The organism is Lysinibacillus sp. GW821-FHT14F06 (genome assembly GCF_058803665.1).
Window position 1 is genome coordinate 1 of record NZ_JBXAPF010000031.1, and the last position, 56,703, is coordinate 56,703.

The 56,703-nt window shown below is 37.3% G+C and carries 57 protein-coding genes, 3 tRNA genes and 1 rRNA gene; 5 read left to right on the forward strand and 56 right to left on the reverse strand.

The window, feature by feature from the left end:
• Nucleotides 1-661: 661 nt before the first annotated feature.
• The 17 genes from lysS to AC1RNS_RS20870 all read right to left on the reverse strand — a co-directional run bounded on the left by lysS (nt 662) and on the right by AC1RNS_RS20870 (nt 20,139).
• Nucleotides 662-2,164, reverse strand: coding sequence for a lysine--tRNA ligase (gene lysS, locus AC1RNS_RS20790; RefSeq protein WP_492995455.1), 1,503 nt, complete (start codon nt 2,162-2,164; stop codon nt 662-664).
• 176 nt (nt 2,165-2,340) lie between these two features.
• A complete protein-coding gene (gene dusB / locus AC1RNS_RS20795) occupies nt 2,341-3,381 on the reverse strand; it encodes a tRNA dihydrouridine synthase DusB (protein WP_492995457.1) in 1,041 nt (346 codons plus the stop codon).
• Between the two features lie 86 nt (nt 3,382-3,467).
• Entirely contained in the window at nt 3,468-3,989 is a 522-nt protein-coding gene (gene folK / locus AC1RNS_RS20800; protein ID WP_492995459.1) for a 2-amino-4-hydroxy-6-hydroxymethyldihydropteridine diphosphokinase, read from the reverse strand.
• A complete protein-coding gene (gene folB, locus AC1RNS_RS20805) occupies nt 3,989-4,354 on the reverse strand; it encodes a dihydroneopterin aldolase (RefSeq protein WP_492995461.1) in 366 nt (121 codons plus the stop codon). Before folB ends, folK begins: the two co-directional genes overlap by 1 nt.
• Entirely contained in the window at nt 4,354-5,208 is an 855-nt protein-coding gene (folP, locus tag AC1RNS_RS20810; RefSeq protein WP_492995463.1) for a dihydropteroate synthase, read from the reverse strand. Before folP ends, folB begins: the two co-directional genes overlap by 1 nt.
• Nucleotides 5,209-5,221: 13 nt before the next feature.
• A complete protein-coding gene (pabC, locus tag AC1RNS_RS20815) occupies nt 5,222-6,061 on the reverse strand; it encodes an aminodeoxychorismate lyase (protein ID WP_492995464.1) in 840 nt (279 codons plus the stop codon).
• On the reverse strand, nt 6,062-6,643 hold the full coding sequence (pabA, locus tag AC1RNS_RS20820; protein ID WP_492995466.1) for an aminodeoxychorismate/anthranilate synthase component II: 582 nt from the start codon (nt 6,641-6,643) through the stop codon (nt 6,062-6,064).
• Entirely contained in the window at nt 6,640-8,049 is a 1,410-nt protein-coding gene (locus AC1RNS_RS20825; RefSeq protein WP_492995468.1) for an anthranilate synthase component I family protein, read from the reverse strand. The genes pabA and AC1RNS_RS20825 overlap by 4 nt, the downstream gene beginning before the upstream one ends.
• A 260-nt stretch (nt 8,050-8,309) precedes the next feature.
• Nucleotides 8,310-9,239 carry a cysteine synthase A gene (cysK, locus tag AC1RNS_RS20830; RefSeq protein ID WP_054772178.1) on the reverse strand — a complete coding sequence of 310 codons (930 nt, stop codon included), beginning with the start codon at nt 9,237-9,239 and terminating at the stop codon, nt 8,310-8,312.
• Between the two features lie 259 nt (nt 9,240-9,498).
• Entirely contained in the window at nt 9,499-10,470 is a 972-nt protein-coding gene (locus AC1RNS_RS20835; protein ID WP_492995470.1) for a peptidyl-prolyl cis-trans isomerase, read from the reverse strand.
• Nucleotides 10,454-11,335, reverse strand: coding sequence for an Hsp33 family molecular chaperone HslO (gene hslO, locus AC1RNS_RS20840; RefSeq protein WP_492995472.1), 882 nt, complete (start codon nt 11,333-11,335; stop codon nt 10,454-10,456). Before hslO ends, AC1RNS_RS20835 begins: the two co-directional genes overlap by 17 nt.
• Before the next feature lie 21 nt (nt 11,336-11,356).
• Nucleotides 11,357-12,124, reverse strand: a complete 768-nt coding sequence (locus tag AC1RNS_RS20845) for a type III pantothenate kinase (RefSeq protein WP_492995473.1) — start codon at nt 12,122-12,124, stop codon at nt 11,357-11,359.
• Between the two features lie 192 nt (nt 12,125-12,316).
• A complete protein-coding gene (locus AC1RNS_RS20850) occupies nt 12,317-13,150 on the reverse strand; it encodes an aldo/keto reductase (RefSeq protein ID WP_492995474.1) in 834 nt (277 codons plus the stop codon).
• A 237-nt stretch (nt 13,151-13,387) separates the two neighbouring features.
• Nucleotides 13,388-15,418, reverse strand: a complete 2,031-nt coding sequence (ftsH, locus tag AC1RNS_RS20855; protein WP_492995475.1) for an ATP-dependent zinc metalloprotease FtsH — start codon at nt 15,416-15,418, stop codon at nt 13,388-13,390.
• A gap of 283 nt (nt 15,419-15,701) precedes the next feature.
• Nucleotides 15,702-16,244: a hypoxanthine phosphoribosyltransferase gene (gene hpt, locus AC1RNS_RS20860; protein WP_283870272.1), complete on the reverse strand. Its 543-nt coding sequence runs from the start codon at nt 16,242-16,244 to the stop codon at nt 15,702-15,704.
• Between the two features lie 65 nt (nt 16,245-16,309).
• The gene (gene tilS, locus AC1RNS_RS20865) at nt 16,310-17,716 is read right to left on the reverse strand and encodes a tRNA lysidine(34) synthetase TilS (RefSeq protein ID WP_492995477.1); all 1,407 of its coding nucleotides are present in this window, start codon (nt 17,714-17,716) and stop codon (nt 16,310-16,312) included.
• A gap of 38 nt (nt 17,717-17,754) precedes the next feature.
• On the reverse strand, nt 17,755-20,139 hold the full coding sequence (locus AC1RNS_RS20870) for a SpoIIE family protein phosphatase (RefSeq protein ID WP_492995478.1): 2,385 nt from the start codon (nt 20,137-20,139) through the stop codon (nt 17,755-17,757).
• A gap of 514 nt (nt 20,140-20,653) precedes the next feature.
• On the opposite strand from AC1RNS_RS20870, the gene AC1RNS_RS20875 reads away from it, so the two are divergent.
• The 4 genes from AC1RNS_RS20875 (at nt 20,654) to AC1RNS_RS20890 (ending at nt 21,322) form a co-directional block, all read left to right on the forward strand.
• Nucleotides 20,654-20,728: transfer RNA gene (locus AC1RNS_RS20875), tRNA-Gly, on the forward strand.
• Nucleotides 20,729-20,736: 8 nt separating this feature from the next.
• A tRNA-Met gene (locus AC1RNS_RS20880) sits at nt 20,737-20,813 on the forward strand.
• Between the two features lie 6 nt (nt 20,814-20,819).
• Nucleotides 20,820-20,891 (forward strand) — tRNA-Glu (locus AC1RNS_RS20885).
• 179 nt (nt 20,892-21,070) lie between these two features.
• Entirely contained in the window at nt 21,071-21,322 is a 252-nt protein-coding gene (locus AC1RNS_RS20890; protein ID WP_492995479.1) for a hypothetical protein, read from the forward strand.
• A gap of 201 nt (nt 21,323-21,523) precedes the next feature.
• Here AC1RNS_RS20890 and AC1RNS_RS20895 read toward each other — a convergent pair whose 3' ends face one another.
• From AC1RNS_RS20895 to metG, 25 genes are all read right to left on the reverse strand, one after another.
• The gene (locus AC1RNS_RS20895) at nt 21,524-21,952 is read right to left on the reverse strand and encodes a S1 domain-containing RNA-binding protein (protein WP_219363866.1); all 429 of its coding nucleotides are present in this window, start codon (nt 21,950-21,952) and stop codon (nt 21,524-21,526) included.
• 134 nt (nt 21,953-22,086) lie between these two features.
• The gene (locus AC1RNS_RS20900) at nt 22,087-22,491 is read right to left on the reverse strand and encodes an FtsB family cell division protein (protein WP_492995480.1); all 405 of its coding nucleotides are present in this window, start codon (nt 22,489-22,491) and stop codon (nt 22,087-22,089) included.
• 17 nt (nt 22,492-22,508) lie between these two features.
• Nucleotides 22,509-23,000 carry a spore cortex biosynthesis protein YabQ gene (gene yabQ / locus AC1RNS_RS20905; RefSeq protein WP_492995482.1) on the reverse strand — a complete coding sequence of 164 codons (492 nt, stop codon included), beginning with the start codon at nt 22,998-23,000 and terminating at the stop codon, nt 22,509-22,511.
• Complete coding sequence (gene yabP, locus AC1RNS_RS20910) at nt 22,997-23,296, reverse strand: sporulation protein YabP (protein ID WP_004229167.1); 300 nt, start codon at nt 23,294-23,296, stop codon at nt 22,997-22,999. The genes yabQ and yabP overlap by 4 nt, the downstream gene beginning before the upstream one ends.
• 141 nt (nt 23,297-23,437) lie before the next feature.
• Entirely contained in the window at nt 23,438-23,728 is a 291-nt protein-coding gene (locus tag AC1RNS_RS20915) for an RNA-binding S4 domain-containing protein (protein WP_492995485.1), read from the reverse strand.
• Between the two features lie 3 nt (nt 23,729-23,731).
• On the reverse strand, nt 23,732-25,192 hold the full coding sequence (gene yabN, locus AC1RNS_RS20920) for a bifunctional methyltransferase/pyrophosphohydrolase YabN (protein ID WP_492995486.1): 1,461 nt from the start codon (nt 25,190-25,192) through the stop codon (nt 23,732-23,734).
• Nucleotides 25,193-25,201: 9 nt separating this feature from the next.
• A complete protein-coding gene (locus AC1RNS_RS20925) occupies nt 25,202-26,824 on the reverse strand; it encodes a putative polysaccharide biosynthesis protein (RefSeq protein WP_492995487.1) in 1,623 nt (540 codons plus the stop codon).
• A gap of 161 nt (nt 26,825-26,985) precedes the next feature.
• A complete protein-coding gene (gene spoVT / locus AC1RNS_RS20930) occupies nt 26,986-27,522 on the reverse strand; it encodes a stage V sporulation protein T (RefSeq protein ID WP_427545268.1) in 537 nt (178 codons plus the stop codon).
• 318 nt (nt 27,523-27,840) lie between these two features.
• The gene (mfd, locus tag AC1RNS_RS20935) at nt 27,841-31,353 is read right to left on the reverse strand and encodes a transcription-repair coupling factor (RefSeq protein ID WP_492995489.1); all 3,513 of its coding nucleotides are present in this window, start codon (nt 31,351-31,353) and stop codon (nt 27,841-27,843) included.
• 147 nt (nt 31,354-31,500) lie between these two features.
• The gene (locus AC1RNS_RS20940) at nt 31,501-31,728 is read right to left on the reverse strand and encodes an anti-sigma-F factor Fin (RefSeq protein ID WP_427545272.1); all 228 of its coding nucleotides are present in this window, start codon (nt 31,726-31,728) and stop codon (nt 31,501-31,503) included.
• 211 nt (nt 31,729-31,939) lie between these two features.
• On the reverse strand, nt 31,940-32,500 hold the full coding sequence (gene pth / locus AC1RNS_RS20945; protein WP_492995490.1) for an aminoacyl-tRNA hydrolase: 561 nt from the start codon (nt 32,498-32,500) through the stop codon (nt 31,940-31,942).
• A gap of 150 nt (nt 32,501-32,650) precedes the next feature.
• Entirely contained in the window at nt 32,651-33,229 is a 579-nt protein-coding gene (locus AC1RNS_RS20950) for a 50S ribosomal protein L25/general stress protein Ctc (protein ID WP_492995491.1), read from the reverse strand.
• 246 nt (nt 33,230-33,475) lie between these two features.
• Nucleotides 33,476-34,435: a ribose-phosphate diphosphokinase gene (locus tag AC1RNS_RS20955; RefSeq protein WP_054772172.1), complete on the reverse strand. Its 960-nt coding sequence runs from the start codon at nt 34,433-34,435 to the stop codon at nt 33,476-33,478.
• Nucleotides 34,436-34,459: 24 nt separating this feature from the next.
• Nucleotides 34,460-35,830, reverse strand: a complete 1,371-nt coding sequence (gene glmU, locus AC1RNS_RS20960; protein ID WP_492995492.1) for a bifunctional UDP-N-acetylglucosamine diphosphorylase/glucosamine-1-phosphate N-acetyltransferase GlmU — start codon at nt 35,828-35,830, stop codon at nt 34,460-34,462.
• A gap of 327 nt (nt 35,831-36,157) precedes the next feature.
• Nucleotides 36,158-36,460: a septation regulator SpoVG gene (gene spoVG / locus AC1RNS_RS20965; RefSeq protein WP_054772170.1), complete on the reverse strand. Its 303-nt coding sequence runs from the start codon at nt 36,458-36,460 to the stop codon at nt 36,158-36,160.
• Nucleotides 36,461-36,672: 212 nt separating this feature from the next.
• Nucleotides 36,673-37,047 (reverse strand): RidA family protein, encoded by a 375-nt coding sequence (locus tag AC1RNS_RS20970; protein ID WP_492995493.1) that lies wholly within the window; start codon nt 37,045-37,047, stop codon nt 36,673-36,675.
• Nucleotides 37,044-37,877, reverse strand: a complete 834-nt coding sequence (gene purR / locus AC1RNS_RS20975) for a pur operon repressor (protein ID WP_004229190.1) — start codon at nt 37,875-37,877, stop codon at nt 37,044-37,046. Before purR ends, AC1RNS_RS20970 begins: the two co-directional genes overlap by 4 nt.
• A 56-nt stretch (nt 37,878-37,933) precedes the next feature.
• Nucleotides 37,934-38,800, reverse strand: coding sequence for a 4-(cytidine 5'-diphospho)-2-C-methyl-D-erythritol kinase (gene ispE / locus AC1RNS_RS20980; protein ID WP_492995494.1), 867 nt, complete (start codon nt 38,798-38,800; stop codon nt 37,934-37,936).
• Nucleotides 38,801-39,082: 282 nt separating this feature from the next.
• A complete protein-coding gene (locus tag AC1RNS_RS20985; RefSeq protein ID WP_492995495.1) occupies nt 39,083-39,265 on the reverse strand; it encodes a small, acid-soluble spore protein, alpha/beta type in 183 nt (60 codons plus the stop codon).
• A gap of 113 nt (nt 39,266-39,378) precedes the next feature.
• The gene (gene veg / locus AC1RNS_RS20990; RefSeq protein WP_283870258.1) at nt 39,379-39,639 is read right to left on the reverse strand and encodes a biofilm formation stimulator Veg; all 261 of its coding nucleotides are present in this window, start codon (nt 39,637-39,639) and stop codon (nt 39,379-39,381) included.
• A gap of 156 nt (nt 39,640-39,795) precedes the next feature.
• Nucleotides 39,796-40,677, reverse strand: a complete 882-nt coding sequence (rsmA, locus tag AC1RNS_RS20995; RefSeq protein ID WP_492995497.1) for a 16S rRNA (adenine(1518)-N(6)/adenine(1519)-N(6))-dimethyltransferase RsmA — start codon at nt 40,675-40,677, stop codon at nt 39,796-39,798.
• The gene (gene rnmV, locus AC1RNS_RS21000; protein WP_492995498.1) at nt 40,670-41,236 is read right to left on the reverse strand and encodes a ribonuclease M5; all 567 of its coding nucleotides are present in this window, start codon (nt 41,234-41,236) and stop codon (nt 40,670-40,672) included. The genes rsmA and rnmV overlap by 8 nt, the downstream gene beginning before the upstream one ends.
• 245 nt (nt 41,237-41,481) lie before the next feature.
• On the reverse strand, nt 41,482-42,693 hold the full coding sequence (locus AC1RNS_RS21005) for a resuscitation-promoting factor (protein WP_492995499.1): 1,212 nt from the start codon (nt 42,691-42,693) through the stop codon (nt 41,482-41,484).
• A gap of 135 nt (nt 42,694-42,828) precedes the next feature.
• Entirely contained in the window at nt 42,829-43,599 is a 771-nt protein-coding gene (locus AC1RNS_RS21010) for a TatD family hydrolase (RefSeq protein ID WP_492995501.1), read from the reverse strand.
• Between the two features lie 251 nt (nt 43,600-43,850).
• Nucleotides 43,851-45,827, reverse strand: coding sequence for a methionine--tRNA ligase (gene metG, locus AC1RNS_RS21015; RefSeq protein WP_492995502.1), 1,977 nt, complete (start codon nt 45,825-45,827; stop codon nt 43,851-43,853).
• Nucleotides 45,828-46,177: 350 nt separating this feature from the next.
• Between metG and abrB the strand changes: the two genes are divergently transcribed.
• Complete coding sequence (abrB, locus tag AC1RNS_RS21020) at nt 46,178-46,456, forward strand: transition state genes transcriptional regulator AbrB (RefSeq protein WP_427545299.1); 279 nt, start codon at nt 46,178-46,180, stop codon at nt 46,454-46,456.
• Between the two features lie 244 nt (nt 46,457-46,700).
• On the opposite strand, the gene rsmI is transcribed toward abrB, so the two are convergent.
• The 14 genes from rsmI to rrf form a co-directional block, all read right to left on the reverse strand.
• Nucleotides 46,701-47,573 (reverse strand): 16S rRNA (cytidine(1402)-2'-O)-methyltransferase, encoded by an 873-nt coding sequence (gene rsmI, locus AC1RNS_RS21025; protein ID WP_492995504.1) that lies wholly within the window; start codon nt 47,571-47,573, stop codon nt 46,701-46,703.
• A complete protein-coding gene (locus AC1RNS_RS21030; RefSeq protein WP_492995506.1) occupies nt 47,570-47,833 on the reverse strand; it encodes a GIY-YIG nuclease family protein in 264 nt (87 codons plus the stop codon). The genes rsmI and AC1RNS_RS21030 overlap by 4 nt, the downstream gene beginning before the upstream one ends.
• On the reverse strand, nt 47,817-48,566 hold the full coding sequence (locus AC1RNS_RS21035) for a tRNA1(Val) (adenine(37)-N6)-methyltransferase (RefSeq protein ID WP_492995507.1): 750 nt from the start codon (nt 48,564-48,566) through the stop codon (nt 47,817-47,819). Before AC1RNS_RS21035 ends, AC1RNS_RS21030 begins: the two co-directional genes overlap by 17 nt.
• Before the next feature lie 65 nt (nt 48,567-48,631).
• A complete protein-coding gene (gene yabA / locus AC1RNS_RS21040) occupies nt 48,632-48,988 on the reverse strand; it encodes a DNA replication initiation control protein YabA (RefSeq protein ID WP_492995509.1) in 357 nt (118 codons plus the stop codon).
• Between the two features lie 27 nt (nt 48,989-49,015).
• Nucleotides 49,016-49,831, reverse strand: a complete 816-nt coding sequence (locus tag AC1RNS_RS21045) for a PSP1 domain-containing protein (protein ID WP_492995510.1) — start codon at nt 49,829-49,831, stop codon at nt 49,016-49,018.
• On the reverse strand, nt 49,824-50,828 hold the full coding sequence (holB, locus tag AC1RNS_RS21050; protein WP_492995512.1) for a DNA polymerase III subunit delta': 1,005 nt from the start codon (nt 50,826-50,828) through the stop codon (nt 49,824-49,826). The genes AC1RNS_RS21045 and holB overlap by 8 nt, the downstream gene beginning before the upstream one ends.
• 165 nt (nt 50,829-50,993) lie before the next feature.
• Nucleotides 50,994-51,434, reverse strand: a complete 441-nt coding sequence (locus tag AC1RNS_RS21055; RefSeq protein ID WP_283870247.1) for a YaaR family protein — start codon at nt 51,432-51,434, stop codon at nt 50,994-50,996.
• Between the two features lie 65 nt (nt 51,435-51,499).
• Nucleotides 51,500-51,829 (reverse strand): cyclic di-AMP receptor DarA, encoded by a 330-nt coding sequence (gene darA, locus AC1RNS_RS21060; RefSeq protein WP_010857007.1) that lies wholly within the window; start codon nt 51,827-51,829, stop codon nt 51,500-51,502.
• Between the two features lie 150 nt (nt 51,830-51,979).
• Entirely contained in the window at nt 51,980-52,609 is a 630-nt protein-coding gene (gene tmk / locus AC1RNS_RS21065) for a dTMP kinase (RefSeq protein ID WP_492995513.1), read from the reverse strand.
• A gap of 18 nt (nt 52,610-52,627) precedes the next feature.
• Nucleotides 52,628-54,052, reverse strand: a complete 1,425-nt coding sequence (locus tag AC1RNS_RS21070) for an aminotransferase class I/II-fold pyridoxal phosphate-dependent enzyme (RefSeq protein ID WP_492995515.1) — start codon at nt 54,050-54,052, stop codon at nt 52,628-52,630.
• A gap of 106 nt (nt 54,053-54,158) precedes the next feature.
• On the reverse strand, nt 54,159-54,695 hold the full coding sequence (locus AC1RNS_RS21075) for an HXXEE domain-containing protein (RefSeq protein WP_492995517.1): 537 nt from the start codon (nt 54,693-54,695) through the stop codon (nt 54,159-54,161).
• A gap of 62 nt (nt 54,696-54,757) precedes the next feature.
• Complete coding sequence (locus AC1RNS_RS21080; RefSeq protein ID WP_492995519.1) at nt 54,758-54,982, reverse strand: hypothetical protein; 225 nt, start codon at nt 54,980-54,982, stop codon at nt 54,758-54,760.
• Between the two features lie 570 nt (nt 54,983-55,552).
• Nucleotides 55,553-55,987, reverse strand: a complete 435-nt coding sequence (locus AC1RNS_RS21085; RefSeq protein WP_492995520.1) for an SRPBCC family protein — start codon at nt 55,985-55,987, stop codon at nt 55,553-55,555.
• 629 nt (nt 55,988-56,616) lie between these two features.
• Nucleotides 56,617-56,703: ribosomal RNA gene (gene rrf / locus AC1RNS_RS21090) — 5S ribosomal RNA — on the reverse strand; the annotation flags it as partial.

Sequence of the window (56,703 nt, forward strand, 5' to 3'; positions counted from 1 at the left end):
TCTCGTTCACTAGCATAAGTTAGCTACTAAAAACTTTATTGATTACGTTTTGCTTGTTCAGTTTTCAAGGTTCATTTCAATTGCATCAACAGCAACCATTGTATTATAACATCTTTTGTTTTGTTGTCAAGCACTAAATCATCTTAATTTAGTTATTCAAGAGACAACTCTCGAAATATATCATAATCAAATCTCAGTGTCAACATCTTCTTTTGAAACTTCGTATTCTCAATGTCAACTCTTACGTCGTCTTAGCGACAAGTAATAATTTATCATGATTCAAATAACTATGCAAGCATTTTTGAATTATTTATTTATCTTTTTAAAATCTCTGATTTTGTTAGCTATTTTACGTATTTTCGAGATAGATGAACTGTCTTACGCTCATGTAATACATGATTATTTGTTTAAATATACATTTCTTTTATATAAATCACAACAAATAAAAATTAAGAACAGGGCATATTTTAATTAACTGTTCATATAGGTTGAGCCTTCTTCTTTAAAGTATTGCATAATTATTTTAATCGTGTTTAGAACAAAAACAGGAGCCATGGTGCTTATTAACACCCTTGACTCCTGTTATTTATGCTTGTCCTTTCTAATGAAGCCTATTATTTTAAAAGCTGTTCATTAAAAGATAGCGCCTTCTTCTATATAATTATTTTGTAATATGACGCATAGTAGGGAATAACAGTACGTCACGAATTGAAGGTGAGTTTGTAAGAAGCATGATTAAGCGATCGATACCAATACCTAAACCACCTGTTGGAGGCATACCAAATTCTAATGCTTCAATGAAGTCATTATCCATCTCATGCGCTTCATCATTACCCGCAGCCTTTTCAGCCATTTGTGCCTCGAAGCGTTCTCGTTGATCGATTGGATCGTTTAGCTCTGTGAAAGCATTCGCATGCTCACGACGTACGATAAATAGCTCAAAACGGTCTGTAAAACGCTCGTCCTCTGGGTTTTTCTTAGCTAGAGGGGAAATTTCTACTGGATGACCATAAACAAATGTTGGTTGTACAAGAGTTTCTTCAACCTTTTGCTCAAAGAACTCATTAATAATATGACCTACTTCATGAGATTCTTTAACCTCTACTCCATGCTCTTTAGCAAGTGCTTGAGCTTGTTCTACAGTCATTGGCTGCCAGAAGTCTACACCTGTCATTTCTTTTACAGCATCTACCATATGAACACGTTTCCAGCCCACAGCAAGGTTGATTTCATCTTCCCCATATTGAACTGTCGTTGTACCAAGAACTTCTTGTGCAACATGTGCAATGAGATTTTCTGTTAAGGACATTATATCCTTATAATCAGCATATGCTTCATATAGCTCTATCATCGTAAATTCAGGATTGTGACGTGTTGAAATTCCTTCATTACGGAAAACACGACCAATTTCATATACTTTTTCTAGCCCACCAACGATTAATCGTTTTAAATGCAATTCAATTGCAATACGCATATATAATTCCATATCAAGTGCATTGTGGTGTGTAATAAATGGACGAGCCGCAGCACCACCAGCAATTGTATGAAGCATTGGTGTTTCTACTTCTAAGTATCCAGCGTTATCTAAATAGTTACGAATTGAACGAATGATTTTAGAACGAGCGATAAACGTTTTTTTACTATCTTCATTTGTCATTAAATCTAAGTAACGTTGACGATAACGTTGCTCTACATCCTGTAAGCCATGAAATTTCTCTGGCATAGGGCGTAGGGCTTTTGTTAGAAATGTAAACTCCTCTGCCTTTACTGAAAGCTCTCCAACTTGCGTGCGGAATACATTCCCTCGAACTCCAACAATATCTCCAAGGTCAGCTTGTTTGAATAATTCATATGCTTCTTCGCCAACATGATCTTGACGAACGTAAATTTGAATTTGACCATTTAAATCTTGAATATGTGCAAAGCCAGCTTTACCTTTACCTCGTTTAGTCATAATGCGACCTGCAATAATTACTTCTTGTAGATGTTCTTCTAGCTGCTCTTTTGTTTGATCTGCAAATTGCTCACGTACTTCCGTTGATAAATGTGTACGCTCAAAACGACTTCCAAATGGATCTTGACCGTTCTCTTGGATAGCCGTCATTTTTTGGCGTCTCACCAAAAGCTGATCATTTAATTCTTCTATATTTGACACGTATTTCACTCCTTATTAAATTGTCCGCGTTTACGTCCATAATATTTCTATTGTACACAATTTTAATGCTGTAATCATCTGTTTCAGTTTTTTTTCAAGTTCAACAAAAATGATTAATGATTCTGAAAATTAACGGTTACAACAAAAAAAGCGTCTCTTTTAAGCATCGAGACGCCTTCAGATAATTACATAATTAATTCTTTTGCTACTGGTACAATTAACTTAGATTCACTTTCTTCATAGTCTTGCACAACACCATTTAACAAGGCACGGAACTCAGAAGCTGTTTCTGTTTGATTAATAGTATTACGAGCTTTCCCGTTCCCTCTTATACCTTTTAAATACCACGAGGCATGTTTACGCATCTCACGTACTGCCACAAGCTCGCCTTTTAATTGAATAAGGCGTTCGAAATGAAGTAAACATACATCCATTTTTTCACGAACGCTTGGCTCTTCCTTTAACTCACCTGTTTTAAGGTATTGAACTGTACGATAAATCATCCAAGGATTGCCTAGGGCAGCTCGGCCAATCATTACAGCGTCTACACCAGTTGTATCTAGCATCCGTTTAGCATCTTGAGGTGTCTCGACATCACCGTTACCTAATACAGGAATCTTTACATTTTCCTTAACTTGACGAATGATATCCCAATTTGCTCTGCCTTCATACATTTGCACACGAGTACGTCCATGAACCGCTACTGCTGATGCACCTGCACGTTCTGCCGCCTGTGCATTCTCAACAGCAAAGATATGCTCTTCATCCCAGCCAATACGCATCTTTATGCTGACAGGTTTTTTTACCGCATCTACAACAGCCGCTACCATCTCATATAATTTATTTGGATCTAAAAGTAAACGAGCGCCAGCTTCACATTTAATAATTTTATTAACCGGACAACCCATATTGATATCAATAATATCTGCAGTAGTATTTATATCTACATACTTTGCAGCCTCTACTAATGTTGCCTTATCACCACCAAAAATTTGTAGTGAAAGTGGGTTTTCACGCTCATCAATATAAAGCATACCTAAAGTTTTTTCGTTCTTATGGACGATCCCTTTATCACTAATCATTTCTGCATATACAAGCCCTGCTCCAAACTCTTTTACAGTTAGTCGGAAGGCAGAGTTACAAATTCCAGCCATTGGCGCTAATACGACACGGTTGTCCATAACAATATTGCCAATCTGAAACGACTTCTCAGTTGGTTGACTCAACGGTGATTTCCTCCTTCGATGGGTTTTACATATCCTAAAATGCTATGAAATGATAGATCATCCATACACACATAATGATAAAATTATTAATTTACTGATTGCAATATAACAAGCTCCTTAGACTCCAGCCATAAGGTTACACCTTCGTCTGCATAATTTAACTGTTGGCATAGGTCATGAGCTCGTTGTAATTGTTCTCCAACAGGAACAGGTGTAATTTCTACCAGAGGAACTAACACGAAAGCTCGCTCATACATTCTTGGATGTGGAACAATTAAGCTCTCCGTTTCAATATTTTCGTGATTGTAGAGCAGAATGTCAAGGTCTATGATGCGAGGACCCCACCTAAATTCACGTACACGCCCAAGTTCTTGTTCAACTGATTGGCATATGTTTAACATTTCAGAAGAGGATAGGGCAGTTTTAATATGAACTGCAATGTTTAAAAAATCAGCTTGATCAGTGTAGCCAACAGCTGCCGTTTCATAGACGGAAGATATACGAGCAACCTGAATTCCTTCACTAACTTTTAAAAGCTCCACAGCGTGTTGGAGATTTTCTAAACGATCCCCTATATTCGTGCCGATAGATAAATAAACATCATTCATTAAAACTCACCCCTCGTTACTTCAACCGAAACTTCTTTATAGTAACCATGTATGGGTGGGTCCGGTTTAATAAGCTCTACACGAACACCCTTCACTTTATCTGCGTAAGTCTCTAATATACTATTTGCTATTTTCGTAACAAGTGATTCAATAAGCTTTAAAGGCTCACCTTCAACAATGTCACGGCACAGCGCATAAACTTCAGCATAGTTTACCGTATAGTTCAGATCATCTGTTTCCCCAGCCTCTGTCATATCTACCGCAAGTGAAACATTCGCTCGGAAGCGCTGACCAAGTGTTGTTTCTGCTGATAACACACCATGATAACCATAAAACTGCATATCCTTTAAATGAATATAGTCCATTACGCTTCCTCCTTATAAATACGTTTACCAATTAATACATCGGTCATATGGGTAGCTCGTGCCATTTCCTGTACATCATGCACTCGAACGATATGACATCCCTTTTCTACACCATAAACAACTGTTGCACCAGTACCTTCTATCCGTTCCTCAACAGGCAACTGCAAAACATTACCAATCATTGATTTGCGTGATGTTGCTAGCAAAACGGGATAGCCCATTGCCACTAAATCGTTTAAATGTTGCATCATTTTTATATTTTGCTCTGTAGTTTTGGCAAATCCAATGCCTGGATCTAAAATTATATGGCTATCAGGGACACCAGCACTATGAGCAATGGCAATACTATTCTCTAAATCCGTTCTGGCAGTTATCCAAAAGTCTGAACTATAATCTGTATTTTCACGATTATGCATTAGAATAATCGGAACATGTAACTCTGCAGCAACCTTAGCAATCTCAGGCTCAGCCTTTGCACCCCAAATATCATTAATTATATGTGCTCCAGCTTCTATTGCAGCACGAGCGACATTTGCCTTATACGTATCAATCGATATAATGGCTGGTACTTCTGCTACTAGCGCTTGAATCACTGGAACAATGCGGGCTATTTCATCTTCATCCGAAATACGTGTATAGCCAGGGCGAGTTGATTCTCCACCAACATCAATGATTTTAGCTCCTTCAGCTACCATTTTTTTGGCTTGAGTAACAGCGGCTTCTACGTTATTGTATTTGCCCCCATCTGAAAAAGAGTCTGGTGTAACATTTAAAATGCCCATCACAAACGTTTCTTTCGTATAGTCTAAAGTAATACCATTAATCGTTAATGGTGTTATATATTTTTCTAGCATGATAACGCTCCTTCTATCCTTGCTCCACTTCTTTAATAAACGCTTCATGTATACTCGTATAAATAGGCCCTTCCTTGCCTAGCAACATTTTGTTTGCTAGTTTACGAATTGGCACAAGTTCTTGTATAGAGTTCGTAATAAAGCATTCAGAACTATTCTCGACATCCTCCTTGGTAAAGAGCCCTTCCTTTACATTAATACCTAAAGATGACGCCTTTCTGATTACCCATCCTCGGATAATACCTGGTAAAATGCCTGTGTCCAAAGAAGGCGTATATAGTATATCATTTTTCACCCAAAAAACATTTGATGTTACACCTTCAGCCACATAGCCTTCTCTGGTTAAAAATAAGCCTTCCTGTTGGACTAAGGATGGCATTTCAAAGCGACCAAGAACATTATTCCCATAATGATGTGACTTAACGCGGACGCCCTTTTCAGGAGTATTACGAGGCGTCTCAAGCCACTGAGCATTTTTTTCTGTACCTCTAGGTGTAGACGGTAAATCTTTACGAAAAATAATAACATTTGGTTGCTTATATTCCATTGGCTGCAACCCAATACCATGCTCCCCTGCGGATACATTTAGACGGAAATAACCATCCTGCCCATTAGACTGCTTATTTAATTGCCGAACAGCCTCTAGTAATGTATCTGAAGAATATGTCAAATGAATATGATATTGTGATAGTGCAGCATGTAACCTTTCCATATGCATGTCCCACCCAAATACCATATCTCCATATGTGCGAAACGTTTCAAAAAAGCCCAAGCCATATAAAAATCCATGATCAAATGGTGAAATACGTAAATTTTGAGCTTCTATATATTCTCCGTTCATCCAACAATACATTTATTTCGCTCCCTCTACATACAAGTCTATAAATTGGCGCAGAAGCTTTTTCCCTTGCTCTGTCATTATGGATTCTGGATGATACTGTACACCTTCAATAGGATAGTCCTTGTGGCGAATACCCATAATTTCACCTTCATCTGTCCAGGCAGTTACTTCAAAGCACTTTGGCAATGTTTCCTTTTCTACAATGAGAGAATGATAACGAGTAGCATGAAACGGATTTGGCATGCCCTTATGCAAACCTATGTCAGCATGCAATACAGGTGAGGTTTTTCCATGCATCAAACGTTCTGCTCGAATAACATTTCCTCCAAATACCTGTGCTATCGCCTGATGCCCTAGACAAACACCTAAAATCGGAATATTTCCCGCGAAATAGTTAATAATGTTTAGGCTTTCACCCGCTTCATTTGGGCTACATGGTCCAGGTGAAATAACAATCATATCAGGTGCAAGTTGCTCAATATCCTTCACTGTTAACGTGTCATTTCTTTTCACAACGAGCTCATGTCCGAATTCTCCAAAATACTGAACAAGGTTATACGTAAAAGAATCATAGTTATCAATCATTAAAATCATTTTGCTCGCCCCTCCGCCATTGCCTTTGCCTGCCACATTGCCTTCGCTTTATTCAAAGATTCTTGATATTCTCGCTGCTGAACAGAGTCAATGACAATTCCTGCTCCTGCTTGAATATATGCTACGCTATCTTTTATAAAAGCTGTACGAATTACAATATTGAATTCCATATCTCCTGTATAGCCAAGCCAGCCAATTGAGCCTGTATATAACCCACGTCTTACAGGTTCTAATTCTTCAATTATTTCCATCGTACGAATTTTTGGAGCACCTGTAATTGTGCCACCTGGGAACATAGCACGGATAACATCTGCATTCGATCTACCTTCAGCGATTTCTCCCCGCACGTTTGACACTATATGCATTACATGTGAATAGCGTTCAATTACCATAAACTCATCCACCTCGACTGTCCCATATTTGGATACTCGGCCTAAATCATTGCGCTCCAAATCAACGAGCATTACATGTTCTGCTCGTTCCTTGTCGTTGTCGATTAACTCCTGTGCTAATACTGTATCCTCTTCCTCAGATTTCCCTCTTGGTCTTGTACCAGCAATTGGTCGCGTAGATAATTCATTACCATGACGCTTCACTAAAAGCTCTGGTGATCCAGAAACAATTGCAAAATCTGGTGCTTCAATGTAGGCCATATAAGGAGATGGATTAAAAGCTCGTAATGCCTCGTAGACATCTATCGCTGATGCGGTTAATTTTTTAGATTGACGGACAGATAAGTTCACTTGAAATACGTCGCCTTGTGCTATATAAGATTGAATTTTAGTTACTGCTTCTTCAAAGTCTGTTCCCGCAAATGATACTAGCAATTCACTTTCAGCATTTACTATTTCTACAGCACTTGTTTTTTCAAATTTGCGGTCATTTAAACCTGCTTGAGCCGCTACATGCCATGCATTAGCCCATTCTTCCAAATCTACATCACTGTTCTCTAACTTCATAAGCGTGACTTTATTTGTGTTCACATCGTGTACAGCCCAGCAGTCGAAAATATAAAAGTATATATCAGGAATATGTAAATCGTCCTCTGAGGAATCTGGCAACTCTTCAATTTTTCGCGCGTAATCATAGGCTACAAACCCGATTGCACCGCCTTGGAATACTGGTAGTTCAGCATTGAATGAAACTTGGTATTTTGCTACCAAATCCTCTAATAATGAAAGAGATTCACCCAGTAGAATTTCACTATCCCCATTTCGCCAATTCACAAGCAGACCATCCTTAACTGATTGCGCAGTGGCTAATGGATTCCATGCCCCTATTGTAAAATGTCCTCCACGTCCACTTTCTAAAAATACATGTGCTCGTTCTGCTTCTACTTGCTTTTTATAGCTATAAAAAAACGAATCTGCATCCATCGTTATTGTTTTAGTTTTTATTGTCTTCAAGTTGCCATTCCCCTTTAAATCATTTGATGTGATTCCATCTTAACTTGAATATTGCTGAGAAGCGAATATTTTTAAATTGTTCCATCCAATTTCATACCCATAGCAAATGCTCTAAAATATTTACATGGTCTGGCTGCTGAAAGTCTAGCTATCTACAACCATAAAACTCATCACACGTACGTCGTGAGACTCCATTTTAAAAACTCCTTCATAGAAAAAAGACTCCTCGTTAAAGGAGCCTTTGTTAGCAAATCATTAGATTAGTCTTCAAATTGATATAAAGGTGTAGATAAATACCGTTCACCATTAGATGGAACAATCGCAAGGACATTTGAGCCTTTTCCTAAACGTTTTGCTGTTTCAATTGCCGCATAGATAGCTGCACCTGATGAAATACCACATAAAATCCCTTCTTCGCGTGCTACTTTACGTGCTACTTCGAAAGCAATCTCATTTTCAACAGGGAATACTGAAGAATAGATATCTGTATCTAACACCTCAGGTACGAATCCAGCGCCAATACCTTGAATCTTATGCGGTCCTGGCTGGCCACCAGAAAGTACTGGTGAATCTTTTGGCTCAACTGCAATAATTTCGATCTCTGGATATTTTTCTTTTAAAACTGCACCTGCACCTGTAATTGTACCTCCTGTACCTACTCCAGATACAAATGCATCAAGTGTTAAACCGTCAAATGCTTCAACAATCTCTGGGCCTGTTGTCAAACGGTGAATAACAGCATTAGCAGGGTTTGTGAATTGCTGTGGTAAGAAGTAACCTTTTTCAGCTGCTAATTCTTCCGCTTTGGCAATTGCCCCCTTCATGCCTGCTGGACCAGGTGTTAAAACAAGCTCTGCACCATATGCACGTAATAAGTTTCGACGCTCTAAGCTCATTGTCTCTGGCATTACTAAAATAGCTTTATAGCCTTTAGCTGCTGCAATCATTGCTAGACCAATACCTGTATTACCAGAAGTAGGTTCAATAATAGTACCTCCTGGTTTTAGGGTACCGTCCTTTTCAGCTGCTTCAATCATTGCCAATGCTAAACGATCTTTTACTGAGCTACCTGGGTTAAAATATTCTAATTTTACATAAACCGTACCTTCGTTTTCGCCTGTTGCATGATTTAACTTTACAATTGGTGTTTTACCAACTAATTCAGCTACTGAGTTCGCTAATCTACTCATTTATTAATCCACTCCTAATCCCTACTATTTTTATAGGTTTTACTTATTTTGTATTTTATCAATTTTTCCAGTCGATTGTCAATAAATAAAACATATATTTTCAGAATATTTATTGAAAAACTTTGTTAAAACACGAAAAAAATCCGCTGAACTTTTGAGAATATGCCAATAAGCTGACGCAAATCATCTGCAGTATTATTTGGCTCACCTTCCCGCAGACTTCTTGCAGATTCTTTCTTAAACGCATTGGAGCTAACTACTATTTATCTTTTTTCTCTTCTCCATAATACCAAGTTGCCTTGAATTCAGACCAAAATGCTTCTGGTGTAACAGATTGTGGTAATTGATCTAGCGCAAGCTCACGTTCAATATGCTCTTTCACATCTTCGTATGTAAAGGATTGTCCTTCTGTGATCTCTTGGACTTGTACAATCCCATAATGACCGTTATTAAGCTTAAATGCTTTACTTACCTCATTTGCTTTTAATGCCATCGTTGCCTTTATAATTGCTGGATCGACATTTTCCTGTTTTTCTGTGAGAAAACCGATATCTCCACCCAAACTAGCTGAGGCACTATCTAAAGAAATTTCTCGTGCTAGCACGGAAAAATCAGAGTTATTTTTTAGCTCTTTTAATGCTTCCTCAGCAGCTTTTTTGGAATCCACTTCTATGAAATTCGTACGATAACTCGCCTTCGTATTGTATAGTGATTGATTTTCTTCATAATATTTTTCAATACTATCTTCTTTTATTTCTACATCTTTTGTTAGGACCTTATCTAAAATAAGCTGTGAGCGTATTTTTTGTCGCAGTTGCTCTACAGACAGATTTTGCATTGCCGTATCAAATTTATCCTGTGCAGAGCGCATTAGAGCAAGTTCTAAATCAATCTCTTTATCTATTACTTTAATTTTAAATTTCTTAGCTGCCTTTTCCATCACAGATTCATTTACTAAATTTTGTAGTGTCTCTTTACCATAGCGTTCTTCCATGGCAACCATCCACTCTTGACGCGTGATAAACTCCCCGTCAACGGCAGCGACTTGTTCGTCGCTACCAATTTCTTGACCTTTATTTGGGATTAACCAAGCAATCAACCATAAAATATTTCCTAATAACAGAACGGCAATAACTGTTAAAGCTGGTTTCGTTTTTAAACGTCGTTGCAATAGGGGCGTTTGGTTTGGCGTTGCAGTGGTTGAAGGTCGACGATTACGCGTTGAGCTCATCAATATAACCTTCTAGTTCTTCTTTGGAGAAATGATATGTTTCTAAACAAAAATGACACTGTGCTTCAGCACCACCATCTTCATCAATCATTTCTCGAATTTCCGCTGTCCCTAAACCTAAGATTGCAGCCCCAAATCGCTCTTTTGAACATTGACATTTAAATTCTACTGGCATGGAATCTAAAATCTGCAGATGATTTTCTCCTAATACTGCTTCTAAAATTTTCTCAGGCGTAAAGCCCTTTTCAATCATTTTGGAAACGGGCTCTAATGTTGAAAGATGCTGTTCGATTTCATTGATTGTCTCTTCATCACAGCCAGGCATCAATTGAAGGATAAACCCTCCAGCTGCAAGAATCGTATTATCAGGATTTACTAAAACACCTAACCCCACCGATGACGGTACTTGCTCAGATGTAGCAAAATAGTAAGTAAAGTCTTCAGCAATTTCACCTGAAACGATTGGCGTTTGGCCTGAGAACATATCTCTTAAACCAAGGTCTTTAACAACTGTTAGAGCTCCATCTGTTCCAACACCCGCACGAACATCTAGCTTACCCTGCTCGTTTAGATCGAAATGAACGTGAGGATTTGTCACAAAACCTCGTACATCACCTTTAGCATTACTATCAATAACCATTGGGCCAATTGGACCGTTGCCCTCAATTTTAATAGTGATTTTTTCTTCGCCTTTCAGCATGGCACCCATCATTACAGCAGCGGTCATAGATCGACCAAGGGCTGCCGACACAACAGGCCACGTATTATGACGGTGCTGAGCCTCCCCTACAGTTGCTGTTGTACAAGTTGCAAAAACCCGAACTTGTCCGTTGAACCCTAAGCCTCGTACTAAATAGTCTTTCATAAATGAAATGTCCCTCATTTCCTATTGGTTGCGTTTATATAGTTTATATAAACCTTTTAATGTTAAAAACGGATCAACTACATCAATGACCTGCGTCTCTCCGGCAATTAAATTGGCTAAGCCGCCAGTCGCAATCACGAATGGCTCTTCCTTACTTTGTGCTTTCATGCGATTAACGATGCCCTCAACTTGTCCAACAAAACCATAAAATATTCCGGCCTGCATCGCAGAAACTGTTGTTTTTCCTACAATATGCGTAGATCTCAATATTTCAATACGTGGTAACCTAGCCGCTTGTGTATAAAGTGCCTCCGTAGAAATCGTAATACCTGGAGCAATTGCACCTCCCATGTAATCACCTTTTTCATTTAAGTAACAAAATGTTGTAGCAGTACCAAAATCAACAATAATTATTGGTGCTTTATAAGCATCTAGTGCCGCAATAGCATTCACAATGCGATCGGAGCCCACCTCACGTGGGGTTTCATATTTTATATTCAAACCAGTTTTCACTCCAGGTCCTACAACAAGCGGTTTTTTACGAAAATATTTGTGACACATCGCTTCTAACGAAAACATTATCGGTGGCACAACCGAGGATATAATAATGCCGGTTATTTGTTCGAATGAGATGCCTGCATGATTGAAGAAAGCTGAAACTTGCATTGCGTATTCATCTTCAGTTTTGTGAAGGTCTGTCACCATACGCCAATGAAAGGCTAAATGATCGTTTTCATCATAGACCCCTAAAACGATATTTGAATTTCCTGCATCTAAAACTAATATCATAGTGACGCCCCCAATTTCTTGCACCTCATTGTCATTGTAACTGGCTCTATGCATCTGATACAACTATACAAAGTGTAGTTGAAATAAAGTTAAAATACTTTTAAAAATGATACCATACTTTACACCCTACGAAATAGCATTCATACTCATTTTAAAAAGGAGCCACCCTCCTATTAAGTAGCTCCTTACAGTTTATTTAAAATTAAACTTTTCTGGATCTGGACCACAGCGTAATCCATCATGTAATGCGTCTAACTGAGACATTTCTTTTTCTGTTAGTGCAAAATCAAAGACATTTAAATTCTCTGACATACGCGCAGGAGTCATTGTTTTCGGAATAGTTACTACCTCATGCTGAACATCATAACGTAACACAATTTGAGCTGGTGTTTTGCTGTATTTTGATGCCAGCTGCTGAATCAATGCTTCTTCTAATAAAGCACCATTCATCAGTGGGGACCATGCTTCTACTTGGATTCCTTTTTCTTTGCAGTATGCACGTACTTCCTCTTGTGTTAAATGTGGATGAAATTCAATTTGGTTAATGACAGGAATAACCGTTGCTTCCTTCAATAAATTTTCTAAATGATGCACATGAAAGTTACTAACACCTATTGAACGTACTCGTCCATCCTGATAAATTTTTTCAAGCGCTCTATAAATATTCATGTAATTATCATCGATTCCTGGCCAATGAACTAAATACAAATCTAAATATTCTAATCCTAATTTTTCTAAACTGCTATCATATGCTGCAAGTGTTTCTTCATAGGAAAGTCCAGCATTCCAAACTTTTGATGTGACAAACAGCTCTTCACGTGTTACAAAACCTTCCTCAATTGCTGCGCGGATTCCTCGCCCAACACTCTCCTCATTGCGATAAACTTGCGCTGTATCAATGCTACGGTAACCTTTTTTAATAGCTGTTTTTACAGCCTCAGCCAGGTCATCGCCTTCAGGTACTCGGAAGACACCATAGCCTACTAATGGCATTACTAAGCCATTATTCAATGTTACATTCTCCATATTTCCATACACTCCAATCTTTGTTATACAGACTAATGTCCAAATGAAGCACCATAAGTCACTTCCAAAAAGAACCTTTGACAACAAGACTATTCTAGCATCTTCTTAGCTAGGAATAGCAAGTTGTAAACACGCTTATCTGGAAATTACGTTAGATAATATTTATATCCTAATACCTGTTAACGAAAAAAGGCAAAGAAAAAGACTGTTCACTTATTGTAAACAGTCTTTTTTAAATTAATCACGTTTTTCATCGATACCTTTTGGTGCATTATGATTGAGCTCTGTGCCCTCTTTTGGTAAATCGGCCGTTGTTGGATTTGCTTCTTTGCTAAGCAATTCTTTTTTAACAGTCGGCTCACCAACGATATCTAATGTTGGTTTAGTTTCAGCTTTAGGAGCTTTTTCTTCAACCACCTCAACAGCCTCTGGTTCTGGTAAAACGCCGTGATCACGTAAATGTTCAATTTCTTGCGCATTCAATGTTTCTTTTTCCATCAAAGTATTAGCAATTAAATCAAGTAAATGACGTTTTTCCGTTAAGATCCGCTTAGTACGCTGATATTGAGAATCGATAATTTTTTGCATTTCTTTATCAATCTCATAAGCAATTGAATCAGAGTAGTTTTGATCCGAATTAAAGTCACGGCCAAGGAATACATTACCACCTTGACTTGAACCAAATTGCATCGCACCAAGATTCTCACTCATACCATATTCAGTTACCATTGCACGCGCAATACTTGTTACCTTTTGGAAGTCGTTATGTGCTCCAGTAGAAACCTCACCAAGTACAATTTCCTCAGCGACACGCCCACCCAAAAGTCCTGCAATACGGTCTAACAATTCTTGTTTTGTTGTAAAGAAGCGTTCTTCCTTTGGTAACATAATCGCATAGCCTCCTGCTTGACCACGAGGAACGATTGTTACTTTGTGCACTGTATCCGCTTCATCCAGTTCTAAACCAACGACTACGTGGCCAGCTTCATGGAAGGATACAAGCTTTTTCTCTTTTGCAGAATATACACGACTAGCTTTTGCTGGACCAGCAATTACTCGGTCAGACGCTTCATCGATATCTGCCATATTAATTGTACGTTTGCTTTTACGTGCAGCCACAAGTGCAGCTTCATTTAACAAGTTTTCTAAGTCAGCCCCTGAGAAACCTGGTGTACGTTGAGCAACAGCTGCTAAATCAACTGAATCTGCTAAAGGTTTGTTGCGAGCATGCACCTTAAGAATTGCTTCACGTCCTTTTACATCAGGATGACCTACTGTAATTTGACGGTCAAAACGACCTGGACGTAGTAACGCTTTATCTAGAATATCTGGTCGGTTTGTTGCAGCAATTATAATAATGCCTTCATTTGCGCCGAAACCATCCATCTCAACCAATAATTGGTTCAGGGTTTGTTCACGCTCATCATGGCCACCACCAAGACCTGCGCCACGTTGACGACCTACTGCGTCAATCTCATCGATAAAGATAATACACGGAGCGTTCTTCTTTGCATTTTCAAATAAATCACGAACACGGGATGCACCGACACCGACAAACATTTCTACGAAGTCAGAACCTGAAATCGAGAAGAACGGTACGCCTGCCTCACCCGCTACTGCACGTGCAAGCAATGTTTTACCTGTACCTGGAGGACCTACAAGTAAGATACCCTTTGGAATACGTGCACCGATTTCAGTGAATTTGCGGTGGTCTTTTAGGAAATCTACCACTTCTACAAGTTCTGCTTTCTCTTCATCAGCACCCGCTACATCTGTAAAACGAACTTTTTTCTTTTGATCATCGTAAAGTTTTGCTTTGCTTTTACCAAAGCTCATTACTTTATTACCGCCACCCTGTGATTGACTCATCAGGAAGAAGAATAAGAAAATGATAATGATGAAAGGAATAATCCCTGTAAAGAATTGAATCCATCCACTTGTTTCTGGTGCTGTTAAATAGCTAATATTACTATTCTTATCCTTAGCGGCCTCGTCTATGCGGTCCATTAAAGATGGGTTATCACGTGGGATATTTGCAGTAAAGCTTTCCCCTTTTTCATAGCCCTTTAGTGTACCTTCAACGATGTATACTGATTTATCAGGTTGAATTGTAGCTTTTGTTATTTCTTTCTTATCTAGAGCTTCTTGAAACTCAGCATAAGTTAACTCTTTCGTTGGTGCATTGCTACCATTGAAAGTACCAAAAATACCGATAATCACTAGGAAAATCAGTAAATAGAATATGGTATATCGAAATATTCGATTCATCTCCAGCCTCCTCATTACAAACAGAAAAATTATAAGTAAAATCTTAACATATCATGATTTCATCATACAACGAAAAGCACTACTTAAAAAAAGTTTGGTTCGCTTTTTGTCGAAATAGAAACATATTTATGTCATAATCACTGCATCCCAGCGTAATTGTACCTGTTCCTCGTTCTCAGCACAGCTAAACAATGTGTCAAGATTTCGAATTATTATTAATTCATTAAAAATCTGACCTTCGCTGAAGGCTTACTTTTCATAGCTGGGGGGTTTTCGTTAACTCTTAGAAAGAATATACCTCTGGTTTTAAAATACCGATATATGGTAAATTACGATATTTTTCTGCGTAATCTAAGCCATATCCTACAACAAAACCATCTGGTACTTCAAACCCAACATAATCAGCTGCTAAATTTACCTTACGACCTGATGGTTTATCTAACAATGTAACGATTTTAATGGATTTTGCTTTGCGGTATTTAAATAAGTCTACTAAATAGCTTAATGTTAAACCACTATCGATGATGTCCTCGATAATTAATACATCACGTCCCTCAACGCTTGTATTTAAATCCTTAAGAATTTTTACTTCACCTGACGATACTGTGGCATTTCCATAGCTGGAAACATCCATAAAGTCTAGCTCAATGAAAGAATCGAAACGCTTCATCAAATCCGTCATAAACGGCATTGCTCCTTTAAGAACACCAACTGCTAACGGGAATGAATCTTTGTATTCCGCAGTCAATTGCGCTCCTAGCTCAGCAATTCTTTCTTGCAATTGTTCTTCTGTAATCATAATTTTTTCGATGTCATTTTGTAACATGTCGATTCCTCCTCGTGTGTATCAAAAAATCTTCAACCTTTATGGTGATATGTTTTACAAAGACCTTAGTCTACGATGAGCACTGTATCATCGTTTGGTTGCGGAGTGGTTGAAAAAAACATTCCCATACGCACACCAATTACCGCTACGACCTCATTAGATGGAGAAATCAGTAACGGCCAGCTATTTCGCTCATTTAAAGGAATCTTTTCATCTATAAAAAGGCGAGATAAGCGTTTTGGCTGATCCATTCCTTTTAACAGCATTCTATCCCCTTCCTTGCGAGCTCTAACGTAGAGAGGAAGTTTGAGTCTGCTAGCGTTAAAATAAAAAAGTTGTGCAGTATCCGTCAGCAATTCAGACGATAAATCAGGCAACTTGACTACGCATAAACGTTCACCATTTGTCAGTGTTGTCCACCCATTAGCAGTCGAAATAATTTTTTTCTCAGGAGAAGTTTGACCTTCTAATGGTTCTTTCTTCTGAATCGATAATTTTCCGTAACGGCGAACTGCTAGAAATTCTTCTGGCAAGTGAACTTCAGCATACCCTGCTGTCGTATCACAAAGCTTTAAAATTGAAGTCAATAGAGCATAACTTTGTATCGTATTTGAATCTTTGTAAAGATAGTTTAATAGTATTAAAATGAGCCTCCTTTGTAAAGCAAGTGGTACCAATTGAAAAGCCTTAATTTCCATGCTATATGTATTTTCGTCTATTATTTTAATTATTCTAGAAAATACATCCTCCGCTAAAGTCATTAAATAGGCATCATCTTCTTGTAATTGTTCTGTAAAATGGGTCACTTGCTCGGTTACTCGTGGATTTTCTGCCTCCAATAATGGCACCACATGATGTCTGAAACGATTACGTACATAGGTGTCTTTGAAGTTGCTAGCATCTTCACGGTAATCTAAACCTTGTCTAAGTAAATATTCCCTTATTTCAGACTTTGTAACCGTTAAAAACGGACGAATTAATGATTTTCCTGTAAAAAAACGCTGTGACCGAATACCTTGCATACTGTTAATCGTTGCATTTTTAGTCAGGGCCATTAATACTGACTCCAGTTGGTCGTCCGCATGATGTGCAGTTACAAGCTTGCTAGCATTTGTTTCTTGCATGACCTCTTTAAAATACCGATACCTCTCTCTACGACAAATCAGCTGTGTATTCCCACTTTCTAAAGCCATAATCTCTGGTATTGGAATTGCTTTTGCATGTAAATATATTTCATGACTATCACAATATCTTTGGACAAAGGCTCTATCCTCAGCAGACGCTTCTCCTCTTAACATGTGATCAACGTGAATAGCCTCTACCTTAACTCCCCATTTTTCTTTTGTTTGAACAAAATAATGAAGTAAAGCCATAGAATCTACACCACCCGAAACGGCGATGAGAAGATGGTCGTCTTGCTGTATTAATTGCTTTTCTTCGATAAGTAATTTGACCCTTAATTCAAGTGACAAACGCTTCTCCTCCCCTTTTCGCTGACTACTTTAATCATTTAACTCATAGAATATTGAACTGGTCTAAACACCGCCCAAGTCGGTACAACATGTGTCACCTCTAACATCAAAACTGTACAATCATCCTCTATATCATAGTGACTTTGGAAAGACTGCATAATAGTCGTTAGTTTTTCCTGTATGGATTTGGTAGTGCTCGCAACCTGCTGAGCATAGGCTAAAAACGACTCTTCTTGTTCATCCCAATCAGCGATACTTGAAAATAACCCATCAGAATGCATTAGAATAACATCCCCTGCTTTCAGTTTTCTTTTTTCCGCCTCAATTGCTGAAATGGATAAAAATCCAACAGGTGCTGCATTACTTTCAACTTTTAGTACCTCTTTTCCACGTAAGATATACGTAGACATTCCCCCTGCTTTCCATGACCATAAATCACCATGCTGTAAATCTACAAGGGCAAAATCCAGTGTTGCATACATATCATCTTGTTGTTTTAAGGACATGACATAATGTAATGTGTGCATCGCAGTCTCTGGATTCATATTGTAATTCAAGCATTCCCGCATTAAATGTATTAGTTTTCTACTTTCATGCTGTGCTTCTTTACTCTGTCCCATACCATCTGACAATAAAATAGCAAATAATCCTGGATGTAATTGAAATAACGCATGGGAATCACCAGAATATAATGTAGCATCTTTTGACATACTATATATATCATACTCTACTTCAAAACTAATAGCTGACCTAAAGCTTACTTGAATGTGGCGAAATGGTACATCACATGTTACTACCTTTTCAATTTCAAACGGTTCCTCAAAAATATCATATAAAACTGGTAGTATCATCCTTTCTGCCAATGTTGTATCCTCTTCCCAATCGACTCGAGCTGGTGTGAGTGCACAGACAATTTTCCTTGCTCCAGGTTTATTACTCAGCACATCTAGCTGGAAGCATTCAATATGCGCCTCCTTTAGTTTTTGGATAATATCCTTTTCCACACTAACAAATGATACGGTGTCCTCCTTCATTTCTGCAATTAGCTGATTTAGATGATTGCTCATATCACGTAGTTGAAGTGCAATCATTTTCTTTCCGTGAAAATATTGTCCATTAATTCGCTCCCTGTATAGCTCCGTTTCTAACTCCTCGAAAATTTTCGTAGACTTCACACATTTATAACGAATTTGGTCCTCTGTCCGATGAATAGCAGATTCCTTCCCTACTCCCTTCATATGGAACCAGTCTGTCATCAGCTTATCCATACCGTTATTTTGAGCACCCCAACAGCGATCATAACGAAAACAACTTAAGCATGTATTCATTGGTGACACTTCCTTTGCAGCCTCAACAGGAGTTGTCATAAAGCGCTCAAACACAAGTTCCTTCATGAATTGTACAAAATGCTGAAAATGCTCTAATTTGTAAGTGACATGCTCCGTTAACCAATTTTGACGGGCGAGCAAGATCTCCTCACGCTGTGGAAACAGTTTGTCCCTCACCTTATCAGAATACTTTTTAGGAATGGTTAAGAAAGCAATACTCCCGACAGCAATGGATGTAAAATAAACGTTATCTAATGGTAAAGTTGCGTCATAAAATAAAAAAAATACACTTGGCAAGATGCCGCCAGCCGCCACTCCAAAGCGTCCTGCTCGAGCACCCATTCCAGCACACAATCCAGTTAACGTAGCAACCGAGAGCATACCCGTAAAAGACAGTTTTGCAACACCAATGAGCGTACCTAGAACTGCTCCAATTACAGTTGCTAACGGTACACTTCCCACTAATGCACCAAAGCATATAAATAGCTGCACTAAAAAAATGGGAAGAGAAAAATAACTAATTACAACTGTTTGCATTCCTGTTAGCATGGCGGCAAAAACTACTAGTCCAGAACCAAGCTTTTCATATGTCCAATGACTCGTAAACCATTCATAGGAATTAACAAAAAGGACTTGCATAAAAAGAGTCATAATAAGAGCTAATGCAGCTTCACAGCCAACATAAAATTGTACAAGCACAGGAGGCAAGCCCTGATACATAACCCCCTGCCATATCATTTGAACAAGCAATATAGCTGCTGCAACTGCAATACTTTTGGGGAGTTTCCAGTACCGGAAACGCATGATACACTCATACATGGCAATTTGTAAGGCTAAAATAACAACTTGTCCAAACCCAAGAAAGAATCCCCCTATTAAACCACCAATTAAAACATATTTAGCATATTCCTTATACTTCGTTCGTATAATTGCCCAAAAAGGAACCGAGAAAGGTACAGCTGCTTCAAATACAACAGACTGAGCTAAAAAAAAGGATGTTATAAAAAATAAAGAGCCAATAAGCAACTGCCTTTTTTTCACTCCTAGTTTATGGTCAGTTACGTTAGCTGTGTCAAACCACTCAATACTTGTCATTTCACTATCCCCTTTCCACACTTTCGGCTATTATAAAAAATTATACGTGGAAAGATTGTCTGACGGTGACAAGAAAAATTTTAAAAATTTCGACGAATACATATGCATAAATACGAGAATTGGCAGCAATCTCTACAATAATTCCAGCTACTTAAACTTTAATTTGTTTATTTCATAAAATTAAATCGTCATCACAAATTGTTTTTAGATCATTAAATATTAGTAACCATAGGATTAGATACCTCAATTGTTTTTATCTTTAATGTTTTTCCACTTTTCGTCAAAAATATAATGGCCAGAGCTTGCGCTGATAAGTTTCTACTTAAGAACAAAATATTTGCTAAAATTCCCACTTTTAAAATATATCTAGTTAGTAACTAAGGCTTCTACATTACAAATCTTAAACCGCTTTTATTTTGTTAAGAAAGATGCATATTTATTAATATTTTTTATAAAGCTACTTGACACTAGTGACGAAGGCTTGTATTATTTAACTTGTTGCTTAAAGCAGTTTGCGGAAGTAGTTCAGTGGTAGAACACCACCTTGCCAAGGTGGGGGTCGCGAGTTCGAACCTCGTCTTCCGCTCCATATATTTTGGCGGCCTAGCTCAGCTGGCTAGAGCGTACGGTTCATACCCGTAAGGTCGGGGGTTCGATCCCCTCGGCCGCCACCATAGAGAGGCCCCTTGGTCAAGTGGTTAAGACACCGCCCTTTCACGGCGGTAACACGGGTTCGAATCCCGTAGGGGTCATCATAAAAAGGCGTCTCAGAATATATTCTGAGGCGCCTTTTTCGAGATTAGAAAAGCTGGAACCTAAAAGCCATGTGATTACATTGGAGCTGTAGAAATTGCTTTTTTCTCTATCCCTTCCAACTAATAATGTGGCATACTATATAGATAAAAGAACATGTTATTAGGAGGTTAATCCTTTGGGTTCATTAACAAAGGCCGCTTTAATTTGTGGTAGCGGCTCCATGATTATTCTCATATCCATCCTTATTAATTTACCATTTATCGTACAGATATTTTTACTCCTAACTGGACTAGCCGTTAGTGTTTACGGTGTACTGTTACTTGTAAAAATGATGATAGGGGCAAATGATAAATCCTCTGAGACTACTGTTGAAGAAACAAACTTATCAACACTCAAAAAGAAAAAGAAACCAACTTCAACGTTTTAAAAATCAGCAACTAATTGTTATTCATATGCTCTTTCTATAGAGGAATAGATGAGTGTGCAGTTTATTTATTCTTGTAGTTTCCACTATCTTTTTCGTAGATGAAGTAATCCAGATAACTAATAAAAAAAGGATTAGCTCTTTCAAAAAGCTAATCCCAACTCTATTTCATACACTTTTTCTACGATTAAAACAGTCAGCAAACTACCCTCTTCTAGCTCCACGACCACCGCGTTTTGATTCTGTAGCACGTTTAAGCGTTGCTAGACGCTCATCACTATCTTTTAAGAAACGTGCCATTTTTTGCTCAAAATTCTCTTTTGGCTGATGGCGCTCGTTACGATCGTTAGAACGATTGTCACGACGTGGGCGTTGAGGACGCTCTGGTCTCTCAACTTGAGGCTTTGCTTTACGAATTGAAAGACCAATCTTTCCATCCGCTTCAACATTCATCACTTTAACTTCAACTTCATCTCCAACTTTTAGATGCTCATTGATATCTTTTACATAATTGTCAGCAACTTCACTGATGTGAACTAAGCCTGTTTTGCCATCTGGCAGCTCAACGAATGCTCCAAAATTTGTGATTCCTGTTACTTTACCTTGTACCTTGCTGCCTACTTCAATTGACATAAAAAAAATGCTCCTCCTTAAAAATTAAGCGACTCTTTTGAGCCATGTAATCAATTTAATCAAACTTTTTACTACAATAAGTTTCTCTTTTCATTATATATAACAATAAAAGAGTGTCAACAATACATAGCTCTTCAGTCGTCTTTTTTATCCTTCTTCTCTGGAATAATGAAAATAATTTCACCTTTTTCGGATAAGAAATACTCTTTACGTAACATCTTTGCAATATATTCATCATCTTCTAATTGCTTAATTTTAAGATTTAATGAATCGTGTTCATTTTTTATTTCTGTAAGATGCTGATTCGCTTCGTCCTTTTTCTTCTCTTTTTCAGCCAAAACTTCATTTTGGTGGAAAAGTATATTAACGAGAAAAGCGATAATAACGACTGGTACAATCGCAAAAAAGACAATTCTACGTATTTTTCGTTTACGAGCTTGTTTTTTACGATTAATAGCTTTATCCGTGCTACGGACATAGTCATTATCAAGTTTAGTAAAGTTTTGTTGGTCATCATTTGATGAATGACGTTTAGTCATGCCCGCACCTCCGAAAATTATTGTTGTTTCTTATTATACTTGATAAATTTAAATTTTTTTAAAAAAGTGTTGGACAAATACGAATAAATTTTGACAAAAGGTCTTAACACAAATACAAAAATGTTTATAATTATCTTCAAAATTTGTCGAATAATGGTGATAATTAATCGTACTATGAACCAGAAGGGTCTCCATGTTATATTTACCAAAATCCTTGCTATGAAACGTAAAAAAGTTTGAAAAAACGTTTGATACAAAAATATTCCGGCAATCTGCGCCAGCGGGTCATAAGCCCGCCAAGCGCCATCTTTTAACCAAAATAATAAATAATATGTCAACCCTCCCAGTAGAACCCAGGTGAGTAATTCAAATACCATCATCCACTTTCGAAGGCTTGACCTTTTTGGAGTTGAAAAAACAATGAGCCTAACACTATCAATTATAAACCCAACTGCTATACCGCTCAACACCATGACTAATAGCTGAACAAATTGTTCACTAACAATCATCCAAACAATTTATGAAGGAAACCTTTCGAGAAGCCACTTTCTTCCTCGTCATACTGTAAGGTCTTTACAGTTCCTTCAAGTGTCAATAGTCCTTTATCAACATCTAAATGAACGATATGCAGTTCCTCTCCACGGATTAACAAATGCCCTTGGGACGTCTTGATGAAAAATTCTTCCTGATCAAAGCGTTCAATTGATTTTACAGAAGTCATGTCCATTCTTTTACGATTACGAATCGTTAAAATATGTTCTCCAGATGGAATTGTGTAACGATTACTTTCTTGATGTAGCGTCATTTTCTTCCTCCTTTAGTCGTCCTAGCTTCTGTTCACTTTATGCGGACAACCTCCAAAGCATGACAACTTTATAAAAGTTATCTACTCCTCTTGCCTTGTTTGCTAGAAGGAATTCAGAAAAAAATAACTGCTTACATTCAATTAATCCTCATCATCAATAAACTCTGGCTCTATTTTATCCAAACGCTCCTCTTTTAAAATCGTAAACATTTTTGTAGCATCTTCTTTTTTCACAGTGTCCCGCAATTCATCTACACGTGCAGTGACAACTTTTTGCCCAAAACGAATAGCTAGCTCATCACCAGCTTTTACTGTACTACTTGCTTTTGCAATCTTTCCATTTATCGTAATACGACCTTGGTCCGCCACTTCTTTCGCTAGTGTGCGGCGCTTAATTAAACGGGATACTTTTAAAAATTTATCTAATCTCATATATTACTCCTTTTCTTTCCGCTTAGCTTCATTCCAGAAAGCATCTAATTGTTCTAAAGTATAATCAGAAAAAGGCTTTCCACTTTCTTTTACCCTTTTTTCAACATAACCAAATCGTCTCGCAAACTTCTCATTTGCATGTAACATTGCCTCTTCAGGAGATAGTTTATAAAATCGTGCTAAATTTACAAGTGTGAATAACACATCTCCGAACTCATCAAGACGTGACGCATTTGTACCTTTTATTACTTCATGACGAAATTCCTGCCATTCCTCTGAAAATTTGTCCCATGCACCATCCACATCAGGCCAGTCGAAACCTACTTTTGCTGCTCTTTTTTGATAATTAAAAGCCGTTTGCAGGGCAGACGATGACCTATATTCTTCTTCCAATAGGGGCTTATCGCTCTCACCCTTCTCCTGTGCTTTTATAGCTTCCCAATTAGCTACGACACCTTCCGCATCTTCTACTGAAACATCACCAAAAACATGTGGATGGCGACGAATCATTTTTTCACTAATAGAAGCTAAAACATCCTCCAGTGTAAAGTAACCTTGATCTTCTCCTATTTGTGCATGTAAAAATACTTGTAATAGTACATCTCCAAGCTCCTCAATCATCGCAAAGTCATCCTCTGCATCCACAGCCGCCAAATATTCATGGGCTTCTTCTAGTAAATATTTTTTCAGGGACTCATGTGTTTGCTTTTGATCCCACGGACAGCCGTTTGGACCTCTTAGAACAGCAATAATTTGTCTGAATGTTGACCAATCTCGCAATGCCTCTTCCTGTGATTTTACAGGCGGTACATAAACCGTTGTTAAATTATTCACCTCAACACTTTGATCAAGTTCATAAAGAGGGACTGTTATCAACTTTTCTTGTGATGATCCTGCGGCTGTAACCACCGTAACAGGATATTCATCATCATATTTTTCCATTAACGTAAGCTTTACTTCAGAGGCGCTGAATGTGTCATATACTTGGGCAATTAAAATATGTTGACGCATGTTGATGTCGTGCATAGAAAAGCTAGTACCATCAAGCAATTGAAAACCCTCAATTGGGTCAATTTTTAACGCTCCAAAGATTGGGTCTAAGAAGCTTTGTCCACCCTCGATGACTAAATTTATTCTTCCTTCATCTGAAGCGGCAATTAGTAATTGTACCGTCTGCTCAGCAACAAGTGGGTGCCCTGGAACAGCATACATAACATCTGCAAATGTTGTTGCTTCCACAAGCTTTTCTACAATTTCCTCATACACAGGCTGGAACGAGCTATGTTTTTCATACACAGCATCAAAGCTTTCAAACTGCAAGCCTTCTGCTAACAATGCCTCTAGTACAGGATGATCCACTGTTCGAACAAATAATTTTTGAGCAGCCTTTAATTTTTTATAAACACCCATTTGCAGCTGATCAAAATCCCCTGCACCCAAGCCGATTACTGTTAAAGTTTTCAAATAATCCACCTACTTCTTCCGATTTAACCATAATTGATAAACAGCCATTCTACGTCCAAACGGTAGTAAATACCATTCTTTTTCCGCTAACACTCGTAGCTTAGCAATAACTGTCATCATCACAAATGCACCAATACTCACTGCTGAGAAACCAGCTATCACCGCCACCATTCGAGGCGATAAAACAGGATGTAGCAATGCTGGTACAAGCTGCAGCCAAAGTATTACCACAGCTGTCATAGAAATTGCTGCAATGCCAAACTTTTTATAAAAGCTGCTAGGTGCTAATTGCACTGTTGTTATTTTCTTCAAATAGAGAACTAGCATTAGGGCTGTGAACAATAACCCCACATTGTTAGCAATGGCTGCTCCTAAAACGCCAAACAAACGAATAGTCAGCACGTTCAATATTATTTTTAAGATAAAACCAACCGTTAAAAATATAGCTGGCTTTTTTAATTTTCCATAGCCTTGTAAAATAGCTGTGAACGTCAAAATAATTGACAAAGGGACGATTTGTAATACATATACCATGAGCACTTCTGACAGTGCGTCCGTTTTAAAGAGCATTTCATTAATATAGTGCATAACTAGTACTAAGCCTAAAGATGCTGCTCCTCCAAATAGCACAGATGCTCTATATGTCAGCTGTATAAATGGAATGGCATTCCGACCTTCCTGCTTTTTAGACATATGTGCGACAAGTGGCACAATTGCTAGTGAAAGTGAAGATGCAATGACGACACCTAACTGTACCAAAGGCTGACCTCGATCATAAATACCTTTTGTTTCCTTAGCCATTGTTTGGTCCATGCCGCTATCTAATAACAATGAATAAATTGTAAAGGAATCTACTAACTGATAGCCAAGCAATAACAAGCCACTCATGCTAACACTTAAGCTGAGCAGCGTGACCTCTCTAATAATTGGATAGCCCGCGTAGCTCTGCTGTAATTGTTTATCTTTTACTAGTCCAAATCTTTTTTTAAAGATAAATACTAACACTATAAAACCAACAACTTCACCAACGACTGTACCTATAATAGCCATTTGTCCAGCACCGTACAGCGATTTTGTCGTCGCCATTATCATAAATGTACCTGCTAAAATAACTGATACTCTGACAGTTTGCTCAATCACCTGTGCATAGGCTATTGGCTCCATAATCCCTCGTGATTGGAAGCCTCCCTTTAAAACGGCAAGAGCTGGCATAACAAGTACTATAAATGAACCTGTCCGTATTAAAGGTGCAAGTTGGGCATCACCCATAAACTGTGCAATCATATCTGCACCACCAAACAAAGCTGCAAAGAACAACAATGATAATACAGTTAAATATCTAAAAACAATACGCAAAATACTGTTTCGTTTTTTATTTCGCTCCAGTGGATCTACAATGCAATCATTGTCTGCAAGCATCTTAGAAATGGCTACTGCAAAACCACTAGATGTCCATACAACAAAAATAGAAATGACTGGATACACTTGCTGATAAATATAAAAGCCTTCATCACCAACAAGATTTTGAAAAGGCACACGATAAATTGCACTAAGAATTTTTACTATAAGAGCTGCAATTGTAAGCAGGGCTGCACCCTTCATGTAGCTTTTCATGCCAAAACGTTCCGACATAAAATGCCCTCTTTCCTTCTTTTACAATGCCAATAGTATAGCATATCTCAAAAGTTTGACGCGCCTTATAGCATCTCTTTTTATTATCGACATAAAGACTATGTACAAAAAAAGTTATTGTTCAGCCCAAAGAAGGTCATCGCAATAACTTTAAATTTCAACTAAGTATTCATTTGTTTAGCTAAGAAGTTTGCAGCCGTTTCGACAACTTTTACTTCTACTTCACCTACAAAGTGCACCTTTGATAAAACAATAATACAGCCAATAGGATCACCATTTACCATGATAGGCGTTGCACAATAAGACTTTACTTGCTCATATTGTCCAGGAACAATCTCGATAGTTGTTTCCATTTTCTCTATTTTTGTTGAACGCTCGTCCATAAAGCCCTCTGCAAAGGAAGTAATACGACGATTAATGTACTCTTTTTTACCGATACCTGAGACAGCAATTACTTCATCTCGATCGGTTACAAACGCTGGAGTACCTAACGTTTCATACAATGTTTCCACATACTCTCTTGCGAATTCCCCTAAATCATTAATAGGAGAATATTTCTTTAAAATGACTTCGCCTTCACGATCTGTATAAATTTCAAGCGGGTCACCCTCACGAATACGTAGCGTCCTACGAATTTCTTTTGGAATAACCACACGCCCTAAATCATCAATACGACGAACAATTCCTGTTGCCTTCATTCTTAATGCCTCGCTTTCGCTACAATGAAATTTTTATTCAACTATAGTATGGTTTTTTATGAAACAATCTATGCAAAAACTGAAGAAAAAGGATTTCACAACCAACAATATTTTTCAAAAACCTTAAAATCATGCTTTAAAGGGTATTTGTGTGTAGAATTTAACCTTAATCAACTTATCTTAGAATAACCAATTGAATAAATTTCTATTAGTAATTACTGAAAAAATTTATTGAACAATAATAATCGTCATAATTTTGATCTCATAAAAAAAGAAACGCTGATCGTTATCCTATGTAAGATACAATCAGCTTTTCTTTTAAGGTTGTTTTTTTGCATTAGAAATCATTTGCATCATCTCTTCTAAAATATCAAAAGGCTGATATTTTCCACACTTTCGTTCATCAATTGTTAATTTCAATTGCATATTGTCCATACCGAAGCCAACAGCACGTTCAAATTTCATGGATTGCTCCACAACTTTACCACCATCGACATTTGCCGTACCTTCTTCTGATAATAAAATCGTCATAACTTTTTGCTTTTCCTTTACTGATAAAACGCCGGCATTTAAGCCCCATACCTTCATACGTGCAATTTTTAGTAAGCGCTCTGTTTCAATTGGAAGATCTCCAAATCGGTCTTCTAGTTCCTCAATGATTTCATGATATTCTTCCACCTGATCCATTGCTTTAATACGTTTATACATTTGAATTTTTTGATAGCCATCTGGAATGTATACATCTGGAATATACGCATCAACACTTAATAAAATTTCAATATCAGGTCTTTCTTCTTTTTTCACACCTGTTTGACGCTCTGCAATTGCTTCTTCCAGCATCTGCGAATATAAATCAAAGCCTACTGAATCGATAAAGCCGTGCTGCTGAGCTCCCAATAAGTTTCCGGCACCTCGGATAGATAAATCGCGCATAGCAATTTTAAAGCCTGATCCTAGCTCTGTAAACTCTTTAATTGCCTGTAATCGCTGCTCCGCCACGTCTGTTAAAACCTTATCACGTTGATACATAAAATATGCATAGGCTACTCTATTGGAACGACCTACACGTCCACGCAATTGATAAAGCTGTGCCAAGCCCATTCGGTCAGCATCATGTACAATCAATGTATTTACATTCGGTATATCGACGCCCGTCTCAATGATTGTCGTTGTTACAAGGACATCATAGTCGCCTTCTAAAAAGGCTAATATTACGGATTCGAGCTCTGATTCTGTCATCTTACCATGTGCATGTCCCACACGTGCTTCTGGAACAAGTACTTGAATTTCTTCAACCTTTCGGGCCATGTCCTCTACACGATTGTATAAATAGAACACTTGCCCCCCTCGTGCCATTTCTCGTTCAATGGCTTCACGTACTAATGCTCCACTATGCTCCATTACATACGTTTGTACAGGGAAACGATTGGCTGGTGGTGTTTCAATGACAGATAAATCACGGACACCTACCATCGACATATGAAGCGTTCTTGGAATTGGCGTAGCCGTAAGTGTTAAGACGTCTACATTTGTTTTTAACTGTTTAATTTTTTCCTTGTGTGTGACACCAAAACGCTGCTCCTCATCAACAATAAGCAGTCCAAGGTCTTGGAACGTTAAATCTTTCGATAAAATTCGGTGTGTACCTATAACAATATCAATTTGCCCTTCCTTTAATCCCTTTAGCGTTGCAGTTTGCTCTTTTTTTGTACGGAAGCGAGATAGGAGACCCACATTCATTGCAAAATCCTGAAAGCGTTCACGAATTGTTTCGTAATGCTGCTGAGCCAAAATAGTTGTTGGCACCAGAAAGGCCACTTGTTTTCCATCCTGTATTGCTTTAAACGCAGCTCGAATAGCTACCTCTGTTTTTCCATAGCCCACGTCACCACATACAAGACGGTCCATAGGGCGTTCACGCTCCATATCACGCTTTACTTCAATAATGGAACGTAATTGATCCTCTGTTTCCTCATAAGGGAAGGAAGCTTCAAAATTGCGCTGATCATCGTTGTCAGGAGCAAATGGATGTCCCTTCTCAGCTTCACGCTTCGCGTAGAGCTTAATCAAATCATCAGCAATATCTTGCACAGCTGAGGATACCTTAGCTTTGGTCTTTTTCCATTCTGCCCCACCAAGTTTATGTAGCTTCGGTTCACGGTCTTCAGATGCCACATATTTTTGAATTAAGTCAATTTGCTCTACCGGCACATATAATTTATCATCAGCTCGGTAGCGAATGTGTAAATAATCTTTATGTGTACCATTTACCTCTAAGGTTTCTACACCTATATATTTCCCAATACCATGATGAACATGAACAACGTAGTCACCAGGTTTAATTTCTGTATAGCTTTTAATACGTTCTGCATTGGTCATTTTTTGAGGGCGTGCTTTTTTCTTTACCTGCTGCTTAAAAAGCTCATCCTCTGTCACAATTGTTAAGCGTTGCAGAGGGAGCTCAAAACCGCTAGAAAGTGTACCATCTACAATATATATACCCGGTTCTGTTGGCTCACCATTTACTGTATGAATATCATATTCCTCTAGCATCTGCTGAATGCGTTTAACACGCTCTTTATCTCGAGCAACGATAAGTACTGTAAATTTACCAAGTAACCAACGCTCAACCTCACTTTGTAACAATGCCATTTGCCCATGAAACTGTTGCATTGGTTTACAAGAAAAATTCGTTGTCTTATTAAATGTTACACCTGCAAAAGTTCGAGAAAATAAGGAGAAATACAATTTTTGCTGAGACATCATTGCCAAAATTTCTTTTAAGGAGAAAGCTGGTTTTACATCATGAACCATTTTACCTTCTTCAATTAACGATAAAAACCATTCATCCTCTTCACGTTCCCAAGCATCCATAACTTCTTGAATACGACCAAGCTCATCAAATAATACGATTCCATCATGAGCAAAATAATCACCGAGATATGCTGTTTTCTCATACAACAACGAACCATATTTGTTTACATAGTCTGGTAAATTCCCCTGTTGTAACAATTCAATATCATATTGAATATGCTGATACAGCAGCTCTTTAGTCTCCTGTTTCTTAACCTTCTTTAAGCTTGTTGCTAAAGCGGTTTCTAGGCGACCAGCCAATGCCACTCTTTCTTCCCTCGTTAAAATTGCTTCTGAAGCAGGGAGGATGCGGATTGTTTGTAATTTATCAATGGATCGCTGATCATCTGCTGAAAATGTTCGAATCGAATCCACCTCTGTATCGAATAACTCAATACGAATTGGGGACTCTAAATAAGGCGGATAAATATCTAAAATACCGCCACGCAACGCGAATTCTCCAGGTGTTGTCACCATTGAATTACGGACGTATCCCATTTCCACTAATGTTTGTAGCCATTCATCAATTTGAATATCTTCACCTACTGCAGTTTGTAAAAAGTATTGTAGCCAATGTTCTTTTGGCTGCATCATTTTACGTAAGCCTGCAACTGGTATTACATAAACAGCCTTTTCACCTCTAGCTAGACAATCGAGTGTAGCAATACGTTCTGCACGTAACTCAGGTGACGCTACAGATAAATCTGCGGCAATAAACTCATCAGCAGGATAATAATGAACATACTCTTCACCTAACATTCCAGCAAGCTCATCAACCATCTTTTGTGCTTGCAATAAATTAGGAGAAACTATATAGATCGGTTTTTGTACATATTCGAATAACGCATCGACCAATACTGGGCGTGCGCTTCCTGTTAGTCCTGTAATAAGCTGTGATGCAGTATGACCGCTCTGAATCTCCTGTAAAAATGAAGTGATATGTTTGTCCTGCGACACTAACTGTCGTAAAACTTCCACAGTCAAAAGCTCCTTTCCTTTCAGCGCGTAATTCTATCGCCATATACTATGAATCTAGTACGATAATACGTATCAATTTATGTTCATTCATTTGTTAAACGGAAAAAGCTTTGAACGCACACAATGTGCGCCAAAGCATCTCTCCAATTATTGAATCCATTTATTGAGTGCATGATAATCTGGATATTGTCTCAGCGAATCCTCACATTGCTCACAAATGCAGTGCACAGTTGTGTGTCCATGTTGATCTTTCTCAACATAATCATCCGCTTCTCCCATTTCGAAAATATGCAGCTTTCGAATCGTATCATCTGCATCAAATGGGAGTGTCCCTATTTCTACTTCACAATGCCGACATCGATAGCGAACTGACATCTCCAAATCATCCTCCTTTAAGCAACTTACTACTTAAAGTATAGACATTTCTAAAAAGGATTATGCACTATTCAATATTCACTAAGCATGAATGTTTTAATTCTTTAATTTAAAAAAGAATAATCTTAGCATTGTGTTGGAGACTATCAATAATACTGATTTTGACACTTACATCCACAAAACGTTGAAACTTATAGCCCTTTTTATTTGACTATCCGTTAAAATGATTCATGACATCAAGAAATGGCTTTGAAAGAGATGCTTCAACTGCATTTACGCACTTTTCAACAGCGTTCTCAATGGCAGCTTGGTCTTCTTTTAAAAATTTTGACAACACATAATCTGCGACCTTCATACCTGCTGGTGGGCGACTCACCCCCACACGGATACGATTAAACTCTTGCGTGCCTAAATGTTGAATCAATGACTTAATTCCGTTATGTCCGCCTGCACTACCTTTTTGACGAAGGCGTAATTTACCTGTTTCTAAATCTAAATCATCATAGATAACAATTAAGTTTTCTACATCAATATCAAAATAATTCATCAGAGGTCCAACACATTCCCCTGATAAATTCATATATGTTAAAGGTTTAACAAGTAGAACCTTTCCTTCTGGACGATGTACAGTTGCATACATGCCATTAAATTTAGAATTTGTTAAAGGCGCGCCCCATTTCTCAGCTATTGCATCAATAATATCAAAGCCAATGTTATGTCTTGTATGTTCATAAGGCTTACCTGGGTTTCCTAAACCAACAATAATTTCCATAAGTACTCCTCTTCTTTTCCATCTAATAGTCATTATTTTACCATATCGTACACTAAGAAAGCATTTTGTACATTCTTGGCTAAAAAATATTTAAAATAAAAAAGGCTACTAAAGAGGTGCAGCCCCTTTAATAGCCTTAGCAATATATTGTTATTCTTGTTCTTCCTCTGTAGTTTCAATAGCAGCTGGAGCCATAAGTGTGACCAAGATATGATCATCTTCACTAACAACATCAAAACCAATACCCTCACGAATATCAGCTACCGTGATAGCTTCGCCAATTTTAAGATTCGTAATATCGATTTCAATTGCTTCAGGCAAATCAGCTGGCTTCACTTTAATTTTCATCTCTAAGTTAGGCTGCATCAAAATACCGCCCTCACTGACACCAATTGACTCACCAACTAGTTTAATAGGGACGTCTGCTTCTAATGCTTCAGACATATTAATGGCTAAAAAGTCTACATGGTTTACTTCATCTCTTAAAGAGCACTGTTGGATTTCTGACACAACAACATTTACCCTTTTCCCTTCTAACTCCATCGAGAACACACTGTTTTGTCCATTTTTTTGAATAGATTTTTTAAATTCTTTCGCTGAAATAGAAATTGGGGTTGAAACTAAATTATAGCCGTAAATAACCGCAGGAATGGCTCCCCCTTTTCTAAGTTGGGTTAAAGTCGAACGATGCCCAGCTTCGCGCTTTGTAACACTTAATACTGTACTCATATCTATATCTTCCCCTTCTAAGAAAAATTATTTACGCCTTACTACAAATGTCACTACACTCAAAGGATACGCATGACATCTGTTGAAGGCTATAATAATATTCACTTCTACTTTGTCAGTCGTGAAATATTATTAAGTCACAATTACCATTATACCCTTTTATAAGAAAATTCACACAAAAGAGACCTATAAAAAAACAAATCTACCTGTAAAGATAGATTTGTTCTTTATTTAGCCATATATTTATTAATCGAATAGAGTACTTACAGATTTGTTTTCATAAACACGAGAAATTGCATCAGCCATTAATTTAGCTACAGAAAGCTCCGTAATTTTTGGTGATTTTTTCTCTTCAGCCAACTGAATTGTATTTGTTACAACTAATTCTTTTATTGCAGAATTTTCGATACGTTCGATAGCTGGACCAGATAGTACTGGGTGAGAGCAGCAAGCATAAACTTCCTTCGCACCAGCAGCACGTAATGCATCTGCACCAATCGTAATCGTACCTGCAGTGTCAATAATATCATCAATCAAGATTGCCACTTTACCATCAACATTACCAACAATGTTCATTACTTCTGCAACGTTTGGTTTTGGACGACGTTTGTCAATAATTGCAATCGGTGCTTTTAAACGTTCTGCCATTTTACGAGCACGTGTTACACCACCATGGTCTGGAGAAACTACTACAATTTCATCCGCTGGAATACCTTTTGATTTGAAGTAGTCAGATAATAAAGGTACCGCCATTAAGTGGTCGATCAAGATATCAAAGAATCCTTGAATTTGTGGTGCGTGTAGATCCAATACGATAACACGTGTCGCACCAGCAGTTTCAAGTAAGTTAGCCACTAATTTAGCTGTAATTGGCTCACGTGCCTTTGCTTTACGGTCTTGTCGTGCATATCCATAATAAGGCATTACAACGTTTACTGTACGAGCAGACGCGCGTTTAACTGCATCTACCATAATTAAAAGCTCCATTAAATGTTCGTTTACAGGTGCAGAAGTAGACTGCACGATAAACACATCACAACCACGAATACTTTCTTCAATGCTAATTTGAATCTCTCCATCACTGAAGTGCTTAACAGAAGATTTACCTAATTCAACGCCCATTTCTTGCGCGATTTCTTGAGCAAGTGGATTATTGGAATTAAGTGAAAATATTTTTAATTGTGAGTTTGCATAATGATACGGCATGATGGCCTCCTGTTTAGTTGATAATTATTTTGAATTTAATTTGCTTACATAATTCGGTTTGTTTTCTTGTCTTGCACGAGCAATGGCAAGTGCGTCTTCAGGAACTTCTTTTGTAATTGTAGATCCTGCTGCAATAAATGAACCTTTTCCAACTTTCACTGGTGCTACTAAGTTAGTATTACATCCTACAAATACATCATCTTCAATAATTGTTTGGAACTTGTTTTTTCCGTCATAGTTGACAGTAATGGAACCACAACCAATATTAACATTGTTGCCAATTTCCGCATCGCCAATATAGCTTAAGTGCGATACCTTTGAGTCATTCCCAAGCTTACTTTTCTTCACTTCTACAAAGTTACCAATTTTCACATGGCTACCGATATCAGAAAGTGGTCGAATATTTGCAAATGGTCCAATCGCTGTATCTTCTGCTACAGCGCTTTCACGTACAACAGAAGAATGCACTGTTGTACGATCACCAATGCGGCTATCTATAATTTGCGAGTTAGGGCCAATTAGACAATCCTCTCCAATAACTGTCTTCCCTTCAATCATAGAGCCTGGTTGAATAACCGTATCACGGCCAATCATAGCCTCTGCACTTATATAGGTTGCCTCTGGATTAATGATAGATACACCATTATGCATATGCTGCTCATTAATTCTTGTACGCATTAATGTCTCTGCTTGTGATAGAGCAACACGATCATTGACACCAAGTGTTTCCTCGAAATCTTCAGTTACATACGCTTCAACAATCTCGCCTTGCTTTTGTAATATTTCAATGACATCAGGTAAATAATACTCACCTTGAGCATTGTCATTTTTCACAAGCTTTAACGTCTCAAATAAAGATTTGTTATCAAAACAGTATGTGCCCGTATTAATTTCTTTTACTAATTGCTGCTCTGTAGAAGCATCCTTTTGTTCAACAATTTGCTCCACTTGTCCATTGTCACCGCGTAAAATACGACCATAACCTGTTGGATTATCTGCAATGGCAGTTAAAATGGTTGCCTTGGCACCCTTTGTTTGATGATGCTCAAATAAAGCCTGCATCGTTTCAGGGCGAATAAGCGGCGTATCACCACAGACAACTAATGTTGTCCCTTCTTCATTACCTAAAATAGCCTCTGCCTGTTGAACAGCATGTGCAGTACCTAGTTGTTCTGCTTGTAAAACATACTCGCTTTTATCACCAAGCTGTTGTTGTACTTTTTCTGCACCATGTCCTACGACCGTTACGATGCGATTTACATCTAACGTTTGAATATGATCCACCACATGTTGAACCATAGGCTTCCCACATACTGGATGGAGCACTTTATATAATTTGGACTTCATACGTGTACCTTGACCTGCAGCCAAAATGACAGCAAAAATGTTGCTCATCTGTAAGTCCTCCAATACGCTCATTTTCTCTTATGACTATATAGCAAAATTCATCTATTTTCAAGGTATGTAGACTTGACAAAAAGATGAATTCCTAAATCAAATGCACCTTATGCTCGATTGTTTGTATGTATGTCCATAAACTACTGTTTTTCTCTTATTTCCAAAATAAAAAGAACTCTCCGAATAAGAAGAGCTCTTAATATTTATTTTCACCAATAATACGCTTCATTTGAAACATTTGAACAGATTAACAAATCATGCGATTTATTAATTGCTCTAAACTTTTCACAGCCTGTACTTTGATAAACAATAATATTTTTCTTGCTAAACGCCAATTCCTTCTAATTCTTCAGCTTTATCGGCCTCTTCTGATTCGCTTGAATTGTGATACTCGTTTAAAATAATCTCCTGAATTTTATTACGAGTAGTCGAATTAATCGGATGCGCAATATCTCTAAATTCACCGTCTGGCGTTCGTTTACTTGGCATAGCCACAAATAATCCAGTATTTCCATCAATTACTCGAATATCGTGAACTACAAACTCATTGTCGAGTGTAATGGAAGCAATCGCACGCATGCGACCATCCGTCTGAACACGACGCAATCTTACATCAGTAACTTCCATTTTCTCACCACCTCTCTTCTTAGATGCCTAAATGAAAATATAATATTCTTAATTACCGAATATTTTCCTTTTCATAGTCTATCAAATTTTCTAAAAAATTTGAATACTTATTAATATAATATTTTCTCTAATTTACGTAAATTTTGACAATTGTTTGTCGGCTTAAAAAAAAACTCGCTAAAAGATTGTCCTTTTAGCGAGCTTTACCATTTCTATTTAACGATGGCAATAACTTCAATTTCTACTTTTACATCCTTTGGAAGGCGTGCAACCTCTACAGCAGAGCGAGCAGGTTTATGATCACCGAAGTGACCTGCGTATACCTCATTCATTGCCACAAAATCATTCATGTCCTTCATAAAAACTGTTGTTTTCACAACATGATTTAAAGATGTTCCTGCGGCTTCTAAAACTGCTTTTAAATTAGCAAACACTTGGTTTGTTTGAACTGTAATATCACCCTCTACCAATTCACCAGTTGCCGTTAACGGGATTTGGCCAGAGCTGTAAAACATACCATTTATAATAATTCCTTGCGAATATGGTCCGATTGCTGCTGGTGCATTTGTTGTTGCTACTACTTTCATTTGTCATGTCCCCTTTTAGAAAAATAGTTACCTTCACTTAATGCAATTGTACGGTCTTTTTCGTTGACCTCATGAAGCTTAACAAGAGAATAATAATCATCTACTAAAGTTTCATCCGCATGCTCAGCTTCTACAAGCACTGCAATACCAGCTAGCTGACAGTCAAACTCCTCTAATAGATTTTTCATGCCATTCATTGTACCACCGACCTTCATAAAGTCGTCGGTAATAAGCACTCGTTGTCCACTCTTCATGCTTCTTTTTGATAATACCATTGTCTGAATCCTTCTTGAAGAACCAGATACATAGTTGATGCTGACTGTAGAACCTTCAGTTACCTTACTATCTCTTCTGACAACAACAACTGGTACATTTAAATGTCTTGCAATCGCGTGGGCAATAGAAATCCCTTTTGTAGCAACAGTCATAATAACGTCGATTTGTTGATCAGCAAATGCCGATGCAAAGACTTTTCCAACTCGATTAATTAAATCTGGATTGCCGAGTAAGTCCGTCATAAATAAATAACCGCCTGGTAACAAACGATCTGAATGCTCAAGCTCTGCCTTTAAATCTTGAATCACTAAACGTACCTCAGCTTCGGACATTTTAGGAATATACTTTACTCCACCTGCAGCGCCCGGTACTGTCATCAATAACCCGATTCCTTTTTCTTCGAAAGTTTCTTTTACAATCGTTAAATCTTCACTTATGGAGGACTTTGCAGATTGATATAATTCAGAAAAATAAGTTAGCGGGATCAGCTGATGTGGATGTTCTAGTAAATAATACGTCATATCCACTAGTCGTTCACTACGCTTCCATTTCATGCGACCCTCTCCTAAACACGAATATTTATAGGTAAAATTAACACAAATTTGCGGTTTTAAGCAAGCGTATTTCGTTCACCTAAAATACGCACAGCATATACTTCTTCACAAAAACCACGTAAGCCATTATAAATGCGGCTTACTCTAGCCTCGCTATCCACTAGACCAAACACCGTAGGACCGCTTCCGCTCATCAATGTTGCATCCGCTCCAAAGCGCTTCATTTGCTCTTTTAACATAACTACTTCTGGGTGTAGTTTAAATGTTACAGTTTCCAAAACATTTCCTAATGATGAACAAAGCAGCTCATAATCCTCTGTTTCTATAGCACGAATCATTTGCTTGGTATTTGGATGCTCTAGCCCTTCTACTTTGAGTCCACCATATACTTCAGCAGTTGAAACACCAATTTTAGGTTTTGCTAAGACTACCCAACAGTTTGGAGGTGCTGATAATTCCTGAATTCTTTCCCCACGCCCTGTTGCTAATGCAGTGCCACCATAAACACAAAACGAAACATCTGATCCAATTTTTGCACCAAGTTCAGCTAATTCATCAATGGATAACCCTAAATTCCATAGTTCATTCAAACCCTTCAGTGTTGCAGCTGCATCACTGCTGCCCCCTGCAAGACCTGCTGCAATTGGTATTTCTTTTTCTATAGTAATGGATACACCTTGTCCAATGCCGTATGTATCTTTAATTAGACGCGCTGCCTGATAAGCAAAATTACGGTGATCATTCGGCACAAAGTTATCAGTCGAAATTATTTCTATGACGCCATCTTCTCGGGATTCCAAACTAATACGATCTGCTAAATCGACAGTTGTCATGACCATCTCTACTTCGTGATAATTATCTGGTCTTTTATAAAGTACATCTAATGTTAAATTTATTTTTGCAGGCGCCTTTACATAAAGCATCTTTCTTCCTCCCTTATAGCTACACTTATCAATTATGCTTTGTCGCAATTATTGGCTGGCGCTCCATTAGCTCTTCGCTTTCGCAACAACCTTTCAACTTACGTACAAGATTATTCATTTTATTTTACCATAATGGGAACACGAAAATGGAAAAAAAGAACCGTATACCCCTAATCGGCGTAACGGTTCTCTCTCGTCAGTTGTGTTGTTGTGTCAGCAGAAAAATTTCATCCCTGCTAAACGAAATTATTTTTTATAAGTTGGCCATTTTAAAAAAATAGTCTACTTATTGTGGTCTTGCTCATTACTTGCTCGTTCAGCCATTTCTATGGCACGTTTGACCATATTACCTGCGTCACGAGCTTTAATGCCGCCCCAGCCTTCTCGTTGCACAACATCATAAAATCCAAGCTCTTTTGCGATCTCTTCTTTTAATCGAGGTGACATGATACCTTTTCTAGGCATATAAACTCCTCCTTTAACAACTGACGAATTTAGTATGTCCCGAAAAACGCAAAACACTCATGCAGTTTTTAACATGCATGAGTGTTTCAGAATATAGAAATAAGTACTAGAAACTATTTTGCGACAGCAGCTTTTGCTTCGTCTAAAAAAGTAATCTCTACTGCTTCAGTTAAAATATCTGTGTAGCTATACGATACGCGCTTGCACGTATTGTCCTCTTGATCAAGCTCAACTACAAAGATAGCACGATATGTCTCACGCAATATCCCTGCACACTCGACCGTTTTCTTGCGACCTCCGTTTGCTCTTAACTGCAAACGTTTACCCAAATGACAATCCAACGACTTTTTAATGTCCGCTAAAGTTTTTGGCATTTTCGCTTACACCTCACTACTAAATAGTATAAGCGATACGCCCAAAAATGTCAACAAAATATAATATTTTATCAGCCCTGAATAAATATTGTCAACTTATTTTTTATGAAAAATTATGTTTTTTTTACTTGTAGGGAAAAATGTTAACAAAATTTCTTACTTTACAAATGTCGGATAGAGCGCATCCGCTAATTTTCCAAACTCTTGAATGCTAAGTGTTTCTCCTCGTCGAGTTGGCTCTATATTAACTGCTGTTAAAGCCTCTAAAATTTTCTCTTTATACTGCTTTCCATTCGGTAAACCTGATTGCAAATTATTGAAGATTGTTTTTCTTCGCTGCACAAAGGATGCACGTGTCACAACAAATAAGAAATCCTCATCTATCACTTTTACAGGGGGTTCATCATGCTTAATTAAGCGAATGACCGCAGAATCTACATTTGGCTGTGGCATGAATACAGTTTTTGGCACCGTCATAGCAATATCAGCCTTCACATAATATTGGATTGCTATCGATAATGAACCATACTCTTTCGTTCCTGGTTTGGCTGTTATACGATCTGCAACCTCCTTTTGCATCATGACGACAAAGCCTCTTATTGGTAAGCGGTCATTTAGCAATTTCATCAAAATTGGGGTTGTCACATAATATGGCAAATTAGCTACTACCATAATATCCTCAATACCTGGCATCTCTTCCTCAATTACTTTAAGAACATCTGCCTTTAAAATATCTGAATGTACAATCGTCACATTATTATATGGACTTAAAGTATCTTCTAATACTGGTAATAGCCGCTGATCAATTTCAAAGGATACCACCTTTTTTGCACTTCTAGCTAAGTGTTCTGTTAATGCTCCAATGCCAGGACCAACCTCAATTGCACCACTATTTTCAGTTAAATTTGCATGACTAACAATATTTCTTAAGATGTTTGGGTCTATTAAAAAATTTTGACCTAAGCTTTTTTTAAATGAAAATCCATATTTTTTTAAAATTTCTTGCGTTCTGATTGGTGTTGCAATATCCTTATGCATTGTTTTCCTCCTGATCTAGCTGTGCGACGGCCGCACCAAATTGCTGTTCTGTAATTTGAAACATTTTCAATCTTTTGTGAAGCTGCTTACCATTTGTTGCGCCAATATTCAACAGCTCCCCAAGACGATCCCGACGATATTTTGCCTGTGGATGTCCAATTAAACGTGCTGTCATTAAATCCTCTAGCGTTATATCATCAGTAATCTGCTCTTCACTATTTGGCGTATAGACCTGTTGTAGTGCCTTACGTATATCCTCATCTGCTGCGTGCTCAATTCCAAGCCCTTTACCGTTTTTGGCAATCGTTTTTGCTTTTGGTAAGAAAGCATGCTTAACACCTTTCACACGCTCTTCTATAATTGCACGAATTCGACGTCCTGGATAATCAGGATCAGTAAAAACAATTACACCTCTTTTATCCTGTGCATGCTGAATTCGCTTCAGCGTTTCCTCTGAAATTGCTGAACCATTTGTTTCTATAGTATCTGCCTGTACAGCTCTTTTAATGGCAGTTGTATCATCTTTCCCCTCAACCACAATGATTTCTTTTATTTGCAAAAAGGCTCCTCTTTTCTACCTTATCTTCAGACCATTTTACAACTGCACTGTATGATTGTACAGAAATACACGGTTATGTATTGTTAACACTTGACCTATGGACATAGTATTTGCATTCTGCCTAGAGGGTACAATCTGTTTTTAGATATAAAAATTACTAAATAAAGATAAAAAAGCTTTCCCGCCAGTCAAAACAGGAAAGCTAAAGTTAGTGAAAAAACATTTTGATTAATTTTACAAATTTTTTAATTTAATACTTTTATACGCACTTTCTTTACGCCCCACTTACTAGCCTGGGCATCAGAATGTACAAGTATATCGATCTTATTACCCTTAATTGCACCGCCAGTATCCCCAGCCACTGCTGTTCCATAGCCTTCAACCCATACTTTTGAGCCAAGCTTAATAACAGATGGATCAACCGCAATTACTTTTAATCCAGCGCCTGAACGTAAATTAATGCCAGTGGCAGATGTACCTGAGCATCCTTTACAGTATGGTGTATAGGCCGTTGCAGTAACATAAAATTCTTTACCGTTAGCTGGCTCTGCTGAACCACGTGAAACAGTCGCCGCACTTGCCACAACAGTTTTAGTACCTACTGCAACCACTTGCTTCTGCGGCTCTTTTAAAACCTTTTCAGTTTTCAAATTTTTGGCTACCACTTTACCATTTTCTTTCACGACTTCAAACGTTCGAGAAATAGAACCTTTCTCGCCCGTTGTCACCACTTTTTGTTTTCCCTTCTGCAACGAAGCATCCTGCTTCTTTTCAACTGCGAAATCTAAAGAGTCTTCCACTACATCGATAACCTTTTCTACGCGAACTACTGTGATTTTACTCTTCGGAGTAAGAACGTCCTCGAGGTTATTTTCGACACGATCGAATTCATTAAGCTGAATTCCTTGTTGTTTTAAAAAGTTAGCGACCGTAGTCGAAGTGGACCATACTTGTCTTTCTTTTACACCATCGACAAGAGCTACTTGAAACGCTTTTTGAATATCAATTTTGTTCTCTGCTCCTACTTCTGTATCCAGACCTTGTACTAAAGAGTCATGCTCAGATACTTGAATATTCGCTTCTTTCAAAATGTCTTTCACTAGTGTTTCAGTTGTCCAAACTTTTGACTGATTTCCATCAACTGAAATAGTTACTTCTTTTGCCTGTTCCCATGCAATTGCTAATCCATTAACAATTTTGGTGTTCAGAGAGGGTGATATTTTGTCATGCTCTGCTATGTCTATATTTTGATCTTGTAATAATTGTTCTACAGTTTTGGCATGTGTTGCTACTTCAATTTTTTCTCCGTTTGCTTCAAGCGTTACGGTTTGTTTAGTACCTTGATAAAGTACAAATGAAATTACAGATACAAACAGGACAAGTGAAATAACTCTTATCACTGTTTGCTTACTCCTCAATGATCCTAAGAACAAGTTTTTCATGGAATTATTTGACATGAAAAAACGCCTCCTTAATACAAGGTTGGATTATACGGACTAGTTTTGGCACTGTCAACCCGAAAGTATTTCTAAGAAAATTGACTTTGCCATTTTGACCAACCACAAACCCAATATTGGAGGCATCTCGGCTAGTTAAACGTCAATCCTAAAAAATTTTTTCGCATTGGCTGTTGTTACCTGTGCAATTTCCTCAATCTTTAACCCTTTTAAACGCGCAATTTCTTCTGCCACTAATGGCACAAAGGCTGGCTCATTACGCTTTCCTCGATATGGATGAGGCGCTAGATACGGTGCATCTGTTTCAATCATCAAATGCTCTAACGGTATTTCTGTCGCCACTTCCTTGGGCATCCGTGCATTTTTAAATGTCACCGGCCCACCAAGGCTAATCATAAAATTCATAGCAATACATTCATGTGCTGTTTCTACACTACCACTATAGCAATGCATAACCCCACCAACGGATGCTGCATTTTCTTCACGTAAAATTTGTACAACATCCCCTGTTGCATCTCTGTTATGAATAATGATTGGTAAATTCACCTTTTGCGCTAAATGAATTTGCTTGCGGAAAAGTGCTTGTTGAACTTCCTTTGGGGATTTATCCCAATAGTAGTCCAACCCAGTTTCACCAATACCAACTATTTTTGGATGTGCTGTTAATTCCTCAATCCAATTCAAATCTTCTTGTGTACAATCAATCGCATCAACAGGGTGCCAGCCAATGACACCATAAACAAAATCATATTGTTCAATCAGTTGCATTGTCTTTTCAATGGTTTTACGATCAAATCCAACTACAACCATTGTTTCTACTTTTGCCTCAAGGGCTCTATCAATAACCTCTTGTAGATCTTCTGTGTACTGATCTGCGTTTAAGTGTACATGTGTATCGATGAACATTGTCATTCTCCTAACATTGATTTTATTAAAAATTATTATTTCTTTTTTTGCGTAAGTATTACAAATACATTACAAACAATTTGGTATTGTGACATTACACATAAACCTAAATGCCTGATTCGATACTAAATACCCATTAAAATACATTATTTACCTCACATAAATTATCTCGAAATAATACTTACCGAGGATTACTAAAAGATTTTAAAAGCCTGCTGAATATTTTACATTCAGCAGGCCACTAAAATTCCTTACTTTACTTTTGCCCCGTTTTCAAGTTTTGGATCAACTGATGCTAATTTTAAAATTCCATCTTTTTCACCAGCTAAAATCATACCTTGTGATAATTCACCTCGTAATTTCACCGGTTTCAAATTAGCGACTACTATCACCTTTTGACCAACTAATTCGTCTGGAGAATAGAACTTGGCAATGCCTGAAACTACTTGTCGTTGCTCATATCCAAGATCCACTTGAAGCTTTAATAATTTATCCGCTTTCGGAACATTTTCACATGCAGTTACCGTTGCGACTCGCAAATCAATTTTCATGAAATCATCAATTGTAATTTCAGGAATTTCTGGAATTTCAGTAGTTTTCGATTGATCTTTAGGCTCCTCTTCTTGCAGCGTTTTCACTGAACCACGCATTTCATCACGAATATAGGCTATCTCTATTTCACTCTCTAAGCGTGGGAATATTGGAATACCTTTTTCTACCACTTTAATGTTTGCTGGAATAGTATTGCCGAATGTTTCAATTGTATCCCATGCTAAGAATCTGTCATCCAAGCCTAACTGCTCAATTATGCGTTTAGGTGTAGATGTCATAAACGGTTGTAACATGACAGCAATTTGGTGTAAACTTTCCGCTAAATTTCGCATAACAGCACCTAATTTTGGCTTATCTGTTTCCTCTTTCGCTAGAACCCATGGTTGAGTTTCATCTATATATTTATTTGTGCGTGAAACAAGTGTCCATAAGTCTGCCAATACGACACTAAATTGCATTTTTTCCATACTTTCTTCATATTTAATACGTACCGTCTCAGCCTGCTCTTTTAAAGCCATATCAAACTCTGTTGGTAGAAGATTTTTTGTAGGAATAACACCATCGAAATATTTATTAATCATAGAAATTGTACGATTCAATAAATTTCCTAAATCATTCGCAAGATCGAAGTTAGTTCGTTCTACAAATGATTCTGGTGAAAATACTCCGTCAGAACCAAAAGGAAGCTCGCGTAATAGGAAATAACGTGTCGCATCTAGACCATAACGGTCGATTAACATTTCTGGATAGATTACATTGCCCTTCGATTTTGACATTTTACCATCCTTCATCATAATAAAACCATGTGCAAACACTTTTTTAGGGAGAGGTAAGTCTAGTGCCATTAGGAAAATTGGCCAATATATTGTATGGAAACGAACAATATCCTTTCCAACTACATGTACATCTGCTGGCCAATATTTGTTGAATAATGTTTCGTCTTCTGATAGATAGCCTAAAGCAGTGATATAGTTCGTTAAGGCATCTACCCAAACATAAATAACATGTTTAGGATCTCCAGGTACTTTAATTCCCCAGTCGAATGATGTTCTTGATACAGATAAATCTTCTAGCCCTGGTTTAATAAAGTTATTAATCATCTCATTTTTTCGGGATTCAGGTTCAATGAACTCCAAATTCTCTTCATAATAAGCTAATAGACGATCTGCATATTTCTTCATATTAAAGAAATATGATTCCTCTTTAACTTTATGCACTGGTCGACCACAGTCAGGACAGTTACCATTCTCTAATTGTGTTTCAGTAAAGAATGATTCACAAGGGGTACAGTACCACCCCTCATACTCGCCTTTATAAATATCGCCATTATCTAAAAACTTTTGGAAAATCTTTTCTACAGCTTTCTTATGTCGATCTTGGGTTGTTTGAATGAAATCATCATATGAAATATCCATTAAAGTCCAAAGTCTTTTTGCCGCATCTGCAATTTCATTCACATATTCCTGTGGATGCTTGCCTGCTTCAGCTGCTTTCTCTTGAATTTTTTGTCCATGCTCATCCATTCCAGTTAAAAAACGTACATCATAACCACGTAAACGTTTATAACGCGCGATTGTATCTGATGCTACAGTTGTATACGCTGTACCGATATGAAATTTCCCACTTGGATAATAGATTGGGGTTGTTATATAGAATGTTTTATTTTGTTCGCTCACAAGAACTGCCTCCATTGTTTCACAGTATACTATCTATTCTAACGAAGTACGAAATTCGTTTCAATGAAAGTTTGAATCGTACGCGAAAATTGTCGAATCATATATTCAATCCATTAAATGTCTTAAATAAGAAGCTTTTTTACTATAAATAAAAATACATAATAAAAACCTTTTAAAAAAATCGATATATCTGTTTTCTCCGCAAAAATTTTTTTAAAACCAATAATATTAGTGCATTAATTAATTGACGTTTATGGCATTACTTGGTATGATAACTATCAGACAAAGAAATTATGTCGAAATTTGACGAAATACCAATATAACTTTTAACATTAGGAGGAAAAATAATTATGAAATCAACAGGAATTGTTCGTAAAGTCGATGAGTTAGGTCGTGTAGTAATTCCTATCGAACTACGCCGTACATTAGGTATTGCTGAAAAAGACGCTTTAGAAATCTATGTGGATGATGACAAAATCATCTTAAAAAAATATATGCCTAACATGACATGTGCTGTTACTGGCGAAGTATCTGATGATAACTTCCGTCTAGTTGGAGGCAAATTAATTTTAAGCCCAGAAGGTGCAGAAATGTTAGTGAAAGAAATCCAAAATAACTTAAAAAAATAATATGATGTACGCCTAAATCGAGAACAGCGATTTAGGTGTTTTACTTAATTAGTTTTTAATATACCCAAATTAGGAGACCCTTATAATGTCCATGTCAGACCTTTCACATTTAAGGGTACTATTTTTTACAATTATTATCAATTTAAACATTTATAATTACTGAAAAAATATAATTCCTAATAATTCCTAACTTGGTTAAATATACAAAAGAGGTCGCCTCTCTGAAGGCAACCTCTTCTTTTTATTAGCTATGATATTCGTTATATACATCTCGTTTAGATACTTTCCGTAGTTTCGCTACTTCTTTTATGGCTTCTTTTGACGTAACACCATCCTGAGCAATAATATAATCGACATGTTCCACAAAGGACATCTTTACCCAATACGCTTCTTCGCTATCCTCTTCCTCAATATTGCTATTTCCTTCAAGGACAATACAAAATTCCCCTCGGATTTCCTCATTTTGAGACCATTCTACGGCTTCATTGAGAGTTCCTCTTAAAAACTCCTCAAATTTCTTTGTCAACTCACGCGCTAATACAATTCGACGATTTCCAAGAATAAGTTCCATATCTTTTAAGGTTTCCTTTAAACGATGAGGTGCCTCATAGAACAGCATTGTTTCCTGACGTTTTTTTAGCTGCTCTAATTGCTGTCGACGTTCCTTTTTCCCGCGATTTAAAAATCCATAGAAGAAAAACGGCTGAGGTGTTAATCCAGATGCAATTAAAGCCGATATTGCCGCATTCGGACCTGGTATCGGCACAACAGGAAAGTTTTGAGCGATTGCTTTTTCAACTATATCTGCACCAGGATCAGAAATACAAGGTAAACCTGCATCACTCACTAATGCTATTGTTTTACCCTCCTGTAGTAAAGTTAATAATTTTTCTCCTCCCACCGCTAAATTATGTTCATGATAACTTATTAAAGGTGTTTCAATGTCAAAGTAGTTACACAGCTTCTTTGTATTTCTAGTATCTTCTGCGGCTATAATATCTGCTTCTTTTAAAATGCGTAGTGCACGCACGCTCATATCTTCTAGATTTCCAATAGGTGTTCCTACAAGATATAAACAGCCTGTCTGATCGTGTATTGTACTCTTTTGTGATTTCACGATTCACCCCTCCTTATATAATTAATTTTCTGTGTTCTTGTTAGTTGCTTAAAAGCATATTCTGCACGCATTGCCTCTTGCTTTGTGTCAAACTCTTCCATATAAATACATTTCACTGGTCCTCTGGCTCTTGTATATTTTGCCCCTTTACCAGCGTTATGTACAGCTACACGCTTATCTACATTATTTGTATAACCTGCATAAAATGATTGATCGGCGCATTCTAACACGTAAAAGTAGTGACTATTGTTCTTTTCCATAAAGAATTTCTCTCACTTCAGGTGTATATTCATTATTGGCATTATAGACATACAGTGGTGGTAATATTTTCAAATCTGGCTTTCCATCTTTTATTCCTTCTATTAATAATGTATTGGCCTCTTTCCCTTCTTTTGGATAAATAAATTGCATTCGCTTGGGCTCTAAACGATTTGCACGCATAGCTGTAACGATATCTAATAATCGACCTGGACGATGCACAAATGCTGCCTTTCCACCCTGTTTTAATAATTTACTAGTGGATTGAATTGCCTCTTCTAATGTTAAATATAGTTCATGTCTTGCAATAGCATGATGCTCACTAAGATTTTTATCACTTGCTTCATGTGCTAAAAAATATGGCGGGTTACAGGTAACAACATCATATTTTTCAATACCCAATTGTTTTGGTATTTCTTTTACATCTCCAAGGATCATTTGAATTTGATTTTCTAACTGATTGTACTGGATGCTTCTCTCTGCCATATCAAATAAACGTGGCTGAATCTCTACCCCCGTTATTTGTCCCTTAGTTCGTGCACTTAAAAAGAGAGGAATGACACCATTACCTGAGCATAAATCAACAATGTTCCCTTTATAATAAGGAACATTGACAAATTTCGAAAGTAGCACTGCATCCAAAGAAAATGAAAAGACTGAGGGACTTTGTATAATACGTAAGTTCTCTGCCAACAAATAGTCTAGCCTTTCATCATCCTTTAACCAATCATCCATATCTTTCTTCCCCCTACTATACAAAACAAAAGACTGATACCACCGCAGTGGCAATCAGCCTTCTATTACACATTTTGTTTATTTAAAAATGATAGACAAAACAGACAGTCTTCACCTTTACGTGAACTTCCAAAATGAACATGACATACATGGAAGCCTTCTTGGTACAAGCGTGCCAGGTTATCATAGCCCTCTCCAATATCTAGTGAAGTTTCTTTCTTCACATCAGCAGCCTGTACGGAGTTATCTTTAGCAATTAGTTCTTCTAGACGTGTACGAAGGTGATGATTTTCTGTTTCAAGTGCCTTATGCTCTTCCATCATTAACGCTACAAATTGCTTCAATGCACCAAATTGCTCCTGCATTGCTTCGAGTTGTTGTTCGAACTCCATAACGGTATCTAAGAAATTACGGTCCTTCACCCAAGCCACCTCGTTAAATTCTCTATCTTATATAAGATTTTTTTCGCATGCCAGCAGTTCTTCTAGTGTATATTCAACTGTGCGTTCCTGCTCTTGTAAATATACTTGAATGAGTCTTTCTAGCACATTTAAACTTACAACTCTACCTCGTCCGTCTGGTGTCATCGTCATTTCACCAATGTCAGGCATGCCCTCTTTTGCTTCCTCATATTCATCATTTTCATACTTTAAACAGCACATTAAACGACCACATAGACCTGAAATTTTTGAAGGATTTAAAGAAAGGTTTTGATCTTTTGCCATCTTAATAGAAACTGGATCAAAATCACCTAAAAAAGTTGAGCAACAGAGCATTCGTCCACATGGACCTATCCCCCCCAACAATTTAGCCTCATCACGTACACCAATTTGGCGAAGTTCGATACGTGTTCTAAATACCGAGGCCAAATCCTTTACTAGATCCCTAAAGTCAACACGTCCTTCTGCTGTAAAATAAAAAATAATTTTATTACGATCAAATGTATATTCAACATCTACTAGCTTCATTTCTAGATTATGCTCTATAATTTTTGTACTTGCCAGTTCAAATGCCCGCTTTGACTCAGCAGCATTTTCCTCTACCTGAATACGATCACGTTCATCCGCTGGTCGTAGTACTTGTTTAAGTGGTAATACAACATCATTATCCCCAACAACCTTTTGTGGGACAACTACTTTACCATATTCCACACCACGAGCTGTCTCTACAATGACGTATTGACTGTCTTCTAGTAGATATGATGCTGGATCAAAATAATATATTTTACCCGCTTTTTTAAAACGGACTCCCACTACATTATACAAATGTGTATCCCTCCTGCAGATTTAGCATTAGCTGCTCCATCAATAACGTCCTATTCATGTTACGCTGTAAAGATGCGCGCGCCTGTAAAATAGACTCCATTTGACTAGATAGGCGTTCATAAGTCGAATGTAACGCAGCTTCTTTAAATATCTGTAACATGTCTGGATAAGTACAAGCTGCCTCGGGATTAGCTTTTATTGACACTATATCACGGTAAGCAAATAGTAGTAAATCCAATGCTTGTTCCATTTCACTTTTTTCTTTAAAAAGTGGCAACCATTCTTCATGTACAACCAGCATTGCTTCATGTACATTTTGGCGAATTGTCTCTACTAATTTTAACACTGTTTTTCGAGCAAGTGCAAACTGCTCGTCATTTGCCAAAATTATAGCTGTTTCGAGCTCATTCGTCATCATGCTCACTGTGCAAGACATTGAGTATGAAATATTGCTTTCTTGCAAATGCTTTAACAATACATGTCGAGGCATTTTTTGAAACTTTATATGCTGGCATCTAGAGCGGATTGTTGGTAATATTGACTGCATTTGCTCAGTTAGCAAAATGGCAGTAACCTCTCCCTCAGGTTCCTCTAAAAATTTTAGAATCATATTTGCGGATGCAATATTAAGTCGATCTGCATGATGAAGTACATAAATCTTTCGCCCTTCTTCAACACCCATCATCTTCATCTCAGCTACTAAATCACGTATTTGATCAATTTTAATAAATTGACCATCTGGATATATTTGATGAATATTAGGATGATTGCCAGAATCAACACGTCTGCAATTTCGACATGTTTCACATGGAACATTTTGATTTGGTTGCTCACATAGCATTAATTTGACAAAAAATCGCATAATATCTGCTTTGCCTGTCCCTTTTTCGCCATCAAAAATGTATGCATGCGCTAATCTATTTTTGTCAAAAATCGTTTGAAGCTGCTTCATTACGACAGGTTGTAGTGAAAATAGCTCTTCAACATTCTTGGCCATATATTTAAATTCCTTCCCATAACAATTACAACTAGATATAATTTTTTGCAATTGCTCTCTTCTTCACACAGAATTGCCTATAATAGTTAGTTACACTATGTTTGTAGCAATTAGCAAAATATATTTGAAAAAAGCCCGCGCCTACAAGAGAACGAGACACGGGTTTTACATATACAGATTAATTAATAAGCCTTTTATCTCACCGATTTTATCAAGAAGATCAATTGCTTCTTTCTCTTCATCTAAAATATCTTGTGCCAGCTCCACAAGGCGAGAATCAATCGTTTCGATAATTTTTAAACGTCTTCCCTCACCGAAACGATTCCAAGTATGTGATTGCTTTAATTCCATACCATGTTCGACGGTTTCTTGTAGAAATTTTTTAACAAGCATTTTAAAACGCGCAAGCTCTCGTAAATTTCGTGATCTTGCAACTCGGTCACCCGCAGTAGAAATATCCCCTAGCAATCGTGTAAGCTGTTCAGTCTGCAATTTGGTTCCCTGCTTGACGACCATATCTCCAAATCGGTTATTTTGATTATTATTTTGTAGTGGCTCTTTGCGATTAGTATTTAACCCGACACGTATATCTTGATTGATCTTCAAGCTGTATTCGCCCCCACTTGCTTTCTTTATCGATACACAAAAGCTAATTTAAATTTCATACTGAACTAAAAATGATGAAACTGCTCAATTGGTAAAACAAAAACTGTCGCTCCTCCTACTTCAACCTCTACAGGATAAGGTATATAGGAATCTGCATTACCGCCCAATGGTGAAACTGGTGCCACCATTTGTTCCCGAGCTCGACAATTATCTCGAATAATATCTAAAACTTTGGGTATGAGAGAGTCTTCCGTCCCAATAAGAAACGTCGTATTTCCAGAACGTAAGAAACCTCCTGTGCTCGCTAACTTAGTTGCGCGAAACTGATTCTTCGTTAAAGCATTTGATAAGCGACTGCTATCCTGATCCTGCACTACAGCTACGACTAACTTCATTCGCACTCACCCCTTTTATAAAATTAACCTAGAACGATTTTTGATACCATTATCTATAGGAAAGTTTCAATTTAATGAGCGTTTTTATCTCATTAAATAAAATAATAGATGTTACCATTATATCACAATGTGTTAGACAACTTCATGCTTTTACTGCATTGCATCAAATAATAATGCCCATACATCTTCTACAACACGCTCAATATTTTGATCCGCATTGACAACTTGTATACGTTCTGGGTAACGGCCCACTAGTTGTAAATACCCTTCTCGAACCTTCTGATGAAAGGCTAAGCTTTCAACATCTAATCGATTTACCTCTCGTTCACCATGGGCATGAATACGTGCTAAACCAATCTCTGGGTCAAGATCAAATAAAATTGTAACATCAGGTAGTTTCTTACCGATTGCAAACTCATTAATAGATAATACTTCATCCACACCAATACCACGTGCATATCCTTGATAAGCTAATGAGGAATCAATGAAGCGATCACAAATAACCATTTTACCCTCATCCAATGCAGGTCTTACTTTTTCAAAATAATGCTGACTTCGTGCCGCTGCGTACAATAACGCCTCTGTACGTTCATCCATTGCTGTATGCGCAGGGTTTAAAATAATTGTCCGAATTTTTTCAGCAATCTCAATACCACCAGGTTCTCTTGTTGCTAATACATCAATATTCTCCTGAGCTAGTCGCTCAGCTATTTTTTGAATAACTGTTGTCTTTCCGGCACCCTCTGGACCTTCAAATGTTATAAATAAATTGCTATTCATCCTGTTTATTGCCTCCAACTATTTCATGACCTCAATCATTTTTTCTTCTAAACGGTGATTTCCTTGGAATGTTGCACCCGTAGCCAACAATTCCTCAAGCTGGCTCAATTTTGCCACTGTTATCTTTTCTCCTGGGACAAGTAATGGAATGCCTGGAGGGTAAGGAATAACCATGCTTGATGAGATTCGCCCCATTGTTCGCATATATGGTAACCATTCCTTTTCCGATTTTTCAATTTCCTCAATAGAATAAACTGGTTCGGTAATGGCTACAAAATTATAGGCTGTATGTGGAGCTGTTATTATGTCTGCTTTCGGTGTATTTAACAATATTGTTATCGCATCCTTAATACGGACACGAATTTCTGCAAAGGGATAGTTATGCCCCTGTTTTAATAAAGGTAGTACCAACAAAACCTGATTTGCATCTGCCAGCTCTACATATACTTGTTTTGCCTCCAGTGCCTCTTGTAGTTGGAAACCACTATAGCCCTCTACACGGAGTAATAATTTTATAGGATCATCTACCTCAATAACTTTCAAAGATCCTATTGCCCGTAATGCTTCTACCCATTGATTCTTTTTTTCTATTATATATGCACCATCACTCTCCATATATGTCTGTATATAATAGCGTGCATCATCTAAAGATGCTAATAAAAGATAGGATGGGCTGCTAGATTGTAGCATACGTAGATAATGATTTATTTTATCGACATTAATGATATCTGAATTAACATGCATAAAGGATGCCATTGTCATTGCAGGCAAAGTTTTATGTGCAGACTGTACCACTATATCTGCGCCAAATGTCAATGCGGATGGTTGAAATAAGGAGCATGCACTAAAATGGGCTCCGTGTGCCTCATCCACTAAGACAGGAATTCCCTTTTCATGACAGTAAGCAACTTGCTGCTGTATTTCTTTAGATGTCATACCATAGTAAGTAGGATATGTTAAAACAACAGCCCGGGCCTCTGGATAATAATCAACAGCTTCTTTTAAATCCTTATAGGAAACATGCGTTGCTGTTAGTGTTTGATCATCCCACATGGGTGAGACAAATACAGGCCTTGCTCCAACCAACTCAAATGCATGAAAAATAGACTTATGAGCATTACGTTGAACAATAATCGTATCATCCTTTTTACAGGTAGCATAGATCATTGCTAAATTCCCAACCGTAGATCCACCTACTAAAAAGAAGCTTTTCATTGTCCCATATGTATCTGCCAATAAATTTTCTGCTTCTAATATCATTTCCTCAGGATGATGTAGGTCATCAAGACCTGATAACTCCGTTACATCATACCGCATAACATCTTTAAAGGCCTGAGGAAGACGAGATAGTTCACCGTGTTTATGCCCCGGGACATGAAAGGAAATATTTTGTTGTTGTCGAAAGCGCTCTAACCCTTCTACAATCGGCTTTTTCTTTTGCAAAACAAAACACCCATTTCCGTTATATTCTTCTTTAATTATAACACGAGAAAAAGCTATCCCACTAAGCAGGATAGCTTTTACACCAGATTGACATAAAAACTATTTATCAAATAACCTTTCTACCAACCCAGTGAGCAAATAATGCAAGTGGTAATAATAATAGACAAAATGGTAAGCAAATAAAAATGATGTTCCAAGTTATCACATTATTCATTAATAGTGAATGATACAAAATTAAGCTATATGGAATAATGATAATTAATGATGTGACTGCGCCAGGTGTTATAGAACGAAGAAATATTGTCTGCCCTAGATGTGTAAATGCATGAAGAAAAAAGATTAATGTAACAATAGTGAATATATAAATATTCCCTAATTGCCCTTGATTCACAAATTGACTGGCGCTAAAAGTCGATCCACTTACAAAGAAAAATATGACCACTACAGCTACTGCAAACTGTGCTGTTGACATAGAAAATTGCTTAATCACTCTATCAGCTGCTTTTGTTGGTAGTTTTGCATACAAAACTGAAGATTTATTATTTAACCACTTCTCAACCATAATAATTTCTTCAAAATCATGGAGTATAAACATAATAGGGAATAACCAAATAAGTGTTTGAATATCAATCCATTGAAGCATAGACATACCTTCTTTCATCCAAAAAAATACTGAGTAATTACTCAAATTTTACTAAAAAATTTTTATGTATTTTGAATGCCTTTTAAAATAACTGTAACTACCTCCTCAATGTATTGATTTACTAGTAGACTGTCTCCCATTCTTCTTTCTTCAACTAATACGTAGGTTAAGATGGACGAAAGAAACATTGAGGCTGCTGTATCAATAATCTTTTTTTCAACGGAACATGGAATGACTCTTGATAAGAAAACACTAGCATGTTCACGTATTATAGAAATAAAATCCATAATCTCCTCACCAACATCCGAGTTTTGTTCGATTGCTGGAGACCAAATGAAAAATTAAAAAACTGCATTAAACTCCTTTTTAGTAAATAAATCTAATTTTGTATCCTTTTTTGTTACCAAATAGTTTCGTCACTACCTCCTTAGAATTTGAGTATTTACTCAAATATAAATTTCATAAATAATTTTGTCAAGTTATTCCATAATATTTGAAGCTATATGTTTAATACCACAAAACTCCTTCGATGATACCTTGAAATCCCCTCCATACAAGGTATCACCAGAAATTCACACATAAGAAACCACGTATCGTTATTACCGACAATTGGTAGTCAATATAAAAAGATCATTCCCTCCTAAGAGAGGGCACTGAAAAACTAAAAAAATTCACTTTTTTATATTAGAATTTTGTCTTTTGTTGGATTTGAAAACTTAAAAAAGTCGATTTGCATCACAATTTTTGTGGCAAATCGACTTTTTCAGTGCCCTCCTCCTAAGAGCAATGATCTTTTCAACTTATAAATATAATCACTTTTGCCAAAACTTATTTTCCCTAATAGTTACTCACTTTTTTTATAGACTTGCTTTAGCTACCATTTTTTGTACCAATTTCTCTACTAACTGTGGAACAAACTTCTCTAATATCGGATTCATCATTCCAGCTAAAAAACCACTAGCTTTCATTGTTAAATTCCCAGTAAGCTGACATGTATCGCCATGCCCTTCCCTAATTTCAAAAAAACCATCACCATTTATAGGATCTGATAAACCTATCAGATCAAACATAACTTGATTTGTTGGAGATTCCTTATATTTAAGTTCCACTTTTACAGCCTTTTGAATAATACCAAAATCACCTTGAAACACCCAAATCATATCTTGTTCATTCGGAAATTCATGATGTAAGTAACCTGGTATAAGTTCAGCCCATTCTTCTTTACTTTGAATAAATGCTTGTAATTTTTCCTTCTCTATTTGTATTTCTTCACTATATAACCCCGTCGCCATTCTAAGCACCCCTTTATTTTGAAAGCTACTTAAATTTTAGCATTTAAGGTATATGTTTGAATAGGATAGTAGCGCTTTAGTTCAACCTAAAATATTAGGAGTCGAATCATGAGTGTGTGTGCTAAAGCAAAAGACATGAATTTTTTTCAATCCCTTGTAATTAATTTATCTTTTCTGTAGCAAAAGCGAAACGTCAGATACAGAATACTCCCACCTCTATAGATGGGCGAAAATGAATGCGATTTTTTCCCTATTCAGTGGGTGTAAAATGCTCGCAGAATCAAGATAGAGCCCCTGGCGGATGTCATGGATTTTGAAGAGGAACTTTTCGAGTGAGCTCAAAAAAACAGACTCAATTACGCTAGTGCATAGTTGATTTCTTATGAATACAAAGTTACTTTTAAAATGACTAAGCATATTATTATCTCTTCTACCTAATAGTAAAAAGCATATAGACATTACTTCCATGATAATTGCTCCAAGTTCTCATTACCCAACTAAATTCATATTTATAGCCAGTTTAAGTATCGTTAAAATCGTAATATCACCGTCTAATACTACATATTCCACATGTAACACTAATTTTAATTCAAATATAAAAACCACTGATTTCTCAGTGGTTGCTGTGTGCCTAGCGACGTCCTACTCTCACAGGGGGAAGCCCCCAACTACCATCGGCGCTAAAGAGCTTAACTTCCGTGTTCGGTATGGGAACG

Bases quoted from the DNA above. Each gene is read 5' to 3' on its own strand.
- AC1RNS_RS20950 (WP_492995491.1), bottom strand. From the start codon at position 33,229: ATGAGTACAGTATTAAGTGTTACAAAGCGCGAAGCTGGGCATCGTTCG.
- abrB (WP_427545299.1), top strand. From the start codon at position 46,178: ATGAAATCAACAGGAATTGTTCGTAAAGTCGATGAGTTAGGTCGTGTA.
- AC1RNS_RS21085 (WP_492995520.1), bottom strand. From the start codon at position 55,987: ATGGCGACGGGGTTATATAGTGAAGAAATACAAATAGAGAAGGAAAAA.
- hpt (WP_283870272.1), bottom strand. From the start codon at position 16,244: ATGTTACAAAATGACATCGAAAAAATTATGATTACAGAAGAACAATTG.
- AC1RNS_RS20845 (WP_492995473.1), bottom strand. From the start codon at position 12,124: ATGATATTAGTTTTAGATGCAGGAAATTCAAATATCGTTTTAGGGGTC.
- AC1RNS_RS21080 (WP_492995519.1), bottom strand. From the start codon at position 54,982: ATGGATTTTATTTCTATAATACGTGAACATGCTAGTGTTTTCTTATCA.
- folP (WP_492995463.1), bottom strand. From the start codon at position 5,208: ATGCTAGAAAAATATATAACACCATTAACGATTAATGGTATTACTTTA.
- AC1RNS_RS20900 (WP_492995480.1), bottom strand. From the start codon at position 22,491: ATGACTAAACGTCATTCATCAAATGATGACCAACAAAACTTTACTAAA.
- yabP (WP_004229167.1), bottom strand. From the start codon at position 23,296: ATGACGCTACATCAAGAAAGTAATCGTTACACAATTCCATCTGGAGAA.
- yabQ (WP_492995482.1), bottom strand. From the start codon at position 23,000: ATGATTGTTAGTGAACAATTTGTTCAGCTATTAGTCATGGTGTTGAGC.
- ispE (WP_492995494.1), bottom strand. From the start codon at position 38,800: ATGCTTTATGTAAAGGCGCCTGCAAAAATAAATTTAACATTAGATGTA.
- veg (WP_283870258.1), bottom strand. From the start codon at position 39,639: ATGCCAAAAACTTTAGCGGACATTAAAAAGTCGTTGGATTGTCATTTG.
- ftsH (WP_492995475.1), bottom strand. From the start codon at position 15,418: ATGAATCGAATATTTCGATATACCATATTCTATTTACTGATTTTCCTA.
- holB (WP_492995512.1), bottom strand. From the start codon at position 50,828: ATGGCCAAGAATGTTGAAGAGCTATTTTCACTACAACCTGTCGTAATG.
- pabA (WP_492995466.1), bottom strand. From the start codon at position 6,643: ATGATTTTAATGATTGATAACTATGATTCTTTTACGTATAACCTTGTT.
- AC1RNS_RS20970 (WP_492995493.1), bottom strand. From the start codon at position 37,047: ATGAAAGTAGTAGCAACAACAAATGCACCAGCAGCAATCGGACCATAT.
- AC1RNS_RS20925 (WP_492995487.1), bottom strand. From the start codon at position 26,824: ATGTCGGAACGTTTTGGCATGAAAAGCTACATGAAGGGTGCAGCCCTG.
- pth (WP_492995490.1), bottom strand. From the start codon at position 32,500: ATGGAAATTATTGTTGGTTTAGGAAACCCAGGTAAGCCTTATGAACAT.
- AC1RNS_RS21035 (WP_492995507.1), bottom strand. From the start codon at position 48,566: ATGGATGATTGGTTAAAGGATGATGAAAGGCTAGACTATTTGTTGGCA.
- spoVT (WP_427545268.1), bottom strand. From the start codon at position 27,522: ATGAAGGCAACAGGAATTGTTCGTCGTATTGATGATTTAGGGCGTGTG.
- pabC (WP_492995464.1), bottom strand. From the start codon at position 6,061: ATGTATTGTTGGATGAACGGAGAATATATAGAAGCTCAAAATTTACGT.
- tmk (WP_492995513.1), bottom strand. From the start codon at position 52,609: ATGAATAGCAATTTATTTATAACATTTGAAGGTCCAGAGGGTGCCGGA.
- spoVG (WP_054772170.1), bottom strand. From the start codon at position 36,460: ATGGAAGTTACTGATGTAAGATTGCGTCGTGTTCAGACGGATGGTCGC.
- AC1RNS_RS20850 (WP_492995474.1), bottom strand. From the start codon at position 13,150: ATGGAGAATGTAACATTGAATAATGGCTTAGTAATGCCATTAGTAGGC.
- folB (WP_492995461.1), bottom strand. From the start codon at position 4,354: ATGGACTATATTCATTTAAAGGATATGCAGTTTTATGGTTATCATGGT.
- hslO (WP_492995472.1), bottom strand. From the start codon at position 11,335: ATGAAAGACTATTTAGTACGAGGCTTAGGGTTCAACGGACAAGTTCGG.
- AC1RNS_RS20870 (WP_492995478.1), bottom strand. From the start codon at position 20,139: ATGACAAGTATTGAGTGGTTTGACACAGCTAACGTAACTGACCATAAA.
- AC1RNS_RS20985 (WP_492995495.1), bottom strand. From the start codon at position 39,265: ATGCCTAGAAAAGGTATCATGTCACCTCGATTAAAAGAAGAGATCGCA.
- AC1RNS_RS21010 (WP_492995501.1), bottom strand. From the start codon at position 43,599: ATGTTCATCGATACACATGTACACTTAAACGCAGATCAGTACACAGAA.
- folK (WP_492995459.1), bottom strand. From the start codon at position 3,989: ATGAATGATGTTTATTTATCTATCGGCACGAATATAGGGGATCGTTTA.
- AC1RNS_RS20895 (WP_219363866.1), bottom strand. From the start codon at position 21,952: ATGTCAATTGAAGTAGGCAGCAAGGTACAAGGTAAAGTAACAGGAATC.
- AC1RNS_RS21075 (WP_492995517.1), bottom strand. From the start codon at position 54,695: ATGCTTCAATGGATTGATATTCAAACACTTATTTGGTTATTCCCTATT.
- darA (WP_010857007.1), bottom strand. From the start codon at position 51,829: ATGAAGTTAGTCGTAGCTGTAGTGCAGGATCAGGATAGCAGTCGCTTA.
- AC1RNS_RS20835 (WP_492995470.1), bottom strand. From the start codon at position 10,470: ATGAGCTCAACGCGTAATCGTCGACCTTCAACCACTGCAACGCCAAAC.
- glmU (WP_492995492.1), bottom strand. From the start codon at position 35,830: ATGAGCAACATTTTTGCTGTCATTTTGGCTGCAGGTCAAGGTACACGT.
- AC1RNS_RS20955 (WP_054772172.1), bottom strand. From the start codon at position 34,435: ATGCCGTATCATTATGCAAACTCACAATTAAAAATATTTTCACTTAAT.
- cysK (WP_054772178.1), bottom strand. From the start codon at position 9,239: ATGAGTAGATTAGCGAACTCAGTAGCTGAATTAGTTGGTAAAACACCA.
- AC1RNS_RS21005 (WP_492995499.1), bottom strand. From the start codon at position 42,693: ATGTCAAATAATTCCATGAAAAACTTGTTCTTAGGATCATTGAGGAGT.
- AC1RNS_RS21030 (WP_492995506.1), bottom strand. From the start codon at position 47,833: ATGGAAAAGAACAATAGTCACTACTTTTACGTGTTAGAATGCGCCGAT.
- AC1RNS_RS20915 (WP_492995485.1), bottom strand. From the start codon at position 23,728: ATGAGATTAGATAAATTTTTAAAAGTATCCCGTTTAATTAAGCGCCGC.
- AC1RNS_RS20940 (WP_427545272.1), bottom strand. From the start codon at position 31,728: ATGTCAGTTCGCTATCGATGTCGGCATTGTGAAGTAGAAATAGGGACA.
- purR (WP_004229190.1), bottom strand. From the start codon at position 37,877: ATGAAATGGAAGCGTAGTGAACGACTAGTGGATATGACGTATTATTTA.
- rsmA (WP_492995497.1), bottom strand. From the start codon at position 40,677: ATGCATAAGGATATTGCAACACCAATCAGAACGCAAGAAATTTTAAAA.